Annotated in this window: 54 protein-coding genes (1 of these 54 running past the window's edge); 37 read left to right on the top strand and 17 right to left on the bottom strand. The window is 37.6% G+C overall.

Going from position 1 to position 57,671, the window contains the following annotated elements; all coding sequences use genetic code 11:
* A protein-coding gene (locus N7Z68_RS19030; protein WP_275120066.1) for a DUF2922 domain-containing protein crosses the window boundary here: on the top strand, positions 1-107 show its end. It extends 109 nt beyond the left edge of the window; the window shows 107 of its 216 coding nt (coding positions 110-216); the start codon falls outside the window, past its left edge; it ends in the stop codon at positions 105-107.
* Between the two features lie 200 nt (positions 108-307).
* Here N7Z68_RS19030 and N7Z68_RS19025 read toward each other — a convergent pair whose 3' ends face one another.
* Positions 308-832, bottom strand: coding sequence for a DUF6241 domain-containing protein (locus N7Z68_RS19025; RefSeq protein ID WP_275120065.1), 525 nt, complete (start codon positions 830-832; stop codon positions 308-310).
* A 277-nt stretch (positions 833-1,109) separates the two neighbouring features.
* On the opposite strand from N7Z68_RS19025, the gene N7Z68_RS19020 reads away from it, so the two are divergent.
* Positions 1,110-1,316 (top strand): hypothetical protein, encoded by a 207-nt coding sequence (locus N7Z68_RS19020; protein WP_275120064.1) that lies wholly within the window; start codon positions 1,110-1,112, stop codon positions 1,314-1,316.
* Positions 1,317-1,852: 536 nt separating this feature from the next.
* On the opposite strand, the gene N7Z68_RS19015 is transcribed toward N7Z68_RS19020, so the two are convergent.
* Complete coding sequence (locus tag N7Z68_RS19015; protein ID WP_275120063.1) at positions 1,853-2,437, bottom strand: TetR/AcrR family transcriptional regulator; 585 nt, start codon at positions 2,435-2,437, stop codon at positions 1,853-1,855.
* 178 nt (positions 2,438-2,615) lie between these two features.
* Between N7Z68_RS19015 and N7Z68_RS19010 the strand changes: the two genes are divergently transcribed.
* Positions 2,616-3,530: an ABC transporter ATP-binding protein gene (locus tag N7Z68_RS19010; protein ID WP_275120062.1), complete on the top strand. Its 915-nt coding sequence runs from the start codon at positions 2,616-2,618 to the stop codon at positions 3,528-3,530.
* A gap of 2 nt (positions 3,531-3,532) precedes the next feature.
* On the top strand, positions 3,533-5,137 hold the full coding sequence (locus tag N7Z68_RS19005) for an ABC transporter permease (protein ID WP_275120061.1): 1,605 nt from the start codon (positions 3,533-3,535) through the stop codon (positions 5,135-5,137).
* Between the two features lie 84 nt (positions 5,138-5,221).
* On the opposite strand, the gene N7Z68_RS19000 is transcribed toward N7Z68_RS19005, so the two are convergent.
* Both N7Z68_RS19000 and N7Z68_RS18995 read right to left on the bottom strand, forming a co-directional pair.
* Positions 5,222-5,401 (bottom strand): hypothetical protein, encoded by a 180-nt coding sequence (locus N7Z68_RS19000; protein WP_275120060.1) that lies wholly within the window; start codon positions 5,399-5,401, stop codon positions 5,222-5,224.
* Positions 5,402-6,121: 720 nt separating this feature from the next.
* Complete coding sequence (locus N7Z68_RS18995; protein WP_275120059.1) at positions 6,122-7,102, bottom strand: LysM peptidoglycan-binding and 3D domain-containing protein; 981 nt, start codon at positions 7,100-7,102, stop codon at positions 6,122-6,124.
* Positions 7,103-7,436: 334 nt separating this feature from the next.
* Between N7Z68_RS18995 and N7Z68_RS18990 the strand changes: the two genes are divergently transcribed.
* A complete protein-coding gene (locus N7Z68_RS18990; RefSeq protein ID WP_275120058.1) occupies positions 7,437-8,552 on the top strand; it encodes an alpha/beta fold hydrolase in 1,116 nt (371 codons plus the stop codon).
* A gap of 106 nt (positions 8,553-8,658) precedes the next feature.
* Here the strand turns inward: N7Z68_RS18990 and N7Z68_RS18985 are convergent, their stop codons facing one another.
* The gene (locus tag N7Z68_RS18985) at positions 8,659-9,099 is read right to left on the bottom strand and encodes a Dps family protein (RefSeq protein WP_275120057.1); all 441 of its coding nucleotides are present in this window, start codon (positions 9,097-9,099) and stop codon (positions 8,659-8,661) included.
* A 100-nt stretch (positions 9,100-9,199) separates the two neighbouring features.
* Positions 9,200-9,868, bottom strand: coding sequence for a B3/B4 domain-containing protein (locus N7Z68_RS18980; RefSeq protein ID WP_275120106.1), 669 nt, complete (start codon positions 9,866-9,868; stop codon positions 9,200-9,202).
* 86 nt (positions 9,869-9,954) lie between these two features.
* On the opposite strand from N7Z68_RS18980, the gene queG reads away from it, so the two are divergent.
* From queG to N7Z68_RS18950, 6 genes are all read left to right on the top strand, one after another.
* Positions 9,955-11,094 carry a tRNA epoxyqueuosine(34) reductase QueG gene (gene queG, locus N7Z68_RS18975; RefSeq protein ID WP_275120056.1) on the top strand — a complete coding sequence of 380 codons (1,140 nt, stop codon included), beginning with the start codon at positions 9,955-9,957 and terminating at the stop codon, positions 11,092-11,094.
* Between the two features lie 69 nt (positions 11,095-11,163).
* Positions 11,164-11,694, top strand: coding sequence for a methylated-DNA--[protein]-cysteine S-methyltransferase (locus tag N7Z68_RS18970; RefSeq protein WP_275120055.1), 531 nt, complete (start codon positions 11,164-11,166; stop codon positions 11,692-11,694).
* Positions 11,695-11,978: 284 nt separating this feature from the next.
* Entirely contained in the window at positions 11,979-12,899 is a 921-nt protein-coding gene (locus N7Z68_RS18965) for an amidase domain-containing protein (protein WP_275120054.1), read from the top strand.
* 181 nt (positions 12,900-13,080) lie between these two features.
* On the top strand, positions 13,081-13,554 hold the full coding sequence (gene trmL, locus N7Z68_RS18960; RefSeq protein WP_275120053.1) for a tRNA (uridine(34)/cytosine(34)/5-carboxymethylaminomethyluridine(34)-2'-O)-methyltransferase TrmL: 474 nt from the start codon (positions 13,081-13,083) through the stop codon (positions 13,552-13,554).
* Positions 13,555-13,957: 403 nt separating this feature from the next.
* Positions 13,958-14,263: an antibiotic biosynthesis monooxygenase family protein gene (locus tag N7Z68_RS18955; RefSeq protein WP_275120052.1), complete on the top strand. Its 306-nt coding sequence runs from the start codon at positions 13,958-13,960 to the stop codon at positions 14,261-14,263.
* Between the two features lie 133 nt (positions 14,264-14,396).
* Complete coding sequence (locus N7Z68_RS18950) at positions 14,397-14,954, top strand: DUF5366 family protein (RefSeq protein WP_275120051.1); 558 nt, start codon at positions 14,397-14,399, stop codon at positions 14,952-14,954.
* Positions 14,955-15,020: 66 nt separating this feature from the next.
* On the opposite strand, the gene N7Z68_RS18945 is transcribed toward N7Z68_RS18950, so the two are convergent.
* On the bottom strand, positions 15,021-16,907 hold the full coding sequence (locus tag N7Z68_RS18945; protein ID WP_275120050.1) for a transglycosylase domain-containing protein: 1,887 nt from the start codon (positions 16,905-16,907) through the stop codon (positions 15,021-15,023).
* Positions 16,908-17,089: 182 nt separating this feature from the next.
* Between N7Z68_RS18945 and N7Z68_RS18940 the strand changes: the two genes are divergently transcribed.
* Positions 17,090-18,985, top strand: a complete 1,896-nt coding sequence (locus N7Z68_RS18940; RefSeq protein ID WP_275120049.1) for a PrkA family serine protein kinase — start codon at positions 17,090-17,092, stop codon at positions 18,983-18,985.
* A 23-nt stretch (positions 18,986-19,008) separates the two neighbouring features.
* Here the strand turns inward: N7Z68_RS18940 and N7Z68_RS18935 are convergent, their stop codons facing one another.
* Positions 19,009-19,716 (bottom strand): Ig-like domain-containing domain, encoded by a 708-nt coding sequence (locus tag N7Z68_RS18935; protein ID WP_275120048.1) that lies wholly within the window; start codon positions 19,714-19,716, stop codon positions 19,009-19,011.
* Between the two features lie 483 nt (positions 19,717-20,199).
* Here N7Z68_RS18935 and yhbH point away from each other — a divergent pair, with 483 nt between their 5' ends.
* The 6 genes from yhbH to N7Z68_RS18905 all read left to right on the top strand — a co-directional run bounded on the left by yhbH (position 20,200) and on the right by N7Z68_RS18905 (position 27,423).
* The gene (gene yhbH / locus N7Z68_RS18930; protein WP_275120047.1) at positions 20,200-21,369 is read left to right on the top strand and encodes a sporulation protein YhbH; all 1,170 of its coding nucleotides are present in this window, start codon (positions 20,200-20,202) and stop codon (positions 21,367-21,369) included.
* 506 nt (positions 21,370-21,875) lie between these two features.
* Complete coding sequence (locus N7Z68_RS18925; RefSeq protein ID WP_275120046.1) at positions 21,876-23,123, top strand: M20 metallopeptidase family protein; 1,248 nt, start codon at positions 21,876-21,878, stop codon at positions 23,121-23,123.
* Between the two features lie 34 nt (positions 23,124-23,157).
* Complete coding sequence (locus tag N7Z68_RS18920; RefSeq protein ID WP_275120045.1) at positions 23,158-24,480, top strand: helix-turn-helix domain-containing protein; 1,323 nt, start codon at positions 23,158-23,160, stop codon at positions 24,478-24,480.
* Between the two features lie 243 nt (positions 24,481-24,723).
* Entirely contained in the window at positions 24,724-24,903 is a 180-nt protein-coding gene (locus N7Z68_RS18915) for an AMP-binding enzyme (protein ID WP_275120044.1), read from the top strand.
* A gap of 187 nt (positions 24,904-25,090) precedes the next feature.
* Complete coding sequence (locus N7Z68_RS18910; protein ID WP_275120043.1) at positions 25,091-25,858, top strand: helix-turn-helix transcriptional regulator; 768 nt, start codon at positions 25,091-25,093, stop codon at positions 25,856-25,858.
* A gap of 188 nt (positions 25,859-26,046) precedes the next feature.
* Positions 26,047-27,423: a solute carrier family 23 protein gene (locus N7Z68_RS18905; protein ID WP_275120042.1), complete on the top strand. Its 1,377-nt coding sequence runs from the start codon at positions 26,047-26,049 to the stop codon at positions 27,421-27,423.
* A 131-nt stretch (positions 27,424-27,554) separates the two neighbouring features.
* Here N7Z68_RS18905 and N7Z68_RS18900 read toward each other — a convergent pair whose 3' ends face one another.
* Together N7Z68_RS18900 and N7Z68_RS18895 are read right to left on the bottom strand one after the other, a co-directional pair.
* Positions 27,555-28,382: a histidinol-phosphatase gene (locus tag N7Z68_RS18900; protein WP_275120041.1), complete on the bottom strand. Its 828-nt coding sequence runs from the start codon at positions 28,380-28,382 to the stop codon at positions 27,555-27,557.
* A 91-nt stretch (positions 28,383-28,473) separates the two neighbouring features.
* Positions 28,474-30,009, bottom strand: a complete 1,536-nt coding sequence (locus tag N7Z68_RS18895; protein ID WP_275120040.1) for a glycine betaine uptake BCCT transporter — start codon at positions 30,007-30,009, stop codon at positions 28,474-28,476.
* Positions 30,010-30,374: 365 nt separating this feature from the next.
* Between N7Z68_RS18895 and N7Z68_RS18890 the strand changes: the two genes are divergently transcribed.
* From N7Z68_RS18890 to N7Z68_RS18875, 4 genes are all read left to right on the top strand, one after another.
* On the top strand, positions 30,375-31,313 hold the full coding sequence (locus N7Z68_RS18890; protein WP_275120039.1) for a manganese-dependent inorganic pyrophosphatase: 939 nt from the start codon (positions 30,375-30,377) through the stop codon (positions 31,311-31,313).
* A gap of 614 nt (positions 31,314-31,927) precedes the next feature.
* Positions 31,928-32,572 carry a hypothetical protein gene (locus N7Z68_RS18885; RefSeq protein WP_275120038.1) on the top strand — a complete coding sequence of 215 codons (645 nt, stop codon included), beginning with the start codon at positions 31,928-31,930 and terminating at the stop codon, positions 32,570-32,572.
* A gap of 159 nt (positions 32,573-32,731) precedes the next feature.
* Complete coding sequence (locus N7Z68_RS18880; protein WP_275120037.1) at positions 32,732-33,898, top strand: iron-containing alcohol dehydrogenase; 1,167 nt, start codon at positions 32,732-32,734, stop codon at positions 33,896-33,898.
* Positions 33,899-34,000: 102 nt separating this feature from the next.
* A complete protein-coding gene (locus N7Z68_RS18875) occupies positions 34,001-34,414 on the top strand; it encodes an acyl-CoA thioesterase (protein ID WP_275120036.1) in 414 nt (137 codons plus the stop codon).
* A gap of 66 nt (positions 34,415-34,480) precedes the next feature.
* Here the strand turns inward: N7Z68_RS18875 and N7Z68_RS18870 are convergent, their stop codons facing one another.
* Together N7Z68_RS18870 and N7Z68_RS18865 are read right to left on the bottom strand one after the other, a co-directional pair.
* Entirely contained in the window at positions 34,481-34,837 is a 357-nt protein-coding gene (locus tag N7Z68_RS18870; protein ID WP_275120035.1) for a hypothetical protein, read from the bottom strand.
* Positions 34,838-34,867: 30 nt separating this feature from the next.
* On the bottom strand, positions 34,868-35,893 hold the full coding sequence (locus N7Z68_RS18865; RefSeq protein WP_275120034.1) for an AimR family lysis-lysogeny pheromone receptor: 1,026 nt from the start codon (positions 35,891-35,893) through the stop codon (positions 34,868-34,870).
* Between the two features lie 359 nt (positions 35,894-36,252).
* Here N7Z68_RS18865 and N7Z68_RS18860 point away from each other — a divergent pair, with 359 nt between their 5' ends.
* Complete coding sequence (locus N7Z68_RS18860) at positions 36,253-36,855, top strand: hypothetical protein (protein ID WP_275120033.1); 603 nt, start codon at positions 36,253-36,255, stop codon at positions 36,853-36,855.
* Positions 36,856-36,964: 109 nt separating this feature from the next.
* Here the strand turns inward: N7Z68_RS18860 and N7Z68_RS18855 are convergent, their stop codons facing one another.
* The 3 genes from N7Z68_RS18855 to N7Z68_RS18845 form a co-directional block, all read right to left on the bottom strand.
* Positions 36,965-37,405 carry a cupredoxin domain-containing protein gene (locus N7Z68_RS18855; RefSeq protein WP_275120032.1) on the bottom strand — a complete coding sequence of 147 codons (441 nt, stop codon included), beginning with the start codon at positions 37,403-37,405 and terminating at the stop codon, positions 36,965-36,967.
* Positions 37,406-37,585: 180 nt separating this feature from the next.
* On the bottom strand, positions 37,586-38,776 hold the full coding sequence (locus N7Z68_RS18850) for a DUF2515 domain-containing protein (RefSeq protein ID WP_275120030.1): 1,191 nt from the start codon (positions 38,774-38,776) through the stop codon (positions 37,586-37,588).
* 70 nt (positions 38,777-38,846) lie between these two features.
* Positions 38,847-39,809 (bottom strand): DMT family transporter, encoded by a 963-nt coding sequence (locus N7Z68_RS18845; RefSeq protein ID WP_275120029.1) that lies wholly within the window; start codon positions 39,807-39,809, stop codon positions 38,847-38,849.
* A gap of 141 nt (positions 39,810-39,950) precedes the next feature.
* Here N7Z68_RS18845 and N7Z68_RS18840 point away from each other — a divergent pair, with 141 nt between their 5' ends.
* From N7Z68_RS18840 to N7Z68_RS18805, 8 genes are all read left to right on the top strand, one after another.
* On the top strand, positions 39,951-41,015 hold the full coding sequence (locus N7Z68_RS18840; protein ID WP_275120028.1) for a M42 family metallopeptidase: 1,065 nt from the start codon (positions 39,951-39,953) through the stop codon (positions 41,013-41,015).
* 184 nt (positions 41,016-41,199) lie between these two features.
* Positions 41,200-42,039, top strand: a complete 840-nt coding sequence (locus N7Z68_RS18835) for a DUF2935 domain-containing protein (protein WP_275120027.1) — start codon at positions 41,200-41,202, stop codon at positions 42,037-42,039.
* Between the two features lie 125 nt (positions 42,040-42,164).
* Positions 42,165-43,691, top strand: coding sequence for a spore germination protein (locus N7Z68_RS18830; RefSeq protein ID WP_275120026.1), 1,527 nt, complete (start codon positions 42,165-42,167; stop codon positions 43,689-43,691).
* Position 43,692: 1 nt separating this feature from the next.
* Positions 43,693-44,790 carry a GerAB/ArcD/ProY family transporter gene (locus N7Z68_RS18825; protein ID WP_275120025.1) on the top strand — a complete coding sequence of 366 codons (1,098 nt, stop codon included), beginning with the start codon at positions 43,693-43,695 and terminating at the stop codon, positions 44,788-44,790.
* Positions 44,783-46,018 carry a Ger(x)C family spore germination protein gene (locus tag N7Z68_RS18820; protein ID WP_275120024.1) on the top strand — a complete coding sequence of 412 codons (1,236 nt, stop codon included), beginning with the start codon at positions 44,783-44,785 and terminating at the stop codon, positions 46,016-46,018. Before N7Z68_RS18825 ends, N7Z68_RS18820 begins: the two co-directional genes overlap by 8 nt.
* Before the next feature lie 4 nt (positions 46,019-46,022).
* The gene (locus N7Z68_RS18815; protein ID WP_275120023.1) at positions 46,023-46,187 is read left to right on the top strand and encodes a hypothetical protein; all 165 of its coding nucleotides are present in this window, start codon (positions 46,023-46,025) and stop codon (positions 46,185-46,187) included.
* A 41-nt stretch (positions 46,188-46,228) separates the two neighbouring features.
* The gene (locus tag N7Z68_RS18810) at positions 46,229-46,606 is read left to right on the top strand and encodes a DUF5634 family protein (RefSeq protein WP_275120022.1); all 378 of its coding nucleotides are present in this window, start codon (positions 46,229-46,231) and stop codon (positions 46,604-46,606) included.
* Positions 46,607-46,752: 146 nt separating this feature from the next.
* Positions 46,753-47,955 carry a serine hydrolase domain-containing protein gene (locus N7Z68_RS18805; protein WP_275120020.1) on the top strand — a complete coding sequence of 401 codons (1,203 nt, stop codon included), beginning with the start codon at positions 46,753-46,755 and terminating at the stop codon, positions 47,953-47,955.
* 54 nt (positions 47,956-48,009) lie between these two features.
* On the opposite strand, the gene N7Z68_RS18800 is transcribed toward N7Z68_RS18805, so the two are convergent.
* Entirely contained in the window at positions 48,010-48,525 is a 516-nt protein-coding gene (locus N7Z68_RS18800; protein WP_275120019.1) for a DUF3231 family protein, read from the bottom strand.
* 324 nt (positions 48,526-48,849) lie between these two features.
* Here N7Z68_RS18800 and N7Z68_RS18795 point away from each other — a divergent pair, with 324 nt between their 5' ends.
* The 5 genes from N7Z68_RS18795 (at position 48,850) to N7Z68_RS18775 (ending at position 53,788) form a co-directional block, all read left to right on the top strand.
* On the top strand, positions 48,850-49,635 hold the full coding sequence (locus N7Z68_RS18795) for a Cof-type HAD-IIB family hydrolase (protein WP_275120018.1): 786 nt from the start codon (positions 48,850-48,852) through the stop codon (positions 49,633-49,635).
* Positions 49,636-49,809: 174 nt separating this feature from the next.
* Complete coding sequence (locus tag N7Z68_RS18790) at positions 49,810-51,315, top strand: spore germination protein (protein WP_275120017.1); 1,506 nt, start codon at positions 49,810-49,812, stop codon at positions 51,313-51,315.
* A gap of 4 nt (positions 51,316-51,319) precedes the next feature.
* Positions 51,320-52,417, top strand: a complete 1,098-nt coding sequence (locus tag N7Z68_RS18785) for a GerAB/ArcD/ProY family transporter (protein WP_275120016.1) — start codon at positions 51,320-51,322, stop codon at positions 52,415-52,417.
* On the top strand, positions 52,414-53,535 hold the full coding sequence (locus N7Z68_RS18780; RefSeq protein ID WP_275120015.1) for a Ger(x)C family spore germination protein: 1,122 nt from the start codon (positions 52,414-52,416) through the stop codon (positions 53,533-53,535). Before N7Z68_RS18785 ends, N7Z68_RS18780 begins: the two co-directional genes overlap by 4 nt.
* A 109-nt stretch (positions 53,536-53,644) precedes the next feature.
* Positions 53,645-53,788 (top strand): lmo0937 family membrane protein, encoded by a 144-nt coding sequence (locus tag N7Z68_RS18775; protein WP_275120014.1) that lies wholly within the window; start codon positions 53,645-53,647, stop codon positions 53,786-53,788.
* 67 nt (positions 53,789-53,855) lie between these two features.
* Here the strand turns inward: N7Z68_RS18775 and N7Z68_RS18770 are convergent, their stop codons facing one another.
* A complete protein-coding gene (locus N7Z68_RS18770; protein ID WP_275120013.1) occupies positions 53,856-55,634 on the bottom strand; it encodes a methyl-accepting chemotaxis protein in 1,779 nt (592 codons plus the stop codon).
* A 396-nt stretch (positions 55,635-56,030) separates the two neighbouring features.
* Between N7Z68_RS18770 and N7Z68_RS18765 the strand changes: the two genes are divergently transcribed.
* A complete protein-coding gene (locus tag N7Z68_RS18765) occupies positions 56,031-57,119 on the top strand; it encodes a D-alanine--D-alanine ligase family protein (protein WP_275120012.1) in 1,089 nt (362 codons plus the stop codon).
* Positions 57,120-57,671 lie beyond the last annotated feature (552 nt).

The following is a 57,671-nucleotide window of genomic DNA, read 5'->3' as shown; positions in this document are numbered from 1 at the left end:
TGGATGAGATTATCGCACAAAATGCGTTTACATCATCTGGTGGTAATCTTGTAGCGAAAAAAAGTGCGCGTGTCGTGGATCGCACGGTTGAAACGATTGAGTTTTAATCAATGGTGGTTTGGAAAGGGGAGGAGGCTTGGCCTCATCCTTTTTTAAAATTACGAAGATGTATGATGGATTCAAAAGAAGATATTAAGGAAATTTATGAATATATAGGAGCATTCCTCTTAAAAGAATAGTTCTTTACTAGAATTTGATAAAGTAAGAAGAAACCCATAAGCTAATTAAGCTTATGGGTTTAATGATGCTATTCAAAGTGCTTCCTAATATATTCTGCTTCTTCTTCTGGAGTAAAGACTCTGGTTGCTTCTCCAACCGTACCGCCTTGTAACCGCCAAATTCGGTTATGATCTTCATCGGCTTGGCTGAAATCTCCTTTTTGCCATCTTTCGAGAATATCTAAATATGTTCTGCCATAGCTATAGTTATTTGCCTCAACTACTTCTATTAACCTTTCAATTCTCTCCTGAGTGATTTGCATATGGCCCCATTTTTGGCTGGCGGCTACTTTCTGGTGAGACATCCAGTGAATGTAATTTTGTACAGCACGTTCTGGTAAGTCTAAAGGAAACTCTTCCTCCACTTCTTCTGCAGTCGGAATATTTCCTATGATCGGTTCTTCCTCATTATCAGGAGTTGGTTCGCTTGTTTGACTCGTTTCGGCTGGTTCCAGCTTATTCAGAGTTTCATGATTAGACAAGGCATTAAAAGCGTAAATGACGACAGCGATAATTAGTGCAATTGCAATGAAAAGAATTCGACTCGTTTTCATCAGTTCATCTCCCCGTATGTATTGGACAATCTATTTTTACTTGAAAACCTTATCAAACTTTAGAATAGAAGAATAGGAGTCTAATGTAAAGAACCCCATTAAGCTCTATACTAAATGAAAAAATAGTCAGGCTTATACTTATAGACGCAGGAAAAATAAAAAGGAGGCTCAAAATATCAAAAATCTTTAAACTTGAAGAATTTGAAGCTAACCTTAGTTATGTAACGGAAGCGATTTACGAAGATCTAAAAAACTTTATTTTAGCACAAGAGTTGCATTGTATGAAAGAAATGAAGAAGCTATGTTGTATTCGCATCGAATTATTCACGATCTTGATGTGGCATACAACGGATATAACGAGAAGATATTCGGCGTAACCACATATGTTGCAGGTACTGATTGGGGTGAGGAAAAACAACACCAACGGATTAATGAAATAGTTAAAATCGCAAAAAATAATCCATTGTATGCAGTCGACGAGTAATGGCCGGTGGCCTGACTTCTGCTAGAGTAAAGCATTACGTCAATGGGGGCCGTCGCTTTATGTTGATTTTTTGGGACTGGTGCCAAACATCATCTTCTCTAGGGAAAGTTAGCGGACTCCAGGGGCCTTATTTATGTCAATTTCAACGTTTTCTTCACTTTAGGGGACTGAAAAGCCCTTATTACCCCATAAAGCAGTCCTTTACACAAGAAATACGACGAATAAGGGCCTCTCAGTCCGCGGACAATGATAAAATGATAGATTTTGATGAAATAAGGGCCTCTCAGTCCACAAAAAAATCTAAAAAACAAATAGGCGTTAATTTCGTTGAAAAAGTTTTAAATAGCTGAAAAAACTTGCTTTTGCCTCGCAATCCTTTTGTGAGCATACTGAGGTCAGGAGGCGGGCCCATATTAGAAGAAAGCAAGCATTCTGGTAATGTCCGGCCCCCAATAGCATAACATTGCCGTAACGAACGTCAGGTCACTGGTTCCCGCTAGAGAAAGCATTACCACAGTGGGGGACAGGACCCGCTTTTAATCCTTCTTCCCACAGATCCCGTAAAAAAAGATGTTTGTAATGTCTTCGGTAATTGGGAGGATCTTTTGATAGACTTCTTCTTTTTGCACATAGTCTTTTAACATATTGATATAAAATAAAACCGCCTCCGCAGATAATTCCTGGTTCACAAATCCTTGTTGTTTTCCATCTTCAATTAATTTGGTGAAGTATGGAATAGTTTTTTCGATATACACCTTCTCAATGTAATTGCCCTCTGCTGTATATTCTTTCATCATAAACTCATAAAACTCTTCATGAATTTGAGTGGCAGCCTCTTTTTTCGCAAAGACCATCTTCTGGATTTTTTCAGGAAAAGGTAAGTCACTAAAGATAACTTCTTCAAAATCATTGGCAGCTTTGTCCACATAATAAATAAAGACATCGTGGATTAGATTGTGCTTACTTTCAAAGTAGTTATAGATTGTAACTTGAGATACGTTTGCTTTTTTGGCAATTTCAGAAATCGATACTTTTTGGATTCCATATTCCGTAAATAGGGATAGCGCCGTTTCTAAAATATTCTTCTTCTTTTGTTCTCTTCGTCGTTGAAAGCCGTCCATTTTTGTCACCTCGTTTCAAGTTTAATAAAATTTTTGTAACAAAACAAACAATAAATTTCATAATTTCATATTGTAATGCATTTAATTTATATATATTATGAACTATATAAGTTAAAAAATTTCAAAACTAAGCAACGAATAAGATCATTTTTATCCATGAGATTGGGGGAGCATCGCCATGACGATATTAAAAACAACAAATTTAACCAAGAAGTTTGGAAGCTTTAAGGCTCTAGACGGTGTAAATATGGAAGTGAATAAAGGTGAAATCTATGGATTTATTGGTCCAAATGGAGCCGGCAAGTCTACAACGATTCGTGTATTGCTCGGCATTTTAAAAGCGACTGAAGGAGAAGCCCAAATTTTTGGTCTGGATGCATGGAAAGACGCCGTAGAAATCCATAAGAGAATTGCCTATGTACCGGGGGATGTGAACTTATGGCCGAACCTTACCGGGGGCGAAGTTATTGATTTATTTATGAAGCTTAGAGGAGCAACTAACAAGGCTAGACGAGAGGAACTCATTGAAATTTTCAAATTAGATCCAACGAAAAAGTGCAGAACGTATTCGAAAGGAAATCGGCAGAAAGTGGCTTTAGTTGCGGCATTTGCTTCGGATGCTGACCTGTATATCTTTGATGAGCCGACATCTGGACTCGACCCGTTAATGGAGAGACTTTTTCAAGAGCAAGTAAATGAGGCCAAACAACAAGGTAAAAGTGTTCTGCTTTCAAGCCATATCTTATCTGAAGTCGAAAAATTATGTGATAAGGTCGGTATCATCCGTGAAGGAGCGATTATTGAGACTGGAACGTTAAACGAACTTCGTCATTTAACGAGAACGAATTTACTCGTGGAAACGAAACAGCCGGTTTTATCTATTAATGAATTAAAAGGTGTTCATGATGTGGAAATTGTAGGAAATGCTCTTTCATTCCAAGTCGATGGAGAAGAACTAGATGCTGTAATGAAACATGTGAGTCAGTTTGGTCTGCTTAAATTAGAAAGCTCACCACCGACGCTTGAAGATTTATTTATGCGTCACTATGAAGGTAGCGGGCACACCTCAACTAATGGGGTTGGAGGTGAATAGCGATGTGGAAAAATCTATATAATCAAACAGGAGTGTTGGCTCGCCTGATCATCAAGCGGGACCGTGTGAGGCTGCCTGTTTGGTTGCTTTCGATTAGTTTGATGAATGTAATCATCGCTTCATCTTATACGGGTTTATATCAAACCGAGCAAGAGCGGCAAGCGATTGCTGAAACAATGAAAAATCCAGCAATGATCGCCATGGTCGGACCTGGTTACGGATTTGACAATTACACATCAGGAGCAATGTTTGCCCACCAAATGCTGTTATTTACAGCTATTGTTGTAGCGATCATGAGCATCTTACTTGTTACTCGCCATACTCGTGCGGATGAAGAAGAGGGAAGGATAGAGTTAATTCGTTCCCTTCCAGTCGGTAAATTATCGAATATTACGTCTTCGGTACTTGTCATGGTTGGTGCGAATGTCCTTTTAGCATTGATTACAGGTTTAGGACTGTATGCGTTGCAAATAGAAAGTATGGATTTACAAGGATCCCTTTTATACGGGGCAGCTATCGGGGCAACGGGTATCTTTTTTACTAGTGTTACGGGTTTGTTTGCACAGCTGTCAGAAAACTCTAGGGGGACAATTGGACTTTCGTTTGCGGTATTAGGTGGAGCTTATTTAGTCCGGGCCGTTGGAGATGTAAGTAATGAAACCCTTTCTTGGTTTTCACCGCTTGGATGGGTTGTCGGGACACAAGCATACGTTACTAATTACTGGTGGCCCGTTATTTTGACGATTGGTGCAGCGATTGCCCTGTTGGTTATAACGTTTTATTTAAATACAATTCGTGATTTAGGAGCAGGTTTCTTACAATCGAGACCAGGTAAAAAACATGCATCGCGCTTCCTTCAAAGCCCATTTGGTTTAGCTGTTCGATTGCAACGGACAGGAATAGTTGCCTGGGCGATTGGGATGTTCATCTTAGGAGCTTCTTATGGTTCTGTGTTAGGGGATTTAGAGTACTTTTTTGATAGTAATGAAATGATGGCAGAATTTTTAGCTCCCGTTGAAGGTTTTTCTTTAGTTGAACAATTTTTACCGATGCTTATGTTAGTGATCTCGATCATCTGTACGGTTCCTGCACTTCTTTTCGTTCTCAAACTTAAAAGTGAAGAAAAAAAGAATATGACAGAACATTTATTAGCAAGGGCTGTATCGCGAACAAAACTGATGGGAAGCTATCTCATGGTCTCCATTATTTTTGGGGCAGTCGTGTTCGTTCTGGCAATAGTCGGACTTTGGTCTGCCGCTGTCTCAGTAATGGAGGAAGCGATTTTATTTACTTCAATAGTAAAAGCCGGTATGGTTTATTTTCCAGCTATGTTTTTGTTAATCGGATTAGCGGTATTTCTAATAGGATCTTTTCCAAAGCTGACTAGTCTCACTTGGTTGTACCTAGGCTATTCTTTCTTTGTTGTCTATTTAGGTGGACTACTGCAACTTCCAACGTGGATGGAGAAGATTTCCCCGTTTGCGCACGTTCCACAATTTCCAGTCGAAGAGGTGACAGTATTACCAATCATTAGTTTAATAGGTATTGCTGGTGTTCTTGTGGTCATAGGGTTTATGGGTTATAACAAGCGGGATATAGAAGGGTAACATCATAAAGATAAGTCTCTCGTTAACAGTGTTTTTGTTTGCGGGAGGCTTTTTCTTTTACTAAAATTCAAATAAAAAAGCGCATTATTTGCGCTTCTGCCACCAGGTGGACTCTCCTAATAGTCCTTTATAGACGTGTTTCTCTTTATGTTGCAACTCACTTTTAGGCAGACAGTCAGGACATACTTTCTCGTTATCTTCTTTTGACGGAGTTACTAAATCTCTGCCACATTGACTGCAGAAAAAGGGTGAATTCATCATCATAGGTTTCACCTCACCAGCCTTTCTTTTAAATCATAAATACGCGCATAGAGAGGAAGAAAGAACACCTAGTTATATTGTGTTTCGGTGATGTTTAGCTTCAGGCACCATCGGCTCGAAGTTGCTTCGATCGACCAAGCGTGTCTAAAGAGCAAGCCACTTCTTGCTGGCCCTCCAGCGCTTGTCGCCAATAAGCTGGCCTTCCGCTTTTCGGTGAAGTCTAGCTCAGGGCGCCAACCTCTTTAGCAGACTTCGCCTCCTTCCGATAAGTCAACGATAGTTGTGCAGTAAAGGGGCTTCAAGACGTACTTATGAAAAGATTAGTGGACTCCACAGGCCCTTATATCTTCTTTAAAAAGACGCTAATTTGACTCCTTAGGGACCTCAGAAGCCCTTATTTACTATATTTCATGATGTTATTGCTTAATATTAAGGCAATAAGGGCCTCTCAGTTCCACAAATGCTTGAAAGAGGTCATTTCTGCTAAAATAGCGTCCTCTCAGTGCCGTAAAGTAAAACCGATAGTACCTTAACTATAATAATCCTGTGCTAGAGTGTGTTGTCTTGAGCGGTGAACACCGAAAAAACACATATAAGCAGGCATATCTGCTTTTCTTATCATTGTATGCAGGGGCAGGGAGAATGGCTTTTCGTGGAATATCGGCGAGGGCTCTAGAAAATAGAAAACTACCATACCGATTTTCGATATGGCAGTTCATTCTCTTATTTAAAAACTTTTACGTTTACTTCTTGTACCCCCCAATTGATGGCATCTTGCTTGTTTGGTATGAATATATCAATTTTGTTTCCTTGAATGGCGCCGCCTGTGTCACCAGCTATCGCATGTCCATAACCTTCCACGTAAACTTTTGATCCTAATGGGATAACACTAGGGTCGACTGAGATGACTTTTTTATCAGGATTATCTATTAAGTTAATTCCAGTTGAAGTAATTCCAGAGCAACCTTCACAAGATGCAGTGTATGCAGTAGCTGTCATCGTTAGTTCCATCGCTACATTGTCATCTGAAGCGGGCTTAGAAGCTACTTCTTCTTCTTTCATCGCTTCTTCTGCAGCAGGTTCTTCTTTAACAGGGTCTTCCTTAATAGTTTCTTCTTTAACAGGCTCTTCTTTAATAGTTTCTTCCTTATTCGACTCTTCTTTCATAGGTTCTTCTGAGACAGCTTTCTCCTGTACTGGCTCGTCCGGTACTGAAGAAGGTTCTTTTACTTTTTCCTGCTTAACATCTGAAGTAGTACTTACTTCTGTATTGCGGGTTCCTTCAGTGTCAGTCACATTAGCAACTTCTTTTGCTTGAGTTGTTGCTTGAGGAGTTCCTTTTAGATAGACGGTTAGTGTATCACCGGCTAAGATGAAATCAGGGTCATTAATCTGATTCCAATCCTGTAATGCTTTCCAAGAAATATTGTCAAACTGCAGGGCAATTTCTGATAAAGTATCTCCTTTTTGAATGTAATATTCTTCAGTAAGCGCAACTTTCAAACGGTCTTCTGGATGAATAATATGATTGGTAAGTCCATTCCACTCTTTTAAATCTTCTACTAATATATCATTAGCTTTTGCGATTTCCCATAACGTATCCCCTTTTTGAACGGTAACTTCCTTAGCAGATGTGTGTGATCCTAAACCAAATGTCCCGTATATTGCAGCAACAGTTACTAAAGAAACTATACTTTTTTTCATAGACTACCTCCAAAATTTAATGTTTCTCTCTAATTGGTTTTTATGATAGCACAAGAAATTCTGAGAAAAAGAACAAGCCTATAACAATTGGTTTACACACATAACACTGTTGTGTACAAACTATTACATGATACTGAATACTCCTCAAAAAAAATGAAAGGTTATGAGAAATTATTGAATTCAATACATAATCTACGGTTTGTCCTACTCATTTAAATGTGGAATAACGTCACTTCAGTGAATATATATTAACGTCCTGAACTTTTTTATATTATTAAAAGTACAAGAGCGAGTAACGGTAGAAGACAAATTTAAAAAAACTGGGGAGATCATCTTGAAAACTATTATTATGCTCGGTGTATTACTTGGATTGTTGTTGGTAGCCGTTTTTGGGCTTAGATCTTTTATTCAAAGAAAAATCATCAAAAAGAGTAAGAAGTTGATAAAAAGTGGCGGTATAAGCCAGGTTGAAAAGTTATATATCGGCGGCATTAGGCAGTATATCTTGATTGAAGGTAAAAGCAAGGACTTGCCGATCTGTTTATTTTTACACGGGGGACCTGGGGCGCCTTTTCCTTTTGGTGTTAGCTCTAGAAGCTTATTCCCAGAAATCACGGAGCACTATTTAGCTGTTTACTATGACCAGCGCGGTGCAGGTAAGAGCTATTCCAAAGCCATCGATCCTAAATCAATGAATATTGAACAAATTATGAATGATATTCATGAGCTGGTTGATTATTTACGAGAAAAGTTCCACCAAGACCAGGTGATGTTAGTTGGCATGTCGTGGGGGACTGTACTAGGAACAGAGTTAATCAAACGATATCCCGAAAAATTTTACACTTATGTCGGCATTTCTCAAGTTGTTAATGATGCAGAATCACAAAAATTAGCGAAGTCTTGGTTGGCAGAGAAAGCAAAGCGTACTGGAGATCAGCGAGCACTTCATGTACTAAATGAACTTGGGGAACCACCCTATGTCGGAAAAAAGGATGAGCAACTCGATAAGCTGATTTCTAAGTATAAAGGAGATCTATACGAAGATCGAAGTACAAAAAAACCGAACCTTTTTCTATTAGTTAGAGGTGCGTTTATATCCCCGGATTATACACTGCTTGATCTTTGGAAGGCGCTGATAACTGGGGCAAAGTTCAGCTTACTAGAAAGCAAGGATTTACAAATGGAGATAGCAAAAACCAATTATTTAGAGACGGTGCCGACTGTTAATATTCCGGTTTACTTCATTCAAGGAAAACACGATAAAACAACGAACTACGAACTGGCCAAACAATTTTTTAATTGTATTGCAGCGCCAAAAGGGAAGGAGTTTATTACTTTGGAGCAATCGGCGCATTATCCGAATGAGGCTGATTTTAATGTAATTCTTCATAAGCTGGTGGAATTAGCAATTTCAAAAGATAAGACACACTTCTCTACTGAACAGAGCTGACCATTAAAAATGTACTCTCGTTCTTAGCTATAGCAGGTGAATAAAGTGAACAATAAAAAAATCTGGTCCCTAAAAAATGAGACCAGATTTTGAATGAATTCGCATATTATTTTAAGAACGAGCGTAACATCCAATTGTGCTTTTCTAATGATTGATGAATCGCTAGAAGCATATCTGCTGTTGTTTCGTCACCGAGAGTATCAGCTGCCTCCATACCTTCTTTTAATTCATCGATCAGTGTATCAAAATCTTGGATAATTGCCGACACCATATCATCTGCTGTTTCATTGCCTGTTGCTTCAGAAACTGACGCAGTTTCTAAATATTCTTTCATTGTTGCTACAGGATGTCCTTTAAGTGCTAATAATCGTTCTGCCAGTTCATCAATATGTAAAGCAGCTTCGTTATAGAATTCCTCGAATTTGGCGTGTAATGTGAAAAACTGTGGACCTTTCACATACCAGTGGTAATTATGAAGTTTAACGAATAGTACACTCCAGTTAGCGATTTGTTTGTTTAAAATGGCGGATACTTTTTCTTGAGTCATGATTAGATCATCCTTTCAAATTTCAATCACACCTTACTATTTCCCATCTTAGCGAAGAAATAAACTAAATTCTATAATGTTTTCGTGAATTATTTTCCAATTATGTGACGATTGAGCAGTGATAGTCCCCGCCATGCACTTGAGTGAACATTTTTCCAACAGATTGAAGCAATTGTTCACATTCCTCATCGTCCATTGAAGGTTGGAGGTAGATCAGGTGAAGAGCTTGAGTGGTTGCCTCGGTGACAGCCGATCGTTTGGAATCAACGATTGGACTGCCAAAAGGACCTTTTTCATCTGAGGACAGCAGTTTCCCTTCCATCTGGTTTTCTCGTCCGTTCATTCCTAAGTAATGCTCCTCTTTCGTTCCGAGGCGTATCAATACATCTCCTTCTAATTGCTGTAAATCATAAACACCAAATGGAATGTGATGACGAATTGAGAAAAAATTATTAAGATCAACCGCAGAATTAACGGATGGTAAGAACTCGGACTTTTTAACTCTTCTCATAAGTGCTTCGGATGACGGACGGTATCTCCCAGGGTCAATCGAAAGCAACTTAAACGTATTTCTCCATTCAGAAATACCCGGATAACTTTTTAAGTCATTACTTTCAAGTTGCAGCGCTAACTCTTCTTGGTAAAACCGAATTCTTCCTTTTAACATTTGCGGGGATTTAGAAATGACGATTGATGGATATGCAATAGCCCCGATCTTGAATCGAGGTACAAGTCTTTTAATTTCATCATCTATTGTAAGCCGAACCATATCTTCCAAAAGAACACCTCTTTATTTTTTGTTTTCAAATAGTGTAGCATATAATGGATGTAACTTTGAAAGAAAGGGTTTTTTCCATGGCATATGCCCAGCTAAAAGATGAAATTGTTGCATATAGTAAAAGTATTGACATAGATAAAATTGGCTTTACTAGTGCTGATCCATTTTTAACATTAAAAGAAAGACTAACTCTCCATCGTGAATTAGGTTATGAATCTGGATTTGAAGAACCTGATTTAGAAAAACGAGTTGAACCGAAAAAGATTACACCAGAAGCTAGATCCATCATTTCAATTGCCTTAGCTTATCCTTCAAAAATGAAAAATCCTCCGAAAAGCACGAAAGGAGAACGAAGAGGTATTTTTTGCAGAGCATCGTGGGGGAAAGATTATCATCAGATTTTAAAAGAGAAACTTCAACTCTTAGAAAAATTTATTGTAGAAAAGGTACCAGACGCTCACATTACTTCCATGGTAGATACCGGAGAACTTTCAGATCGAGCAGTGGCTGAAAGAGCGGGTATTGGATGGAGTGGTAAGAATTGTGCCATTATTACACCTGAATTTGGTTCTTACGTGTATCTGGGGGAATTAGTCACCTCGATACCGTTTCAGCCCGATGAACCGCTTGAAGACCAGTGTGGTTCGTGCCGGCGCTGTGTTGATGCCTGTCCAACAGGTGCCCTTGTTCAAGGGGGGCAGCTGGATTCTCAAAAGTGTATAGCTTACCTGACTCAAACAAAAGACTTTTTACCTGAACGGTTTCGTTCGAAATTAGGGAATCGTTTATATGGATGTGATACGTGCCAGCAAGTTTGTCCAGAAAATAAGGGGAAAGATTTCCATATTCACGAAGAAATGGAGCCTGATCCAGATCTAGCAAAGCCGCTTCTTTTGCCGTTGTTATCGATGAGCAATCGACAATTTAAAGAGCAATTTGGTCATGTTTCAGGAGCGTGGAGAGGAAAAAAGCCAATCCAAAGAAATGCAATTATTGCCCTAGCACATTTTAAAGAAACGGAAGCTATTGAGCCATTAAGAGAACTTATGACTAAAGACCCTCGGCCTGTTATACGAGGTACTGCAGCCTGGGCACTGGCTGTAATTGGTGGCAAATCTGTAGAAAAACAGTTGAAACAAGCGAAAGACCGAGAAAAAGACGCAGATGTAGTAGAAGAGATAAATAGAGGGCTGAATATCATTGCTGAGGGCCTCTGACGTCCGTGGAAAAGATATTGTTTATTCAGTAAGATAGGTACAAGACTGGAGTTGGAAGGAAGGGATAACATGTCGGCTCAGTCAACGGTTTATTATGATGAAATGGATAGTCCAATTGGAGCGCTAACAATTTCGGCAACTGAACGAGGCGTATGCCATATCCACTTTGGCACAGCGGATTTTAGTTTACCGACATTAAAAGCGTGGTTGAAAAAGCAAGGAATTAAAGGAGAACTTGTACAAAACAAAGAGAAGATTTCTCCTATTGTTGAGCAACTCAGTGAGTATTTTGTTGGAGAACGTCATGAGTTTGAACTTCCTATTGATCTTTATGGAACAGGTTTTCAAAAGAAAGTTTGGGAAGCGCTACGAAACATAGGTTATGGAGAGACACGATCATATAAAAAAATTGCACAAGAAATTGGAGCTCCTAAAGCGGTAAGAGCGATCGGTGGAGCGAACAATCAAAACCCTATTCCCATTATCATTCCGTGTCACCGTGTGATCGGGAGTAATGGTGCCATGGTAGGTTACGGCGGAGGACTAGACAAAAAAGAAATTCTCCTGCAGATGGAAGGGGCAATTGAAAAAATTTCATAAACATTCTTTTGGAGCAGGATCTTTCCTGCTCTATTTTTTTGGAGGGAAGGGAGAAATTTTGTTTATTCCAGATACTTGCATTTGTGTGCGCGCAATCAGGAGGAGTGGTTAATGGCTACCCTTTATCTTCTCAAAACTGCACGCCAATCAAGGGTATTGATTACCCAATTCCTCCCCAATATTTCCTCAAATGTGTGAGTTCCTCGTTTTCAGGTGTTCTTACTATTCGATTAAGTGAATATGGATCTTTTGTAAGGAAAAATGAAAAAGGAGGGCCTCTCCTAATGACGGATCAGATTGAACAATTGAAACGGTTAATTGAACATAGAAATGGTTTGTATGTAGAAAATGTTCGGAACGACGATGATGTACTCATTTCAGAGGGTGATAAAAAATGTTTAGAACGAAAATTAGCAAGTCTGCAATCGAGAGACAGTGAACTTGTAAACTCTACAGTCAACGCACAAATTTTAGGGCAGCGGACGTATGATGATGAAACGAAAATAGAATACGTTTTACACCTCCAACAATCGATTAAGCAACGAAGAAATTTTTATATAGAAGAATCCATTCAACACCGACAAGCTACATTTCATCGAAGTGAGTTGGTTGATGATGTGGAATTGAAGGCTCAATACCATGAGGAAGAAGTACCACCGAACCGTGAATGGATGAGGAGTGTAGAGGAGTCAGAAGAACGTTGGTCTTATGACCGTAGAGAAGCTGTTCGTTATGCAGAAAGATGGTGGAACGATTACAATCCGGCCTATCGCAGGTTTGAAGATAATTGTACGAATTTCATCTCCCAATGTCTAAGAGCAGGCGGTGCACCGATGATTGGTCATCCCAATCGCTCCAATGGCTGGTGGTACCGGAATAACAATTGGAGTTATAGTTGGTCTGTTGCTCATTCAATGCGCTGGCATTTAAGTGGAGCAAAGTCTGGGGTAAGGGGAAAGGAAATGTCATCCGCTAGTGAGTTGTCGCCAGGAGATGTGATTTGTTATGATTTTAATGGAAACGGGAGATGGCAGCATACTACGATTGTCGTAGCTAAAGACGAGAATGGGGAACCCTTGGTCAATGCACAAACGACCAATAGTCGAATGCGCTATTGGAAATATGAAGATTCGACGGCTTGGACGCCTAATATCAAATATAAGTATTTTAAAATTACTGACTCGGAAAAAAGATCGGGTGCCTGATACTAAGTATTTAGGCACCCTTTTTTAACGGTACTAGTTTGGCTCAAAAAACGGTCTCCATAAATGAAGTTGAATTTTAGTAAAATAAAGGGAAGATTACATTGTAAGGGTGGATGCTTTTCATCACAACAACAAGTGGTATAATAATCCATAGCAAATTAAATAAAGAGGTGTACATAGCGTGGGACTACATATTGTATTATATCAACCTGAAATTCCTGCAAACACAGGGAATATTGCAAGAACGTGTGCAGGGACGAATACTTCCTTACACTTAATCCGGCCATTAGGTTTCTCAACAGATGATAAAATGTTAAAAAGAGCAGGCTGTGATTACTGGCCGAACGTTACAATTAATTACTATGACTCAATAGATGAGTTATTTACTAAGTATGAAGAAGGTCTGTTTTATTTTATCGAAACAGTAGGGACAAAAAACTACAGTGAATTTGATTATAGTGATGAAAACAAGGATATCTTTTTTGTCTTTGGCAGGGAAACCACAGGGTTGCCTAAAGAGTTATTAGAAGATCGAAAAGAGAATTGTTTAAGGATACCGCAGACTGAAAAAATACGTTCCTTAAATCTTTCAAACACAGCGGCGATCGTGATTTACGAAGCGATCCGCCAGCAAGGATTTCGTGGGTTAGTATAACTAAAGGGAAATGATCTTACAGATTGGACCGCTGCAATTTAAGTTGTAGCATCTAGTCGGTGCATAATTTTAGTATATAAAATAGACCTATCCTCCAAGAGAATAGGTCTATTTCAATAAGTATTAATTTTTGTGAGGCTTTTCTTCATACCCAGCAGTGAAGATAGCTACAAGAAATGCTACACAAACACCAAGAATAAGTAATAATCCCATAATAGGTTTTCCTCCTTAAAAGCAATCAATCCTATCTTCTTATTATAATGTAACATAATCGCAATGTGAATGTATGTGTGGAAGTTTTCTTTTACATAAATATGATTTTTCTATGAATAGTCCATTTATTTCTATAAGTACCATACTTTTGTGTATAATAGGGAGAGAAAAACAAATGGAGGGATTTGTCATGTACGTAGTAATGAATGAGCTTCATATACCAAAAGAAGCAAAGCAACATATATCCGATCGTTTTGGAAAAAGTTCAGAAAACATGAAAAATGTTCCTGGATGTTTAGAGTTTTTATTTCTAGATAACGAAGCTGAGGACGGCAAACAGGTCGTATTCACAAAATGGGAAACAAAAGAAGATTATGAGGCTTGGTTACATAGTGATGCATTTAAACGTGCGCATCAAGAAAAGCGTGAGTCAAAAGAAAAAGGACCAGCTACAGGAAACGAGCTTAATGCTTACCGTGTGATCCACCATACGTAATATTTTCCTAAGCTAGTATTATTATTTAATGTTCATTTTTTCATGTGTCAGGCTCCGTTATAGCGGGCCTGGCATTTTGGTTTAAAGTGGTCAAGTCAGTCTAATTTTTTAATAGTAGGAGCGGTATTTGCACATGAAGAACAGGTATATCACTAGTCACTTTCCATTGTTTTCAATCTTGTTATTTAGTACATCTCTCGCTCTTTTTACGGAAGGATATATTGTTAATCAGTTACAGTTATTAGGATTATACGATGGGATGAAGGAATTCTTTTCCGAAAGCGGTATAAAAATTACGTTATTATTTCTATTGCTGCTGTTTTTCTTTATGGTATTTTCAGCTTTAAAAATAATTGCTGATACAATCATTCAACTTTCGCTGTTATTTTTTTCGAAGGATGAAACTGGAGATGAACTTAACAAAATTCGTTCAGGTACGTGGATCTACTTAATCGCGAGTTTGATTGCCCTTATCTTTTTCCATTCCATTGTTGTGATTATGATTGTCTTTATTAGTGCGACCTTCATTTATTTTATTTACTTCTTATTTAAATTAAGTGATGTGTTAACGCCGCTTCATATGTTCGGACTGATCATGTTCCATTTATTATTTTGGTTTACTTTTATTATAGCGGTGTCCTACGCAATCCTTACACTCTACAACAGTTTTATTTCCAGCTTACCGTTATAATACGGTTGAAAAGGTAAAAGGGTAGCAGGTACCTTTAGTACGCTAAAGGTACCTGCTACCCTTTTTTTACCGCATGATGTCGCGCCATATGAGGAGGTGGGGGCCTCGATTGTAGATGGATTGAAGAGAAGACGGTTTGTCTCTTCCTACCCACACGCCTGCTGTATACTCGTCTCGGATGCCGACAAACCAAATATCGTGAAACGCATTTGTTGTTCCCGTTTTCCCGCCAATGTATGTGCTTGGTTGGTTTGCTTTTTTTCCAGTACCTTCAGTTACTACTTTATGAAGAAGAGATTTCATTTGCTGGTTGACACTTGAATTCCATATATGCTGCGGTGCCTCATTCCATTCATAAAGTACATTTCCTTTCAGATCAGTTACTCTTCGAATACCATATGAACGTTGGTAGACTCCATCACTAGCAAATGTCGTATAAGCCTGTGTTAGTTCTAGGGGTGACATTCCGTGAGTAAAGCCACCGAGAGCCGCAGGGAGACCATAATCGTTTGGGACCACCCGACTAAATCCAAACTTATCAAGATAGCGGAAGGAAGTATCAACTCCCGTTCGATCAAAAATTCGAACAGCTGGCGTGTTGTACGAATTTTTTAAGGCTGTTTCAAGGGTGACGCTGCCATACTGAGCGCCGCCAAAGTTTTTAGGGCAATAATTTTTCTTGCAGAAATGATCGGCATTAATTGAACTTTGGTTAGAAACTCCGTGTTCCGCGATGTAAGGTGCATAGACGAGCAGAGGTTTGATGGCTGAACCGGGCTGTCTAAAGGCTTGAAACCCACGGTGAAAATCAAACTTCTTATAATTTCGACCGCCAGTGATTGCAACAACTTCATTTGTTGGATGGTGAATGACAACCGCTGAACTTTGGATATCGTTATTGGGTAATTGTTTTTCAATTGCTTGCATCGATTTTCTTTGAATATCTGGGTCTAGGGCCGTTTCGATTCGGATCCCCTGTTCTAAAACTTTCTGTACACGTTGATCTAATTTTTGTTGAACAGCTTGTTTGCTCTCGGCAGGTGCATTTTGTAACTGTTGTTGATATCCTTCCTTTTGAGCAATGAGCTGGGTAAGTTCGTGGTGTATATAAGTAACATAGTCAGGGTATAGATCAATTTTGGTTGATACAGCTAATTGAATGTTCTCAGCTCGTGCTTTTTCATATTCATCTTTATCAATCACTTGTGCTTCTAGCATTTTTTCTAGGATCCACTGTTGCCGTAATTTTGTATTCTCACTGTTTTTTAAAGGGTTATAGTGAGAAGGATTATTTGGGACCGCACATAAAAAAGTAATTTGAGCTAACGTCAACTCATTACTTGGTTTACTAAAGTAATAGTGGCTGGCAGCTTCAATGCCGTACACACCATTGTGAAAAAAGATCGTGTTGATATAGAGTTCAAGTATTTTTTCCTTACTGTACATTTGCTCTAATTTATAAGCATATAATAGTTCACTTAATTTCCTGTCATACGTTTGATCGTGCGTAAGAAATAAATTTCGAACGAGTTGTTGGGTAACTGTACTAGCCCCTTCTTCAATACTATTAGTCTTATAGTTTGTTAGAAAAGCTCTCGCGATTGAAGAGGGGTCATACCCTTTATGATCAAAAAATCTTCGGTCTTCTGTAGCAATAAAAGCATCAATGACCATTTGGGGAATTTCACTAAAGGACAAGTAAATCCGATTTTCGCTTTGATACACTTCTGAAATTAGTTTTCCGTGCCGATCGTACATATAGCTGTTAGTAGATAGGTGAATTTCCTTTATATCAACGTGTTCATCGAGGACTGATTGAATCGATTGCACCTTGGACATTTCGTTCATGGTGTTAATCAGCATAAACGAGAAAACAACTAATAGAATTGCGGTGATGAATAAACCGGTTCCCATTCGCATTGAACACTCATCTCTTTCCTGTTTTTCTTTCATCATTTTATCTGATTTGTGACTATAAAACTAGTTCTTATCACACATTGCGACATATATCTAGTTTTGTTAATTACTTCTACTTGTCACATAGATTTGAGATTAGAGGGCATGATTATTTGGGTGCTTGCATAGGATTAATTAACAACGGCAAATGTTTAGACTTGAGAGGAGGAACCAAATATATGGATATTTTAGGTAGAATCAGGCATCACCGGGAAGAAGAAGAGAAGCTACATTGGCGCGGTACATTTGCTGAGTACTTACGAATGATTAAGGAAAATCCACAGGTTGCTCAAACGGCACATTCACGTGTTTACAATATGATTAAGGATGCTGGTGTAGAAGAAGAAAACGGGAAGAAAACATACAATTTCTTTAGTGACCAAATTTACGGGGTAGAAGAATCGATCGAAAAGCTTGTGGAAGAATATTTCCATTCAGCTGCCAAACGTTTAGATGTTCGTAAAAGAATATTATTATTGATGGGTCCAGTCAGTGGTGGTAAATCAACATTAGTAACGATGCTTAAACGTGGATTAGAACAATATACACGAACAGATGCAGGTGCAGTTTATGCGATAGCAGGCTGCCCGATGCATGAAGATCCGCTTCACTTAATTCCACAACACTTAAGAGGAGATTTCTATGAGGAATATGGAATTAAGATTGAGGGTAATTTATCGCCGCTTAATATGATGAGAGTAGAAAAAGAGTACGGTGGTCGAATAGAAGATGTTATAATCGAAAGAATTTTCTTATCTGAAGACAAACGTGTCGGTGTTGGTACATTTAGTCCTTCCGATCCAAAGTCACAGGATATTGCCGATTTAACAGGTAGTATTGATTTCTCAACTATCGCTGAATACGGTTCAGAATCAGATCCACGTGCTTATCGGTTTGATGGGGAATTAAATAAAGCGAACCGAGGGATTATGGAGTTCCAAGAGATGTTAAAGTGTGATGAAAAGTTCTTATGGCACTTACTTTCTCTAACGCAAGAGGGGAACTTTAAGGCGGGGCGTTTTGCGCTAATTTCTGCAGATGAATTGATTGTCGCTCATACCAATGAATCAGAGTATAAATCATTTATTGCCAATAAGAAAAACGAAGCCCTGCATTCCCGTATGATTGTTATGAAAATTCCATATAATCTGAAAGTTAGTGAAGAAGAGAGAATTTATAAAAAGATGATTAAGGATAGTGACATTTCAGATGTCCATATCGCTCCTCATGCTTTACGGATTGCTGCGATCTTTACAATTCTTACTAGGTTGAAAGAGCCTAAAAAACAGAGCGTAGATATCGTGAAGAAAATGAAGTTATATGACGGGGAAATCGTTGAAGGCTTTAATAGTCAAGATCTTGAGGAGTTAAAGAAAGAGTATCCGGATGAGGGTATGACAGGAATCGACCCAAGGTATGTCATTAATCGTATTTCCTCGGCAATTATTCGCAAGGAAATGACATCTATCAATGCTTTAGACGTGTTAAGGTCGATTAAAGAAGGTTTAGACCAGCATGCCTCTATATCTAAAGAAGATCGTGAAAGATATATTGATTTTATTTCTATCGCTAGAAAAGAATACGATGACATTGCCAAGAAAGAAGTCCAGAAAGCATTTGTGTACTCCTATGATGAGTCAGCAAAAACGCTTATGGATAACTATCTAGATAATGTAGAAGCGTATTGTAATAAAAATAAGTTATATGATCCGTTGACCGGTGAAGAAATGTCACCAGATGAGAAACTCATGCGTTCCATTGAAGAACAAATTGGAATTTCTGAAAATGCAAAGAAAGCATTCCGTGAAGAAATTCTCATCCGCATTTCTGCTTATGCAAGAAAAGGGAAGAAGTTTGATTATAACTCGCATGAACGTCTAAGAGAAGCAATTCAGAAGAAGCTTTTCGCTGACTTGAAAGATATTGTTAAGATTACAACTTCAACAAAAACGCCAGATGAATCACAACTGAAGAAAGTAAATGAGGTAATTGCAAGGTTAATAGATGAGCACGGATATAATTCGGTATCCGCGAATGACTTACTTCGTTATGTTGGTAGTTTACTAAACAGATAGTTGTAGAAAAAAGACACCCTCAGTCAGTAGTAGACTGGGGGTGTGTACATTTTAATCATCATTTCTTTTAGTTTGGTGTAGAAAGAGACCGGGGTGTAAATAAATGGATCTTGTTCATGAAAGCCCAAAGTTAAATTAGACGTATCATGCGTTGCATTGATACTAATCAAATCAAATCCATCAGTTAGTTCAGAGGCTTGTTGAGATTGACTGGGACCGATAAATTTGTACTCTAAGGCATTATCATTTATTTCTTCTATTTTTCTGTTAGAATGCGTTAAATTGCTGCTATTTATAGTGAAGTGAAGTTGATAGTCATCCATTAAGGGTTCATTAGAGATTGATTGTAACAGGGATGTAATAAATATCGTGTACGTTTCACCTTCAAGGTAACGATTTGGAGGTGATAATACCGTTACGGTTTGTTCATGATCATTAATAATTAGGCTATCAACAGTTTTCCCTTGAGAGTCAAGAACATAAAGACTCTTTGAAGAGAGAGTTACTGGATGAATATGATTACTAAATGTAAATGTCCATATTTTATTATTCGGGACATTAATGTAGGTTCCAATTGTTTTTAAAGGGATATCTACATTAGTTATTCGAGTTGTTTGTTCTTTGATTTCATATGTAACGTCGTCAGTTGACAGAGATACAGCAGATGCTTCTGGAGTAATGATAGAAAGCAATAAAGGAAGAATTAGAAGTGTTGTTGACCGTTTTTTCATGTGAACCTCCAATTCTTTAAAGTAATTATCATTATTAGATAGTCATAAAAATTGTATTTAATGCAAGGCTTACAGACTTATCTTTTTACTATACTATAGACGTTAAATCCTTCAGAAAGGTTTCAAAAAAGTAAAAATCGTCCCTTATGATTAAGACCAAGTGTTTATTTATCTAAAAAATGGCTTGAAAGAGACATGAAAAGGATTGAACACACGTATAGTTAACGTTACAGAGAGCAGGGAGACAATAAAAAATAAGCTTGTCCACAAAAAAAAGAGCTCGATTTGTCAGAATTTATTGTCAACTCTCTTGTCTAGCTGCATAGGATAGAGTAAGCATCTGTTTTAGTTATTGTTTTATTAGAATAACTAAAAAGGGCAGTCTCAAAAGCATTATATGTAGAGACGATGGAGTTTGTGAATAGAAAATTGACTTTTGAAAAAGTAATGTAGAGAGAGTAAAAAATCAAGGAGGGGAATGAAGTGAAAAAAAACAATATCAATTATGCCGTTTCAAAGGAGAATTGGTCCCTCCACCGTAAAGGATACCAAGATCAACGAAGACACCAAGAAAAAGTCCAAGATGCAATTCGAAAAAACCTACCAGACCTAGTAAGTGAAGAAAACATTATCATGTCCAACGGTAGAGAGGTTATTAAAATTCCTATTCGGTCACTTGATGAATATAAAATACGTTACAATTACGACAAAAACAAACATGTTGGTCAAGGGAAAGGTGACAGTAAAGTAGGGGATGTCGTAGCAAGAGATCCGAATGCTGCTCGTCAACAAGGGCCAGGAAAAGGGCAAGGTGCAGGGGATCAGGCTGGGGAAGATTATTACGAGGCAGAAGTTTCAATCATGGAAGTGCAGGAAATGTTATTTAACGAGCTGGAACTGCCAAACTTGCAAAGAAAAGAACAAGATGAAATTATCGTAGAGGAAATTGAATTTAATGATATCCGTAGAAAAGGGCTTATGGGCAATATTGATAAACGAAGAACAATTCTTTCGGCTATTAAAAGAAATGCGTTAGAAGGAAGACCAGGGATTGTTCCTATTTACAACGATGACTTACGCTTTAAAACGTGGAGTGAGAAAGTAAAGCCGGAGTCAAAAGCGGTTGTTTTAGCAATGATGGATACGAGTGGAAGTATGGGCCGTTGGGAAAAGTATATGGCTCGGAGCTTTTTCTTCTGGATGACTCGCTTCCTGAGGACGAAGTATGAAACGGTAGATATCGAATTTATTGCTCACCATACAGAGGCAAAAGTCGTTTCTGAAGAGGACTTTTTCTCAAAAGGGGAAAGCGGAGGAACGATTTGTTCATCTGCTTACCGCAAAGCACTGGAACTCGTTGATAACAAATACGATCCAAAGCGCTACAATATTTATCCATTCCACTTTTCGGATGGAGATAACTTAACATCAGATAACGCGCGTTGCTTAAAGCTAGTCAATGAATTGATGAGTGTTTCAAGCATGTTTGGTTATGGTGAAGTCAATCAGTATAGCCGACACTCTACATTAATGTCAGCGTACAAAAATATTAAAGATGAGCGTTTCCGTTATTTCATTTTAAAGGAAAAAGCGGATGTGTTTCACGCGATGAAGAGTTTCTTTAGAAAAGAAGAAACGGGCGTCATGGCGTAGAATAATAGTTAGGGTAACATTTTATCGACTGCTTGTATTCTTATAGAATGCAAGTAGTTTTTTTGTTCAATATAAAATTTAAAAATTGTATCAAAGAAATACATTTGACGCAGTGGACAACTGTTTGGAATACCGCTTCCAAGTAAACTTTCCAATTGCCCCTTTATCTTTAATGAGGGAGTATAACATTCGAAGATGTCTAACTCCTGCGCTCAGCGAGATTTCGCTCACCTCCTTCAACATCTTCTTACCAACATTCACCGTGTTTCTTTTTTCTCACACGTTGTACTCCAGTGCGTACGTCACAAAATGGGCGCTTGCACTGTTCTTATGAAAAAAGCCAATGTCGATCCCTTTTGTTTTAAGAGAAGATCAGTTATAATAAAGGAAGTATAAAGGAAAGTTTCCTTTAATAATAGTAAAGAGGTTTATACATTAGTAATTTCCGTTAAGCGTAAGAAATCCAGCCTTATATACATAAGTCAAAGCAACGAGGAGAAGATGTCATGAGACTGATTTTAAAGGGTGAAGGTGAGAAGCTGGCACAGGAAATAATTCAATTAAGACGTTTGTTTCATCAGTTTCCGGAAGTGAGCGGTGAGGAAAATGAGACGTCAAAAAAAATTCAGCAGAAGCTAGATGAATATCAAATTCCGTATACAACAGGCTATGCAGCGACGGGTGTATTAGGTGTGATCGAAGGGAGCCTTCCTGGTAAGACGGTTGCAATTCGAGCGGATATGGACGCATTGCCAATTACGGAGGAAACAGATCTGCCGTTTGTATCTAAAATTGATGGAAAAATGCATGCATGCGGACATGATGCGCATGTGGCAATGCTGTTAGGGGCAGCTCGTTTATTAAATAATGTAAAAGGTCAGCTTCACGGGAAAGTATTACTTGTATTTCAACCTTCTGAGGAAATTACTCCAATTGGCGGCGCGGGCCCGATGATGGATGATCAAGTTTTTGCAGACCATACACCTGATGTCATTTTTGCGCAGCACGTGTGGCCGGATCTCCCAGTCGGTCAAATCGGAGTTCGTCCAGGTCCGATGATGGGGGCTTCCGACCGTTTTAAAGTTGAAATTGAGGGTGCAGGAGGACATGCTAGTATGCCCCATCAAACCGTAGATGCGATCATTGTTGCAAATACGGTGATATCGAACTTACAAACGATCGTAAGCCGCAATGTAAATCCTGTAGACTCGACCGTGTTAACCATTGGCCGGATAGAGGGCGGTTATCGGTATAATGTAGTGGCTGATAAAGTGACCTTTGAAGGAACGATTCGAACATTTAAAAATGAAACGAAAGAAATGGTAAAAGACCGGTTCTTTTCTATTGTTCGTGGAGTTACTGAATCAATGGGGGCTAAAGCGACGATTGAGTATTATGATGGTTACCCCGCGACTGTTAACGACGAAAAGTGGGCGCAACGTGTTAAAGACACTGTTCAAGAGCTATTAGGTGCTAATTCAACTCCGGTTGTCGAACCTTGTTTAGGTGGAGAAGATTTCAGTCGCTTTTTATTAAAATATCCTGGAGCCTACTTTTGGTTAGGAACGGCTATGCCAGGTGTAGAAAAACAAAAACCGCTTCATGATCCGAAATTTATGTTGAATGAAGAGGCGATCCCACTCGGAATGGAAGTTATGGCACAAATTGCTTTAGATACGCTTTATGAATTAAAGGCTAAAGACAATACATTTCATACTAAACCTTTATTAAAAAAAGTGGCTAACTATAAATGATATTTTATAATCGTCTGATAGAGCAGGTGGAAAGATGAAAGTACGTATTGCAATTGTAGGACCTGAAGATTCTGTACAGCAGATTTTATATTTTGCAGAAGAATTTTCGAGAAATGAAAATATGGAGCTTGTCCCGTTTTCTTATGACAAAACAGAGGAAGCGGAACAAATTATTCAAGACAATGTTGGCCGTGTTGACCAATGGTTGTTTTCTGGACAAGCTCCTTATTACTTTGCCTTGAATAAAGGGTTAATTCGAGCAGAAGATGCTACTTATTTAACGCTGCACGGTTCGAGTTTATTAGGGACCTTTCTAGAGATTTTAATTCATGAAGGAAATAATGTGAACGAGTTAAGTTTAGATACGATACAGCAAGAAGAAATTATGCAAATTCAAAATGCTCATTCGTTAAAAAGATTAAACATTTATTCCTACTCGTATTCCGGATATGAACCAGCGGAAGATATTATAAAGTTTCATCACAAGCTATATGAAGAAGGGAAAAGCAAAGTAGCTGTAACTTGTATTAAAGAAGTACATATTCAATTACAAAAGTTAGGGATTCCTTGTTATCGAGTCATCCCGTCGGAGTCATCAGTAAAAAAAGTTCTAACTTTGCTAAAAGAAAGAGGACAATCGAGTTGGTACCGTCACTCTCAGATTGCGATCTTAGGTATTGAAGTCATCCATTCGGGTACGAGCTTAGAAGAGCATTATTACTCCTATGAGATGAAACATAAAGAACTGGACCTCAAGCATGTACTTTTACAGCACGCACAAAATGTTCAAGGATCTTTTGTACAAATCGGTGACGGGCTCTTTTTTGTATATACGACAAGAGGTGAAGTGGACTTTCGTTTTAACGACAGCACCCGTTTTACTTTGTTAGATGACGTATTTTTACAAAGCAGGCTTCACATTCGAGTTGGAATTGGTTACGGGTTAACAGCATATGATGCAGAACAAAATGTTCGTCTCGCGTTAAGACAGGCGCGGGAATATACGGAACCAATCATCGTAAGTGTGAATGAAAAAAAAGAAGTGCATGAGTATGTGAAACAGAATGAAACCGAGATTTCTTACACTGAACGGAAGTGGGGAAGAGATTGGGAACAGAAGTTTAAAGAAGTACAGCTCAGCCCAAAAGTAATCTCAAAATTAGAAGCCGTTTCACACCGGTATAAGAAAAATGTGGTTACGGCGAATGAAGTGGCGTTATGGTTGAACCGAACCGAACGAAATGCACGCCGGATCCTTACCGAGCTAGAAAAGCTTGGCTTAGCCAAAGTCGATAGAGAAGAACAAGTCGGGAACCGAGGGCGCCCGAGAAAAGTGTATGAATTGCTTTTTCAATAATTTGCGTTGTCTTCAACCTACAAATTGTATAAACTAATTACTATGATGCCTGACTCCCGTTTCACAAAATATTTAAATTTTGGCAACGGGTTTTTTAATTGTACTATATATGGGGAATTAAATTGAACTCGAAAAAATTTTTCGAATTTTCAGTTGAAAGGAGTCCCAGCCGGTTGCTATAGTTGATAATAACCGTAAGTTAACTTATCATCTTTACATACTTTAGTTCATTCTGGTGCATCAATGTCTAAAGAATTAATTTATAAATGTGAAAAAGTATTAGTAGAACATCCAAAAGTTAGTGAAGCTATTATTGGAGTAGAGGATGAACGATGGGTCAAAATGGCAGTAGCATATATTGTGCCGAGCGACTGCTCAATCAGCTTTAAAGAGTTAGATCGGTTTTGTAAATATCACGACTAGTTACCAACGATCAAGGAAGTACGTTATTTTAGATCATATTTCAAAGAGCCCAACAGGAAAGATATTAAGGGAGAAATAAAAGAAAAATATAATATTGTCCCTAAACTTTTTAAAGTTTTAACCTATTTAAATTATCTTGGTTTTTAAGCAAGTAAAAGTAACCTAAAAAGTAGAAAGGAGATGTATAATGGCAGATATTATAGTAGTTGATGATACTGGAAGTAAGCAAATGATTAAGTCAAATTTAGAAGAAACTCCGTATCACTATTTTTCCATTCAATCAGCAGAAACTGCTGCTGAAGCGATGCAGATATTAAGACAGCACAAACCGTCTTTACTGTTCTTAGATGTATCTCTACCTGATGAGGATGGAATAGGTTTTGGTAAGAAGGTGTTAGAAATGTATCCACATTTGCCGATCGTAGTACTTACTCATCTAGAAATGTTTGATACAGTTCAAAGATGTATTAATGCTGGATTTGCTGGCTATTTATTAAAACCAGTCGTTAAAAGTGAATTAATGTCTACTTTCAGTCGAATCCTTTCACAAGATGCAGTAAGGAGTAATGAACACATTTTCCAAAAAAGAAGCTCGGCCAACGATACCTTTGAAACGGATCTTGCTAACCCAATAGAGACTGCAAAAAAGTTTATTCAACTCTATTATTATGAATCAATTACTCTAAAAGAAGTCTCTAATCTAGTTTATCTAAGTCCATCTCACTTTAGTCGTCTGTTTAAAGAAGAGACAGGTTATAACTATGTCGAATATTTAATGAGGTATCGAGTGGACCGTTCTAAAAACCAATTAAAAACGACGTTGTTACCAATTGAAGTTATTGCTTGTAATCATGGATTTTCAAGTGCAACTTATTTTTCAACTACGTTTAAAAAACTAGAAGGTATTACTCCTAGTGAATATCGTAATTTATTTACAAAATTAAATGCCCAATGAAAATAAGCAAAAAATTTAAAGAGAAGATCTCAAAAAATTAAAACAACTATAACTTGAATTTTCTTAAAATTAAAATTATAAAAAAATAATATACTAAAAAGTCTCTATCTTACTAGATTACGTTATCTGATATTTTGAAAGCGTTTTACTAAGTGAGATAAAACTAAAATGGAGAGTGGAGGAAAAGTATGCCGATTTATGAAAGGAAAGAAGGACAGGAACAGCCATATTGGCCAGTAGGACCGTTTAAAGTAAGATTACCTTTTGTCCATTACAGATGGGAGAAAGCAGAGTTCCTTCAAGCACTAATTATGTTTGTTGTAAGCTTGGGGATGATCCCGTTATTAACAGAATATTTAGGTCTTCCTTATCAAGTAGCCTTGGCCTACATTGTAATCGGAGGCATTGGGTTTATGCTTCCTACACTTTTAGGGGTAGCGATGGTACCAGGTTGGATTACACCTGCTATTCCAGTTGTATTACTCTTTTTAGGGAATTTTGAGCCTGGCCCACAAGCTATTCAAGCCCTATTTGCTTTACAATTCATTGTATTTGCGATCTTTTTTATCATGGGAATTACAAAGTTAGGAGGCAGGTTAGTAGAGCTTGTTCCTAATTCATTAAAAGCCGGTATTTTGATTGGAGCAGGACTTGCTGCACTAATGGGTGAGATTCAACACGGCGGCCGATTAATGAATACTCCAATTTCTTTAATTATCGGAAGTTTAATTGCTTTTTATATTTTATTCTCTTTATCTTTTAAACAGTTAGTAGAAAAAAATAAACTGGCTAAATCGATTGCCGACTATGGTCTTGTTCCAGCAATGATTATTGCGATGGTTATCGGTTGGATGTTCAGTGAATATCCGCTAGCCAATGTAGAATGGGGAATTACGAAGCCTGACTTTATTGGAATGTGGAGTTATCTGCCATTTGCAGTTGGTTTTCCTGGATATGAAATATTTTTAATGGCAGTGCCAACAGCGATTATTGCCTATATTATTGCTTTTGGTGACATTATTGTCGGTAAGACACTTTTGCAACGTGCGGATGCGAAGCGTAAGGACGAACTCATTGATACAAACGTAAATCGTGTTCACCTTGTTACATCCATCCGTAACTTAATGCATGCATTCTTTGCTCCATACCCTGGATTAGCTGGACCGTTATGGACACCTGTTCAAGCAACAGTAGTAGAACGCTATATGCACGGGCGAAAAGCAATGGATTCCATTCATAGTGGGATAGGAACGTTCTGGATTGCTGGGTTTATTGCTTTATTTATTTTACCTCTCGTCAGCTTATTTCAGCCAGTATTGCCAATTGCTCTATCATTAACATTAATAATTACTGCTTATGTGTGTATTAGTGTTGGTGTTGAACAAGTTCACACAACAACCGAACGCGGGGTAGCAGGTATCATGGCTGTAGTTCTAGCAATACACGGTGCAACATACGGATTAATTGCAGGTATTATTTTATACTTCTTAATTGAAAAAACGAGCTTGTTTAAAGCCAAACAGAAAGAAGAAGAAGTGAGCGATGAAGAAGAGAAAGCAAGTTAATCTTTGAAAAAACACAAAAAAGCTGCCAATACACTTAGTGTATTGACGGCTTTTTTTGTGCAAAAATGCAGGGTCCAGTTACTAAGTGATTAATTAATGTTTTAAGAAAGGTCTTTGGTCATCAAATACTATTATAATTTTACACTTTGTCGCTCTTTACCAACAAAATATACCCATTCTTTAAAACCAATATCCTTCAAACGCTGTTTTACAAGATTAAATTCATCCCCGACCCGGTCAGGGGTGTGCGCATCTGAACCAAAAGTAACTTGTACGTTGTAGTATCGTGCCCGTTCTAGAATTTCATCCGATGGATACCATCCCCCGGCATCTTTGGTTTTTCCAGACGTGTTAATTTCAATGGCCAGATCGGATGCTGCTAAGATCGGCAGTGTTTTTTCGATCGCCTCCGTTTCAATCTGTGAAAACTCAGGGTAAAATCCTTTCATTGCGTCAATATGACCGAGTACTTGAAACATTCTGCTACGTGCCGAAAGCTCAATCAGCCGGTAATATTCTTCTTTTGTTTGCCTCTTTTGCTCTTCTGTAAGCCCTTCAAAGCGGCCTTTTTTAAAAATACTAATGTTTTCGACAAAATGAACAGAACCAATGATGTAATCAAAAGGATACTTTTGCAGTTCCTTCTTATAGTTGTCCATTTGCCCAGGGAAGAAATCACATTCAATCCCAAGTAGCACTTGAATTTTGTTGCTGTATTTTTCTTTTAGGGAAAGCACTTCATTAACATAGTTCGGGAAATCACTTTTAGCCATTGTAATTCTAGGGCTCGGATGATCTTCGCTTTTATGAAAATAGGGAGCGTGGTCAGCAATGCCGATCACTTCTAAATCTTTTTCAATCGCCGCTTGAATATAAGCCTCAATATCACCTTCCGCGTGTCCGCAGCGTTCATGGTGAGTATGTAAATCAAATGTTGTTTTTGCATGGTTAGTATTCATTAAGTACACCTCCATAAATTAGAAAATCATATATTTAACAGTATATATTAGAAGAGACTTAAACCCAAAATATGGTTTAAGCCTCTTTTTATTAACTCGCTGTCTTCTTTGAAAATAACTTTTCTTTTTTCGTTGGTTTATTCGATGAACTTTCACTTAATTCTTGGTTAAGTGCTTTGACTAAGCCGTAACACATCACTAAGACGATAAAGGTTAACGGAAGAGCACTTACAATAATTGCAGTTTGTAATCCTGCCAATCCGCCTGAGGCCATAAGCACAAGGGTGGCTGCAACTAAAATAATTCCCCAAGTTACTTTCACACGGCTAGAAGGGTTTAATTTTCCTCCTGTTGTCAGCATCCCTAAAACGAAAGTTGCTGAGTCTGCTGATGTAACGAAGAAAGTTGTAATTAACGCCACTGTTAAGATCGAAAGTAATATTCCAAACGGAAGTTGTTGATACACATAAAATAAAGCTGTTTCAAGACCTTGACCAGAAACATTTAACCCTTGAATTAATTCTAAATAAATTCCTGTTCCACCAAAGATAGTAAACCATAGAGCACATACGAGTGAAGGAACTAGAAGAACAGCCACTGTAAACTCACGAATGGTACGCCCCTTCGATACACGAGCAATGAACATCCCGACAAACGGTGTCCAAGAAATCCACCAAGCCCAATAGAAAATCGTCCAACCTTGAGTCCAAGCCGCTTCATTGGAATCAAAAGGAGAAATTCGTAATCCCATTAGAGCTACATTTTGTACATACGTACCTAAGCTTGTAGTAAACATGTTCAGTAAAAATAAAGTAGGACCTAGAATTAACATGGCAACCAATAATAATGTGGCAATTGTCATATTGGTGTTACTTAAATATTTAATTCCACGTGAAATGCCTGTGTTTGCTGAGATGATGAAAAGAATAGTGATGATCGCCATGATCACCATCTGAACCATAAAGTTGTTTGGAATACCAATGAGATATTCTAATCCAGCATTGATTTGTTGTGAGCCTAATCCAAGTGAGGCTGCTACACCAAATAATGTGGCAAATACGGCTACTACATCAACCGTACGCCCGATTGGACCTTTCACCTTTTCACCAAGCACAGGGTAAAGTGTCGCACTCATTAATCCAGGAGCACCTTTGTTAAATTTTTGATAAGCTAGAGCTAAGGCAACAATGGCATAAATAGCCCAAGCGTGTAAACCCCAGTGAAGCCAAGTATAACGCATACCTAACATGGCAGATTGTTCTGTACTTCCGTCTCCGAGTGGAGGAGTTGCAAAGTGAGCAATCGGTTCTGAAACACCATAGAATAAAAGCCCAATTCCCATCCCAGCAGAAAACAGCATCGCAAACCAAGTCGGTCGACTGTATTCCGGTTTTGCATCTTGTTTTCCAAGTTTAATTTTTCCGTACTTACTAAAGATCATAAAAATAGCAAAGCCGAGGAAAAACGTTGCAACTAGTTGATAAAACCAGCCGAACGACTCGAGTACAAAGCTTTGTGCTACTCCCATAGCAGCACTTAATTGGTTAGGAATAAGCACCCCTATTAAAACAAAAACGGCTGCTATCCCTACAGAAACTTTAAAAATTGTCCTATCACTACTGTCCAAATTCATACACTTCCTTTATTTTTGAAGTTGTCTTTTTCAAGCACATTACCACACATTACTAGTAAACCATATTCTAGTAAATTAATAAAAAAGGATACATTGGAGTATTTCTAGAAAATGACTAATTAATAAGAGAGGTATTTGATTATCTTTTATTCATATAGAAATACTACAAAATAAGACGTAATTCTCCATGATGCTCCAATTATTCGACAATAAGAGAGGCGCAGTACCTTGGAATTCGTTAGGAATTGAAAAATTATGAGTGAAAGATGGCAGGGATATGATAAACTATATTTTGGGTAATCATAAAGAGATGAGAGTGATTTCCGTCAATTTCTACTAACGGCTAGGAGGAGTAAAAAATGGAAAAAGTATTTGTCTTTGGACATAAGAACCCAGACACTGATTCAATTTGTTCTGCTATTGTTTACGCTAACTTAAAAAATAAACTTGGAATGAACGCTGAGCCTATTCGTTTAGGTCAACTTAATGGGGAAACACAATATGTGTTAGACCATTTTCAAGTAGCGGTCCCTCGTTTAGTGGAAAAAGTTTCAGAAGAAGTAAAGAGTGTTATCTTAGTGGACCATAATGAGCGTCAACAAAGTGCAAACGATATTAATGAAGTTCGCGTGTTAGAAGTCATTGATCATCACCGAATTGCTAATTTTGAAACAAGTGATCCTTTATACTATCGTGCAGAGCCGGTTGGTTGTACAACGACTATTTTAAATAAATTACATAAAGAGCATGGTGTAGAAGTAACGAAAGAGATGGCTGGATTAATGCTATCAGCGATTATTTCAGATACTTTATTATTAAAGTCACCGACATGCACAGATCAAGATGTGGCTGCAGCTCGTGAACTAGCGCAAATTGCTGGAGTCGACTTAGAAAGCTACGGCTTAGAAATGTTAAAAGCAGGTGCAGACTTAAGTCAGAAGACAATTTCTGAACTTATTTCTCTTGATGCAAAAGAATTCGACATGGGTAATAAAAAAGTTGAAATTGCTCAAGTCAATGTCGTAGATACAAATGATGTATTAGGACGTCAAGACGAATTAGAAGCTGCCCTAACAAAGGTTGTAGAAGACAAAGGATTAGACTTATTCCTTTTTGTTGTAACAGACATTCTGAATAACGACTCAGTTGGTGTGGCGATCGGTAAAGCTTCAATTGCTGTTGAAAAAGCATTCGATGTTACCTTATCAAACAACACAGCAACATTAAAAGGTGTTGTATCCCGTAAGAAACAAATCGTTCCAATCTTAACGACAACTTTAAGTGAAGTTCAAGTTTAATAAAAAAATCTCTCGTTTTGCGGCTGACTCAATCTATTGAGTCGGCCTTTTTAGAATAAGCTGTTGAAATATTGTACGGCTTTTTCATGTTCTGTTTGATATGGCTGTGGTTGGTGGTACGTCTCCTTAGTTAACCTTACAATCGCACCATACCTGCGTATCGATTAATGCTTTCCCTCCAAGACGGCAATCAAAAGCATTGAATGGCGAGCGATAGAGGAAGAAATCAGGAGAAAGCGTCAAGTGAAAGAGTGGATAGGTGAGCGGTGGAGGAAGAAATTAGGAGAAAGTGTGAACGAAAAGCGCGGAATCGTAAGCGGTGGAGGGAAAAATTAGGAGAAAGCGTGAACGAAAAGCGTGGAATCGGGAGCTGTGGAGGGAAAAATTAGGAGAAAGTGTGAATGAAAAGCGAGGGATCGTTAGCGGAAGAGGGAAAAATTAGGAGGAAGTGTGAACGGAAAGCGCGGAATCGTGAGCGGTGGAGGGAAAAATTAGGAGAACTGAGTAGCTAAACGGAGTGAATGAAGTACGCTGAAGGGAAAACCTAGGGGAAAGCACCGTCTAATAATCCAGGGTGAAGTCACTTGGAAAATAATCTAAAAAGAGGTCTATCCATGATATTAAAATTTATTATTGCATTTATATTAGGTGTTATTTTAACAGTATTACTAACTGCGCTTGGAGTACATCCAGTACTAAGCTATTTTGTCATTATTTTTTTAATCTTATTTATGGTTCTGTACCTTCCGCTTCTTTTGCCTGCCTATGTATCTAGAAATGAGAAAACGATTGAGAAGTACTTATTGAAAAACAAAAATCACCCGCAGTTGTATTTGTTTTATGCCTTGGGTAACCGGATGGATGAGGATGTAGATGAAACCATTTCAGAATTGCTAAAAAAACATAATAATAAACATCAAAAAGCTTTATATCATACGATCCTTCATTTTTATAATAACGATTTTAAAGCAGCCAGTGAAACCCTTAACGATATCCGACCCGAAAAAATAAAAGAGTACTATAAGATTGGTGTTGAAATTGAGTTGGGATCATTAAAAGATGCACAAGCTGCTATTGACCGGTTGAAAGAAGGTTGGGTAAAATCCTCTTTACTAGCGGAATTAAGCAATAAAAAAGGAGATAGGTCTTCAGCTATTCGTTATGCCAATAGGACACTCAGCGAGGTTAGAGGCTTACAATGGTACTTGCTGTATTGTGAATACAAGCGTGAATATAACATAAATGCTCAAAATGAATAGACGAAAAAATGAGGCTAATGTAAAGTCTCATTTTTTTATATTCTCAAACATATTTATATACCTAGTATCCTCGAACGATTGTTTTTTTCAGTGTAGAAGGATTTAGAGAAAAGAAACGAGAAAGAAACTAATAATACTATTTAAATTAGGAGGAATGAAATGCAGTCGAAGCTAATATTCCCTGAACTCAGTCATGTTGGATTAGGTGTAATTGATAAACTTAATGATGAGGTAAAAAAACTAGGGGGAAGTAAAATTCTTGTTGTCACTGAGAAGAATTTAGTTGATATTGGAATTTGTTCCCAAGCTCTTCAATCCCTCGATTCAGCCAGTGCCATTGAAATTTACACAGATGTTGTTCCAGAGCCGCCACTTCATATCGCTGAAAAATTATTGGGTTATATAAGAAGAGAAAAATTTGATCTAATTATTGGTGTAGGGGGTGGAAGTGCCCTTGATTTAGCTAAATTAGGTGCAGTGCTAGCTCAGAACGAAGGAGAAGTAAAGGATTATTTAAATTTAACTGGAACTAAGCAAGTCCAACATAAAGGCTTACCTAAAATCATGATACCAACGACAGCAGGAACAGGTTCCGAAGTGACTGATATAGCAGTCTTATCATTAGAGGGAACAAAAGATGTTGTAACGCACCCGTATTTAATCTCAGATGTAGCAATAGTGGATCCAGTTTTAACGATGTCGGTACCGCCGAAAATTACAGCAGCCACCGGAATTGATGCGTTGACTCATGCCATTGAAGCCTATATTTCAGTTAACTCTAGTGCTGTGACTGACGGGATCGCTGAAAAGGCGATTGAACTCATTGGTGCATCACTAGAACGTGCATTCAATAATGGTAGTGATGAAGAAGCTAGAGAGCAGATGAGTACGGCAAGTTATATGGCAGGACTAGCGTTTTATAACGCAGGCGTGGGCGGAGTTCATGCGCTGGCTTATCCTCTAGGAAATCGCTTTAAGCTGCCACACGGCGAGTCAAATGCGGTGTTGCTTCCTTACGTTATGAACTATATTCAAGAAGGATGTAAAGAGAAGTTAGCCAACGTTTATTTAAAATTAACTCAAGATGTATCAGTAAATAAAAATGAGGAATTGTCTACTAGTTGTGTACAAACGCTCTTTCACCTAAATAAAAAACTGAAAATTCCAACCGATCTTAAGGAATATGGCATTGAACAAAGACATCTTGAAATGTTAACGGACGATGCAATGAAGCAAAAAAGATTACTCGCTAGAAGTCCTGTAAAGTTAGAATGGAAAGATATCTTTAATATTTATTCAGCTGCATACGAAGGAAAAATGTCTTAACTGCGGTATGTGAACGAAACATTGACACAATGAGCATCAACTCAGCGTGTACACCAACCATATGCTTTGAAAAACCAAAAGATAAAGGATGAGGTGAAAAGGATGTTTGAAAAAGTGATTGAACCACGAGTTTCAGAAACGGACGGAGCAGGCCATATTAATAATACAACGATTCCAATTTGGTTTGAATCGGGGAGGGATGAAATCTTCCGTCTCTTTACTCCCGACCTATCATTTTCGAATTGGCGTTGCGTCATTATAAAGATGAACGTCGAGTATGTAAGTCAAATTTTTTATGGACGACCTGTGACGGTTCAAACCTGGATCTCTAGGGTTGGAAATTCTAGTTTTGAAGTATATGAGGAAATCCAACAAGATGGTAAGGTCTGTGCAAAAGGAAACGCAACTTATGTGAACTTTAACTTTGAAACGCAAAAGTCCGAGCCCATACCTGAAGAGATAAAGGGAGTAATGTCTGAGCATTTATATGAGGATAAATTAATTGAGACAGAATAGTAGAAGAATATTTTTAAAAGCTAAGTGTTCAGAATAAAAAACAAGAGGGGAGTTCCCTCTTGTTTTTTATATAAGTAGCTCACTTTGAATGCGAGGGCTTGTACTTGGAGTAGCAAGTAGAACAGGCTCGCTTTGAATGCGAGGGCTCGTACTTGGAGTAGCAAGTAGAACAGGCTCGCTTTGAATGCGAGGGCTTGTACTTGGAGTAGCAAGTAGAACAGGCTCGCTTTGAATGCGAGGGCTCGTACTTGGAGTAGCAAGTAGAACAGGCTCGCTTTGAATTCGAGGGCTCGTACTTGGAGTAGCAACATTAACAGGCTCACTTTGAATTCGCGGACTGGTACTTGGAGTGGTGATTTCATTTGTGGGAACAGTCAGTGCTATAGTGGAAACTAAGACTAATAAACCAATAATCTTTTTCATAATAAATTACTCCTTCATTACATTATTTGTTCACACACGTAAGGCATCAAGAACTACATTATTTACACCTATTTTTTTGAGTTCTATTAAAGGTAAATTACGGTAGTAGTAGTCACCAGCTTTTTTAAAGTGTGTAACTGATTCGAGAAAGTAGTCTTCACAATTCTTGATAAGTCCTTTGTAGTAATATTGAAAACCTAATTGAAAATTATTTGTAATATTAGTTTGGAGCTGTTCTAATAATTTTTCAGCTTGAGTGTACTCTTTATTTTTTATTAAATAATAAGCATATCCCTGAATTTCTTCCGGAGCATTATAAGGTGAAGTTCTACTAAAGTTTTCTTGTTTATTCCAATAACAGTGGGCGAAATTAAGACTTCTTTGGGAGTTGGTTAGTTCAACATGTTGCCCTAGCTTTTGAAAAAGTGCTTTTGATTCATTGAAATACATAATTGCAATATCATAGTTTATTAATGTATAAGAATTTGCTATGTTCCTAAGAGCTACACCTCTTGCTTTTTCAGTAACCGCATTATCTAGAATAATATTTCCATAATTCCTGCATTTCTCCAAATCATTTAGGTGTAAATATACAGCTTGCATTACTAGTCCTAACCTAGATATTAAAGACTTTTTAATATATCCATTAACTAGTTCTTCTATCTCAGCTTGGACTAATTCACTTAAAGTAGAAACCATTTCAAAATACTTTAAGTCATGATAGTTATATAGTTGAAAAATTTTACGAAGAGCATTTAACTCTTTCGCCTCAGATTTCATGTAAGTCAATTTATTCGTAGCCTCTATCAAACTCAAATTCCCTTTTACTACCTCTCGATCAATTCGGTACACTTCCGCCCAGGACTGACTTTCTTCATTATCACTAGTCAATAGTTTCTCGATTAATTCATCTAGCACATTAGTCATACTATTGTTTATTGCATATTCAAGTGCGGTTCGTGCTAAGTGAGAGTTGGGGTCTAGGTTAAGGATTGCCTGTTCAACATCATCTGCTGTAGAAAGATATTCTGCGATGTCTTGATTACTTTCAACCATTTCTATCAGCCCTTTTGATCTGTTTTTTTGGAATTATTCCACAAATTCAATATACCACCATGATTTTACAGAAGTCAATAAAGTAGAGAGACTTATTGGTATTTAATTTAGAAAATTCCATTAAGGTGAGTAAATAAGAATAAAATGATGAAAATGTTTCGACAATTAAATGAAGAATTTTAGCAAATTGTAACTAATTATAGAATACTATGTTAGAAGGATTGTCAGAAGAAAAATGGAAGTAGGGGACTATGGCACTTATTGTTTAAATGGAGCGTTATAGTACGATTTTCTTTTCTTGAGAGCTTTACTAGATTCCCTTATAGTGGAAAGACAAGCAGATGTAAGGGAGTGGTTGGATGTCTAGAAAAACCTTTGGATACGGCGGCATCGCGGTTGTTTTATTAATTATTATTGGTGCCTTAACAGGACTTACTTTTCATCAAAATAACGATAAGACGGCAGGAGTCTCTGAAAAACAAATAGAGGCTGCTTCTGTTGATGAAGCTGGAGAAGAAGTTAAAAATGAAGAGGGAGCTACGTCTGGGGAAGAAGTTACGAATGAAGAAAGTCAACAGATTGCTCATGAGGCGGAGATGGTTCAGTTGAGGCAGGTGGTTGCTGATTCGCATAGTACTTTAAATGTCGCTGTAGGGTGGCAAGGGCACCGAAACTTTTCATGGGCGGAGCGAACGAAAGATTTGAATAACCTTGTAAATACGAAAAGACCTTTACTCGAGGGCATTTCTGACAATGATATCGAACAAGACATTCTTAACGTTGTAGCCTGTATTGAAAAAGCAATAACAGAACAAGACGTTGAAGGGATCTTATTAGCCCATCGTATCATGCATGATTTAGACTATTATCTCAATGGGAACGAAGCGGATGGCATTTTATATCATGTAACGCATTATGGAACTGATCAAAATGTCCAGGAGTTATATTTGTATATTCATTAAATTTAAGTTCGATAGTTTACTAAGTATAGGCTGACTCTTGGATTTGCATTTCTTTAATTTGAAATTCTACCTGAGTCAGCCTATGTATAGCTGGTTTTTTGTTCTTGTATTAATCAACTATGATATAGGCAATCATAGGTCCGTTGTGATCTTTGTTTGCGTGGGCTGTACAGATCAGTCGATAAATCCCTTCTTCCGTAAAATGAAGGTCTAAGACTGTTTCCTCTCCTTTTTTTACCGTGCCTTTTACGTCAGTTCCCTCAATGATGAAAGGGTGTTCCTTTCCGTTAACTCCGTAAATTGTTAAACTTACCTTTTTGTCTTTTGGGACATAGATTGTGCCAGGGTCCCAGCGATAAGATTCAATGACCTTTCCATCGTCAGTTTTAGATTTTATTTCACTAGTCACCATATGAATTTCAAACTTTTCCGCTACAGTTTGTGATCCTGCTTCAGTTACCGCTCTCGAGTTGAAGATATACCAACTAAACCCGATAAAGAGCACGGCAATGGCAAGAAAAAACCACTTTTTTTTAATGATGATTAACATACAGATTGCCCCCTTTAAAATGTGTGCTTACTAGACTATATGAATGGGTAAGAGGGAACTTGTCTATTTTTTCACTTTATTAAGAAGTGTTAACGAGAAAATAATATACTGTTGACTTTGAGTAGTCTCAAAATCGAAATACCAGTTCTAACCCAAAGTCAACAGCACTCCTTGAAAGGATTACAATACGGAAGAAGCGACTAACATTTTTTGCAGCTTTAGACAATAGTCATGAGTGATATCGAAACGAGTGGGTGTGCTAATTGGTGCAAAGTAATCTAGTGTTTGTGTACTCTTATACCAATCGCTTTGATCTGAAAAGGAATGTGTTATATCCCCCCAAGCTTTTGTTAAAGGTGGGCTGTAGATACTTGCTTCTTTACTGTTACAAACTAATTGGGTGGCAGGGGGATTAGTTATATCTGCTTTTGAAAAAACATGGGGCCAGAAGTCATGTCTTGAGCCCGTGTGGTCTGTTGAATCAGCAAATGACGTAACATCGTTCGATAGTACATCAATCCCAAATAAAATAGAATAAAGGCTCTTTCCTATTTCTATTCTCTCGGCAACATTTGAGAAGTCTCGAACAGAAAATCCCGCCAATCTAACCTTATTGTCTTGATAGTGATATGGAAATAGAACTTGGGTAAATTGTAAAAATTCTTGAGCTTGAAAAAGGAGCGTGTTGAGTACATTTTCTTGAAAAAATGGGTTGTGAATGACGCGTTTCTCAATGTAATGCTGCTCATTAATGATAAGAGCAATCGTAAGAAATTGAGAGTTTTTTTCTGAGCTAAAAAGGTTCCAAACCGATTGCATGAATGCTGAAACGTTGAAGTAAGGCAGTAAATGAAATAGATTTTTATTTCGCTGCTTACCATGTTCATATAAGAGTAGTTGAGGAAAAGCATCATGAAAAATGTTAGCATTGGCCTTTTCTAGAAACATAAAAAAGTCCAGTTGCTGCTGATCTGAAAGAATGGAACGTAATAAGCTGCCCTTTAGGTCTGTCATATTCCATCCTCCATTACGGGAGACAAGGTGTGCAAGAAAAGCCCAATGAATTTCTGGGTTTCTTTTATAAAATTGAAGGTAAGCATTTGTTCGAGTGATGTTATTCTTGTTTAATTGTTTCGTTTTTTTCTTTATGTCATTAAGGAGGATCTTTTCATCAGTAGATAGAGAGGTTGACAGTGTATGAGTATTAGTTTGTAATTGATTTTTTAACTTCTCTAGAAGCGTGTTAGGTATTTGGATTTTTTTCCACTTAACGTTTGCTTTTGACTCATATTTATATTTTTTAAGTTTATTAGAGGTTAGAGATAACAAGTGCAAAGGTATTTCAGCAAGTTTTTTAAAAGGTTTTAACATCGCAAAGTCCTCCTCCATAAAGTATATGTATGAAGAAGGGGATGCGTTTTTCGTTTTTCTTTAAAAATACTTAAACTGCTTTTTTCAGTTGCTGCTTTGTTTTATTTGAAACGAGGCTGTGGACAATCATACCGAACATAATAATAAGTACTCCAGTTAATGCGACAGGGCTAGGAAAGGGAGAAGCGAGCCATAAAACGTCACCTAACATGACGAAAATGACTTGAGTAGACTGAGTAGCTTCAACTGCGCCAAGCTTTTCTGGTGAATGTCTAGCGAGGTCGGTCGCAAAAAAGAATAATGAAGTGGCGATGACACCAGAACATACAGCTACAATAAAAGTTTGTTGTACTTGGATGATACTTGGTGGTCCGACAGAAATGAAGCCATAGCCCGCTAATAGTAGCCAGAACGGTGTGCTTGCTATCGTCATTCCGAGTATTCGCTGAAAAGTATCTAAGCGACCGCTGCATACTTCCATCATTTTTCGATTTCCTAAGGGATAAGCAAAAGTTGCGATAATAACTGGGATAAACCCTAACAATAACAGTTCTAAACTTGAATGTTGAAATTGTGTACTTTGAATAAATAATATGCCGATAAAAATAATCGATGAAATAATCAGGGCTCGTTTTGGAATTGTATGCCTTACTCTTTGCAGTCCGTTAGAAGTTGTGATCATCGTTGAAAACAAAGGAGTAAGAAGCAACCCGGCTATAATTGTAAACTGCCATGTTCCAGCAATCAGCCAACTCGGACCGTATGCTGCTGCAAATGTAATAGGGACATAGAAAAGGACGAATCCTACAAAACTCCACAACACCCATATCCTAATATTCTCTTTCATTGTGATGAATAATTGCTTTAAATTATTTCTAAAGTAAACAATAAGTAAAAAGAAAGGCAACATGAAGAGAAAACGGAGGGACGCACTCCAAATCCAGCTTCCACCTGTTAATTCCATCGAGCGGTTCAAAATGAATGTAAAGGCGAAAAAGAAAGAAGAAAGTACCCCTAACACTATACTTTTCATAATTTCACCAACCTAATAGATAATAATATAACAAACGTATTGTATGCTATATTATACATAATGTTCAGAAAAAAGAAATGATGAATATGATATAATTTGATAATTCGAGTTCCTAAATAAATGCAAAAGTGAGGTTTTTTTATGTATAACTTATTAAAAACAATGACTTCATTACATGGGCCATGCGGCTATGAGCAACCCGTTACAAGATGGGTAAAAGAGACAGTCGAGGAATTAGTGGACGAGCTGCATGTTGACGGTCTTGGGAATGTCATTGCACGTAAAAGAGGGACAGCACCTGGTCCTAAAACGATTATTACAGCGCATATGGATGAGATTGGTTTTATCGTGAAAAAAATTGAAGAAAATGGTTTAATTCGTTTTGAAAAGTTAGGAGGTCATGATGATCGGATCCTGCTCGCTCAGAAAGTTCAACTGCGTACCAAAACAGGATTGCTTACTGGCGTTATCGGTACGATCTCTGCTCATTTTGCTAAATTTGATGATGCCCAAAAGGTGCGTAACCATAGACAGCTGTACATAGATATCGGCGCTTCATCGAAGGAAGCTGCTGAACAATTAGGAGTAGAGATTGGAAACCCCATTACATGGGCACCGTCTATGGAGTTTTTAGGAAATGAGCAGACGGGAAGGATTGTTGGTAAAGGCTTTGATGATCGAGCGGGGTGTGCCGTGATCATCCAAACGCTCAAAGAACTGCAAAAAACTGATTTTGCTGGTGAAGTTATTGCTATCTTTACAGTTCAAGAAGAAGTGGGTCTTCGAGGTGCTCAAGTTGCGGCAAGAAATGTAGAGGCTGATGTGGCAATTGCTCTTGATACGACAGCAGTTAGCGATACGCCGGAAGAAACGATGGATCAAACCCTTCATTTAGGGAAAGGAACTGGGGTGAAGGTGATTGATTTTAGCTTAATTGCTCACCCAGTTGTTAAGGAAAAGCTGCTTCACCTTGCGAAAGATAAAAACATTCGGTTTCAACACGAAGTATTTCCAGGGATTGGAACTGATGGAGGTGCAGTAAGTTTAGCGAATAAAGGAATTCCAACTGGAGTCCTATCGATCCCGTCACGCTATGCTCATTCTCCTGTAGAAGTAATTGATTTAGGTGATTTGGAAGCAACGAAAGAGTTGCTAAAAGAATTTATTCTATCATTAAAAGAGGAGACAAGTTTCTCTTTTATTTAATCATATCATCCCTGTTTAAGTGTCTTTCCCGCGAACATCGATACGGTGTATTAATCGTATTGATATTGTTCTTTCCCTGGGGAGGGCACTTTTTTTGTATAGGGTCTGTTTAAATTCTCCTCATGTTTCTACATGTAAAACATATATTTTGGATAAAAGCATGTTTATGAGAGGGGAATAAAATTTGTCAAACCGAGTATTAATAAGTCCGTGGGAAGAGCATTTGTTTTGGTTAGAAATCTTACAAGATCATGCTTTTTTTGTGAGGGACCATTTGTCCCCGAGTGAAACGCGCTGGGTACAATTAGCAGACGAATATATTCAAGCATTTGCAGGTGTTCTTAACCAACTGAATCAATTAGATCGACGCTTAACAGTTTCATCACCAGAAATGATTGAGTTCTCAAAGCTTGCTTACGACATATCAAGCCGTTATTATCAATTTGAGAGTTACATGCAACAGTTACGACTTCAAAATTTAGTAAATCTGAATTTAACACCAACATACTTAAATGGTACATTGAGTGAAAATCGAGAATATTTGCGAATCCTTAGTTATTATGTTCAAGGGCAGGATTATCCACCCCTTCCACTAGTTGACCTTCTCGATTTGTGGTTAGAAGATCAAGTGGGTCATTTGGTACTTTTGAGAAATATATTGGATCCCATTGAAGTTGGGCTTACGAGTCAAGCAGACCTCTACATTACCGTGTTTAGAGGATTTATATTGCAAAATTTTCATATTAAAGGCTTTTTAAAAGTGATGCCGCATGGATTACCCCGCTTGGATCGATTAGCACGAGAAGTTGGAGAAGCAACATTAGAAACGAATGAGTTTATAAGACAAGTGGTTGAAATGTATGAAGGCACAGAAGTGTTAACTCGAACAACGTTACGTTTTTTTGAACACCATTTTCCAGAAACATGTTATTTTATAAAACACCTAAGCCAATATGCTCCGGAGTTAACGGAAGAAGCGATGCAATGTTCATTATTAAAGCCGTCTTTTCCTGTAGGCGAATAAGTAAAATATAGTACCTCCATACATATATATGTATGGAGGTTTTTTATCGTTCTGAGCTTCTTGCATACATGATTATCCTCCATTTGGAAATAGTAGTACTACAGCGGAATATGGAGGTATTTTCCTTGAAGAGAAGAATTAAGAGACGCAACCAAGAAGTAAAAGACAGAAGTCTTCAAGATGAAAATTACTATGAGAAAACTGTTACTTTCATTAAAGAAGCTTTTTCCTATCCAGAAAACACTGATCTGACATGTAGGAACATAAGGTTAAGAGACATATATGTAGATGCAACGTTGTTTTTTGTTAACGGCATGGTGGACTTAGATGAAGTGCAACTTCATATCATTAAACCTTTACAAGAGATGAAAATCGTCTATGAACCAGAACAAGAGCTTGAACCATTTTTAATAGAAAATGTATTATCCATAAAAGAGGCAAAGGTAGTAAAGAACCAGAAAGAGTTACTTACGGCATTAATCGGTGGACAAACATTGCTGTTAATAAAAGGGATGAACAGCGCAATTTCTATTGCAACTACTTCGTTTGAACATCGAGGCATCGAGCATCCACAAACCGAAAATGTCATTAAAGGGCCAATGGAATCCTTTACAGAATCGGCTGCTGTTAACCGATCACTCATTCGAAAGCAATTAAAAAATGTGGATTTGGTTACGGAAGAAATGACAGTAGGAAATCATGCAGTGCAAACGGTTTCTGTTATGTATATTGGTTCTTTAGTCAATGAAGAGTTATTAGAAAATGTCCGTGACCGAATTGCTCAAATAGATGTTGATGCAGTTCAAGGTTTAGCTATACTTGAACAACATATTGAGGAAAGACCATACTCTTTAATACCTTCAACTTTGTATTCGGAACGTCCAGATCGAGCTTGTGCTTTTTTAAATGAAGGCCATATCGTCTTATTAATGGATAATTCTCCAGCCTGTTTAGTCCTACCGATTACGTTTTGGGGACTTTTTCACACAGCCGAGGATTATTATCACAGATGGGCTTTTGGCAATTTTATAAGACTAATTCGCTTGTTTTCATTATTCATTGCGTTATTAGTACCTTCGCTATATATTGCGATATCGAATTTTCATATTGAGATGTTTCCAACGGACTTATTATTGGCAATTGCAGCGACAAGAGAACGAGTTCCATTTCCAGCAATTGTCGAAGTCATTATGATGGAAATTTCATTTGAATTAATACGAGAAGCTGGTATTCGAATACCTACTCCAATAGGACCGACCATTGGGATTGTAGGTGCACTCATTTTAGGACAAGCTGCAGTAGAAGCCGGTATCATTAGCCCTATTCTTGTAATAGTCGTTGCGATAACGGGTTTAGCTTCGTTTGCAATTCCAGACATCAGTATGAACTTCACGATTCGAATTACACGTTTTATCATACTATTTTTTGCGGCGACCATGGGTTTTTTTGGGATAGGTATCTTTCTCGTTTTTGCGATTGCTTATGCGAATAATGCAAAGTCGTTTGGCGTCCCATTTTTCTCACCACTGGCACCGCACACTCGTTCTTCAAAGGATATGATCGTCAGACCGCCAGTATGGAAACAATGGTTACGTCCATTTTATGTATTCCCAAAAGAGAAAGTTAGAGGTACCGAACCGAGGGGGAAATGATATGCTTCAACCTGCAGATGGAAAGGTAGGTACAAGAGAACTTTTTGCTATATTTTTAATTTCAATAGGAATAAAGTTATCAGATGGTACACCTATGCTACTATTAGAAGCTGGAAAAAATGCAACTTGGGTTTTACCTATAGTAGCTGGAGGTATCATACTGGTACCGACTTTACTCATTTTGTCACTCTTAAAAAAATATAAAAATAAAAACCTGGTTGATATTATTTTTATCGTAACTGGCAAGTATATAGGATTTATCATTTGCCTGATTATCCTTTTCGCCATGATTTTTGCAAATGCATTAAATCAGCGAACAACAGTTAACATTATTAGTACAATGTTTTTTCCAACAACTCCTGTTGTTATCATTTTTCTGTTGTTAATTGGGAGTAGCTTCGCCGTTGCAAGAGTTGGAATAGAAGCTGTGGGAAGGACGGCATGGGTTGTTCTCCCCTATATTAAGGTTGTTTTATTTCTGTTATTTTTGCTGATTATCAATGAAATTCATTTTGAATTTTTATTTCCTATAGCTGGTCCTGGGTTGGACGTTTTAATAAAAGAGTCCTTTTCCTATCATACGATTTTTTTCGAATTTATTATGGTTGCGTTATTTTTCCCTTGGGTTAGAGATCATAAGAGTTATAAGACAGCAACATTATTAGCGGTTGGATTTATTGTGTTGGAAATGACCATCACTATGGCGTATTTTGTCATGCTGTTTGACTACCCACAAGTCGCACATGTTGCATATCCCTTTCAACAGCTAACAAAGATGCTTGAAGTAGGAACGATTGTCACGAGTTATGAGGGGTTTTTCTTAGGATTTTGGATTATGGCTGCAGTGGTAAGGTTCTCGATCTATTTATTACTTTCAGCATTTATCGTCTGTTCGATGTTTCAGTTAAAAGATTTCAAACCGATCTTGCTACCGCTAGCCTGTATTACTTTGTTGGTTGGATTAATTCCAGAAAATCAAACCGAAACCACTTTTTTTATGAGAGATGTGTTTTTGCTTCAATCGAGTTGGTATTTTGTAACGATGCTACCTATTCTTTTATGGATAACATATAAAGTAAAGGAACGATTCAATGTTTAAGCGCTTTCCTATTCTTATTTTATTAGTATTCACGGTAATGTTAGTGGGGTGTTGGGATCGACATGATTTGGAGGAGCTAGCATATATTATCGCAATTGGCATTGATAAAAGTGAAGATTTTGGGATGAGGATAACCTATCAAATCGCAAATCCAGAAGCCAGTGGAGTGAATAATGGTGCTACAGGTGAAGAAGCGTCCGATATTATTACGATAAATGCTCCAGATTTTATTTCTGCTCGTGACATGCTTGTTTCCTTTGTTTCAAGGGAAGCCAACTTTACGCATATGAAGGTATTAGTCGTTAGTGAAGAAATAGCAAGGGGAGAAGATCTTATTGATTATATTAAGCCTTCTGTGAGAGATCGGGAATTCGATCGGAAAATAACCTTTATTGTTTGTCGGGAGAAAGCTGCCGATTATTTGCGCAATAATGACCCGACTTTAGAAACAAGGCCGCATAAATTTTTTCAACTAATGACAGATCGCTGGGAAGAAACGGGATTAATCCCAGATTCGAGTTTAAATGAATATTTACACAGGCTCGAGGAAGATGCTGGGTTATTTTTGGCAACGTATAGTACCGGGGAAAAAGTGGAACCCAAAAAAAATGGGATGGAAGATGAGTATACAGCAGGGCAAATTGAGAAAAAAGGAGGAAATCCTGTTCAAACGATTGGCTCGGCAGTTATTAAGGAAGGGAAAATGATTGGAACATTGACGGGTGAAGAAACGAGGATTGCTATCGTATTACGACCTTATATTGAAGTAGGTACAATGGTCGTCACTTATGATGATCCACTCGCTGAAGGAAAACATATTACCGCGAGAGTTTATAACGAAGAGCGAACAAAGGTGAGCATAAATACCGATCAACAGTATCCGATTATCAATGTGGAAATACCTATTGTTTTAGAAATTCTGACGATCACTAGTCATATTGATTACATTCAAGATTTAGAAAAACAAGATTTACTTAAACGGCATATTGAGGAGAAATATCTTGAGGTGGCAGGTAAATTTATAAAAAAAACACAGGATCAATTTAAAGGGGACCCATTTCGGTGGTCACTTGTTGCGAGAAAAAACTTTCTTACTTTGCAAGAATACTGGAATTATGACTGGATGAATTCCTACCCGAATGCTGAAGTAAATCTGGATGTTAACGTTGAAATTAGAGAATACGGGAAACAACTCAGGCCGCCTAATATTGATTTGATTAAGGATTGAGATTATGGAGTGGATACTTATACCAATTTCATTCTTTTGTGCTTATTATACGATCATGTATGCTCGTTCTCTTTTTGACGATAAAGAACAGCGAGGGTTTGTCGTATTTCTAATTTTCTTATGCATTCCGCTAGTGGTCTTACCTATATGGTTATATATGCGAGTGTAGCCTTGAAATAAGGGATAATTGTAACCATAGAGATCATCCATATGGATAAACAAGTAGAAATTAATCCATATTATCAATATAAAAGATCGACGATAAAGGAGAACGATATGGATTATTTATCGAGAGAAGCGATACTAAATGAAATGAACGAGTCTTTAAGGCCCATTATGGAAAAGTACAATGTTAATGATATTGGGATTTTCGAGGAACAAGGTGAAGGTAATCATTATTATATAGGGTATACGATTCGTAAGGATGATGAAGTGTTTATGACACATACGCCATATGTAATCAATGATGAAGGTCTTCTTCGACCGGAAAAACAGGAGTGGGTTATAGAAACCGCTGAAGGTGATCTGAGAGGATTTTCTTCACTAGAAGAAGTGTTTGAAGAAATGGATAAAGGGTTGGAACATTAGGAAGTACCTTTTAAAAGAAGTTGGATTCACTATGAGTGAATCCACTTCTTTTTTCTTTTGCATTTGTTTTTAGAATTCATATACCAATATCTTCTAAATTAAATATATAATAAATAGAAATTGAATATTGATGGAGAGGGAATTGGATGAAGAGAGTAAAGATGATCGTGATGCTGATATTGAGTGGTGCAGCTGTTTTAGTATTTACCGTCTTTTCTGTTTCTGCAATTGTCTATTCGCCCGAATATATGATGAGAATTATGCTTTATAGAGAGTCAGATATTAACGACTATCTTGTCTTCAATGAAAAGCCAATAAAACAGAGTGAAGATACTTACTTTTATAACAAGACCGATAATCGTTCATTAGGAACGGAGCTTATTTCATATCCAATCAATGGTGTAACCGTGCAAAAAGAATTAGGTGATTTTCTTGAAGAAAATGAGACGACAGCGTTTATTGTTATTGCAGAAGATGAAGTGGTCTATGAGAAATACTTTAATGGTCATGAAAGAGATTCAATTAATACTTCATTTTCTGCAGCGAAATCTATTGTTTCCCTCTTAATCGGCATAGCCATTGATGAAGGTTTTATAAAAAGTAAGAACGATTCAATTTCAATATATATTGAGGAATTTCAAGGAACAGAATTCTCAGCAATTACAATTGATGATCTATTAACTATGAGGTCACCAATTAAATATAAAGAAGGGATGGCATGGATGGGGGATGATGCCAAAACATATTATATGCCTGATTTAAGAAGTTTGGCCTTGTTGCAGACAGAAGTTGACAGCACTAGGGGAGAAAGTTTTCACTACAATAATTATCATCCACTGTTGCTAGGAATTATTTTAGAACGATCTACTGGTATGTCAGTTACAGAATTCATGGAAGAAAAACTTTGGTCTAAACTTGGAACTGAGTTTGACGCATCATGGAGTTTAGACAGCAAAAAGAGTTCTTTTAAAAAAATGGAAAGCGGAATCAATGCACGTGCTATAGATTTTGCTAAAATAGGCAGCCTTGTTCTTCATAATGGATCATGGAACGGTCAAGAAATTATTAGTAAAGAATGGTTATCTCAGTCCATTTCAAAAGAGGAACCTAGAAGCGAAGACTACATCGGCTCATTCTTGGAAGGGAAAGATACTCAATATGGTTACATGTGGTACAGCGTTAGCAAAGATGAGGAAGTTGTGGATGTATATGCATTAGGTAAGTATGGACAGCTGATTTATATTTCCCCGCGATATAATACGGTAATTGTTCGGCATGGAAGCGGCACTGGAGAAGTCGAGTGGTGGCCGAATGTTTTGAGGCAGGTTATCGAAGAATTAAATGAATAATAATAGACTCTTGTGCCTATTTTGGCACAAGAGTTTTATGAAGTTCACCATTAATTATACAAGCTCAGGTACTTTTGTGTGTAACGGCGGAACAATTAACCAGCCCTTTTCCTTTTGCATTTTGAGAATGCGAAGTCCGTATTGTGCTTTTTCAACATGATACTTGCCTGCCATCATAGCAATGTCTTCACGAGTACTTTGGCCCATGATCTGACTAAGTGAAACGAGACCAGAAGCAATGTTCATGCTGATTGGGTTAGCGATTTCTGGATCGTTAAATCTCGCTCCAGCCGGTATATCTTCAATATTTGCTTTTGCACGTTCAGGCGGTGCTGGCGGAATAGCGATGCCATTATCTTTTAAAATCGCTTCAATTTCTTGAGCTTGCGGCTTCATTGCACCATTTATTTTGTCTTCGATAAATTTTCTGAGGTCGTCATCACCTGTATGATTGTAGAGTGTTTGATATTCAGCAAGGTGTGCATTTACTCCCGCTAAATACGCCCATAAACTAGAAACTTCCCCGTAGTGTAAAGGTTCGTCTTTTTGATTTCCACCTAAGATACCCATAAAAATCTCCTCCTTCAAGTTTGGTACCAAGCTATTATGATCCTATTTTCGTTTAAGCATGAAAGGGAAAAAATAAGTGATGTAGTAAATATATAAGTCACACTTTTGTCGAGCGGTAATGACACTAATGTCCTTCATAAAGGTGATGAAGGACCAAGCTGGGCACAACGGCATTAGAAAGGTCCTTCATAACCAACACGGAATTTACAATCCTTCCTAAATTTTTATAAACATTAACATTAACCTCATAGTCCATTTACATTAAACTGGTATATTGTCCAATGTAGGTACAGTAATCACCATGACATGATAAAGGAGATTAATATGCCAGATTTAAAAGCAATTGTACTTGATCTTGATGGTACTTTACTTAATAAAAGTGGAGTGGTATCTAAAAGGAATAAAGATTATTTATTAGAGCAAAAAGAAAAAGGTGTCAAAATTATTCTCGCTACTGGACGCCCAATTAATATGACTACTGCTATTCACGAACAGCTTAAGCTGAATACTCCGATGATTTGTCTAAATGGTGCAGTCGTGTATGATCGTGAAAATCAACAGGTTGTTAATGACGAACCAATTGGTAACCATTTAGTGGATGAAGTCTATGATAAGGTAACGGATCACGCAGAACTAATTATTAGTCATACATCAAAGTACAATTACCAAGTCCACAGCAAACAAGGGAACTCTCTCTTTGATATGTGGGGGTTGGCTAATGAAGATGTCGATAAAGACGAGCCTATACTAAAGGTTATGGTTGACTTTGAAAGTCAAAGGACAGCCCTTGATTTAGCTGACCAAATCAACCCGCAGTTACAAATCATTAATTGGGGTGCCAGTGTCGAGATCACCAAAAAGCCTGTAACCAAGTGGCATAGCTTAAAAAGGGTATTAGATCAATATGGAATTGACCCTCAAGAAACGGCTGCCTTTGGGGATGGTCCTAATGATATTGAAATGCTTAGAAATGTCGGCATTGGTGTAGCTATGGGGAATGGGTTAAGTGAGGTTAAGAGTGCAACAAAATTTATTACCGCCAGCCATGAAGAAGATGGTGTAACTGAGTTTTTATTTCAGTATCAAAAGAAAAGCCGTTTAACCATTTAACTAAATTGTAGGAAAGGAGCATCCACTGTGGAGCTCCTTTTTTTAGGTCTATTGATATATTAAAATAATGAAAAGTATCACTATTTCCGAAAGGTTTTTCTTGAATTTTACATAATGAGCGTTCCCTGTGGGGATAAATAACAAAGACCTCAAGTACAAAGGAGTTTGTCGCGAGTGTTTTGGAAATGGTATTTAAATAAAGTAAAAAAATCAGCTGGCCCCCAACCACATGATACAATTGCTGCTAATCCTAATACGAAACAAGTTATAAGTAGGGATGCAATTGCTCAGAGCTTACAAGATATAGATGACTTGGTCATGAAAGAGATCACAGTTGGTGATCAAACCGCGACCATAATCTATCTCGATTCACTCGTGGATACAACATTGCTTTATCAAGTTGTTTTTAACCCTATTGATGAAAAACAGACGGGCCAGGTCAAAGAGATATTTAAAGACTTCGAAACGTTTGAACAAGATGAGCTGCCAAACCTGCTGCATCATATATTGAGTGGCTTTACTGTGTTGTTATTTGAACGAGAAAACCTTGCTATAGCAATTGATACTTTTAATGTTCCCGAACGTTCCATTACAGCACCAGAAAATGAAACGACCGTTCTCGGACCTCAAGATTCCTTTGTAGAAAGTTTACAAACGAATCTTTCATTAATTAAACGAAGAATTCGCTCACCGTATTTAAAATCAAAGTCCATGTTATTAGGGACAGAAACCAAGAATACTGTGACTGTCTTATATTTAGATAATATAGCGAATGACGAAAATGTGAAACGTGTTTTATCCCGTTTGCAAAATATCGAGTACCATGGCTTTATTGGAATGCCTGTTCTCAAGCAAGCACTAGAAGATAAACCGTTATCGCCTTTTCCGCAATTCGGAATGACGATTCGTACCGATAATGTTATCAATGAATTATTGAATGGAAAAGTCATAGTAATGATGAATGGGAGTCCTGAAGCAGCTGTACTACCAGCTACTTTTTTTGAGTTGTTTATCACCCCAGAAGATTATTATAACCGGTGGACTACGGCTTCATTATTACGATCTTTGAGGTTAGCAGGATTTTTTATATCGATATTATTAACTTCATCTTATGTATCAGTTTTGACTTTTCATCCAGAAATGCTCCCGCAGCAATTATTGACCTTATTAGCAGAATCGCGATCACAAGTTCCGTTTCCACCAGTCATTGAAGTTCTCGTCATTGAACTAGTCATTGAAGTTCTTCGCGAAGCTGGTGCACGAATGCCGACCAAAATTGGGCAGACGATCGGGATCGTTGGCGGGATCGTAATTGGAACAGCAGCAGTAGAAGCTGGTCTTGCAAGTAATATTTTAATTGTACTAGTTGCTATTACTGCTCTATTATCATTTATTCCAGCGAATTTCATGATGAGTAATGCCATTCGATTTATTCGTTACTTATTTATTTTTGCAGCGGGTGCTCTTGGCATGTTTGGTCAAATGCTTACGTTAGCCTGGTTGTTTAATCATTTATCTAACTTAACTTCTCTTGGTTCACCTTTTATAACTCCAATCATTCCTAGAAAATGGTCGGATTTATTTAACAGCATTCTACGTGCACCTGGAAATTTTTTTATGCAGCGACCTGGAATATCTAGGGCGAAAAAAGATCTTGTTCGTCCATTAGACGAGGAGTAGTCGTATGGATAGAGGTAAGTTTAAAAAACTAAATGCTTATCACGTCGTATTTCTAGCGCAAAATACGATGGTTGGAATTTCATTATTTTCATTGCCGAATGATATTAGTCAAGCGGGATATAATTTGTGGCTCGTACCCATTTTGCTTGGAGTGCTTGCCAATCTAATGCTCATACCCATTATTTATTTGTGTAAGCAATATCCAAACGATTCGTTGTTTAATATCAATGAGAAACTTCTTGGCATTTTGATCGGGAAAGTCATGAACTTCATTTTGTTACTTTATGCATTAGTTGCCTTAACGTCTGTCAGTCAAAGGTATTTAAGGCTCGTTCAAACGGTAACCTTGCCAGAGTATACAATGACTTGGATCGGGGTTGTATTTTTTATTGTTCTAGTTTGCATTGTGAATGGGGGAATTAAATCGATTGCTCGTTTTTGTATGTTTGCGTTTTTTCTCACAGTTTGGTTGATTTACTACCTCAAATGGCCGATGCAATCTGGAAATTGGATACATGCGATACCCACCTTTGAGGTCAGTATGTTTGCATGGCTCCAGGCACTACATAGCGGTGCATCTGCGATGTTTGGCTTCGGACTTATCTTATTTTATTATCCATATATCATTAACCAAGAAAAAGCCTTTTTACATGTTTCCATTGGTATTTGGTTAGCCGTATTTTTTTATGTTGCTGTTTCTTTAGTGAGTGTCGTTTATTTTTCACCTTGGCAGTTAGATAATTTATTATTTCCCGTTCTTAATTTATTTCAAGCGGTTCAATTAGCTTTCATTGAACGTATTGAAACTTTCGGGACCGCTATATGGGTGTTTTTAGCATTATCAACAGCGTCTGCTTACCTTTGGGTTGCGAAAAAAGGGTTGGATGCCTTGGTTTCTAAACATAAAAATCGTACATGGCATTTGTATGTATGTGCCGCTATCGGCTTATTCTTATTTCTTGGCCCGATTCCATTTCATTTACAAACGGTGATTTATGACCAATGGGCTGTTTTCTATGGGTATGGAATTCATTTGCTCCCAATATTTTTACTTATCGTTCACTTCTTTAAGCGTGAAAAGGAGAAAGGGGTGTCTTTATGAAACTCTTTTTTTCAAGTCTATTGCTTGTTTTTTTAACAGGACTATTATTTGGTTGTGATGATCCAAACGTTAAACAGCCCGTCATTGAGGATCTTGGGATGATTGGTGTGATGGGGTTTGATTATGTTGATGATGAAAGGGTAAAAGTCAATATCTCCCTGCCCCAACCTCAACATGATGCTGAGGAACAAGTTCAAACCTTCTCAACGGTTGTGCGAATGCCGCATCAATCGGTTATGGACATCTCTACTTTAACAGAAAAAGTACTGTCCCCTCTTCAATTACGTGTTCTTTTATTTAGCGAGGAGTATGCAAGAAAAGTAGGATTATGGAAGGTACTTGAAAACTTATACCGTGATCCACAAGTAGGGACGAATATTTTTATTGCGGTTGTTAAAGGGACAACTGAAGAAGTGATTAAGCGTGACTATAGTGATAAACCCGAAATTAACGTCTATTTAAATGAATTATTAAAACCAAGAATAATGACTGCATTTAGTCCGTTTACAACGATTCATTACTTTATCAATAAAAGTACTGATGAAGTATCAGATCCTTCGGCACCGTACCTTGAAATCGTAAATGAAAATTCGTTAAAAATTACGAAGGTTGCCCTTTTTAGCGGCGATAAAATGGTGGGATTGCTAGATCCAGAAGAATCTAAATTAGTACAAGCAATGAAGAAAAGGAAAGGCTTACCTGATATATCCGTCTTGATTCCAGGGGCAAACGGTGAAGGCGAAGAAGAGATGGCGATTTTAAAATTTGTGGCGACCAAGTTTAGTGCAGAAGCTAATGGTGACTTGGAAAATCCCGAGTTATTTCTTCATTTTTATATTCGAGGAAGTATCGTTGATTATGACGGGACGAGAGATTTAGCCAGTTTAGAAGAAAGAAAAGAAATTGAAGAGAAGATTAGTGAGAGAATAGAAGACCGGGTGATTCATGCGGTTCGCGAGTTCCAAGAGCTAGGTGTCGATCCTGGTGGTTTTGGTGAATACTTCCGTGTGAAAGCACCAAGAGGATGGAGTAAGGAAAACTGGCAAGAGGTTTTTAAACAGACGGATATTACAGCGCATGTTGAAGTAAGGATTATTTCAACAGGGACGATCAGATAAATACAGAGTCTTTTTATAATCTAAGCAAAAAGTTCTGATATTTTAAGATGGAGATTAATCTTTTTACAATCGGGTATCTGATTAACACCAATACTTATGAGGTGATTATATGTTTTGGACGTTAATCGGTATACTTGTATTGTTATGGTTACTAGGGTTTTCTTTTGAAATAGCTGGCGGGATTATTCATTTACTTATTGTCATCGCATTGCTATTAGTTATTTTTAACTTGTTGACAGGAAGGAGAACCTAAAAAGGCTGACGTTTTGTCAGCCTCTTTAGCCCTATTCATGCACTAACCGTCACTATCTTAAAGCGGGTTACATTTTAAATTGATCCACAATGGTTTGTAACTCTTTTGCTAATTCATTTAGGTGTGTCATAGAAGCTGTAACTTCTTCCATCGAAGCCAGTTGTTCTTCTGATGCAGAAGCTATCGTTTGATAATCCGATGTTAAATTAATTGTTGATTGAAGAACATTTTCTGATTTATTTACTAGCTGTTGAGAAGCACTAGAAACTTCCCTTGATAGTGTAGATACTTGTTGAATTTGTTCTGATAACCCTTGGTTACTTTGGACAATTCCATAGAACGATGTTCCAGCCTTGTGTATTAAATTTCTTCCTTCATTCACTTCATTCATAACTTTATTCATCGATAGTACAGACTCACTGGCTCCGTCTTGCATTTGGTTGATGATGGAGATAACCTGTTTTGCAGCTTGAGATGATTGTTCAGCCAGTTTTCGAACTTCTTCAGCTACGACCGCAAATCCTTTGCCGGCTTCACCAGCCCTCGAAGCTTCGATCGCTGCATTTAAGGCTAATAAGTTTGTCTGGTTAGAAATTCCCGTTATGATATTAATAATGCTACTTACTTCTTGTGCATGTTTATTTAATTGTTCGATATCATTTGAAGATGTCTCCACGACACGATTAACTTCATTCATCTGCTCAATCGATTGTTCGATCAGGTTTTCTCCTGAAGAAGCTTCGTTCAGTGCATTGGTTGAAAGTTCAATTACGGATGAGAAGACTTGGTCCATTTCACTGACATCCTGAGACATTTGCTTCAACGAAGAAATGGTATCTAGTGTCATTTGATTATTGTCATCAGCAGTTACTGCTACTTTTTGGATAGCCTCCGTAATTTGATTGGTTGCAGTTGCGGTTTGCTCAGCACTCGCTGTGACTTGTTCTGAGAAGGACGCTACTTTCTCACTATTCTCTCTCACATTAAATACAATTCCTTTTAGATTTTGAACCATGTGATCAATAGATCTTGATAACGAGCTAACCTCATCTTTACCATCATGAGTTATCGTTTCTACCATTAAATTGCCTTGACTAAGTTCTGTAGCAACGTCGTTTGATTTTTTAATGAGTAAGATTTTTTTTCTAATAAAAATAAATGTAATTGCCGCTCCTACAGTTGTAGAAAGGAGAACGATTAGAACGATAATATATTTCAATGCTTCAAGAGATTCGTAAAATTCTTCTGTGTATGCTCCTATTCCAATCATCCAGTCCCAAGGTTCAAAATAAACTAAATAAGCAATTTTTTCCCGAGGAGTAGTTTCGTTTGGGTTGAGCCAATCGTAGATATAAAAACGATCATTTGCGTTTTCAAGTTTTGATGTTTTGACTAAGTTTTGTATTAAGTAATTTCCTTGTGCGTCTTGAAGGTTTGTTAAGTCAGCACCTTCTAGTCCGTTAGGGTGGATTTGCGCGATATGCTGACTATCATATCCAAAGATATAGCCATCATTTTTGTATACAAATGATGATTGTGTATAGTCTCTTATTTTCTCCTCAACATTTGAAAAAGGGCCGCTAATATGCTGCCGAGCTATGTTTTGAGCCTCTTCCAAAGATAAGTTTCCTTGGTTCACTTGATCATTTAATAATTGGATAGAGTCTAATGCAGTTTCAGTAATATCATGAAGGTGCAGCTTTCCCCCTTCGATAAGTTCTTGTTTGGCGTAAAAGTAACTAGTGAGACCAATTGTGCTACTCACTAGCAGTAGCGAAGCAATAACTAATGCAAGAAATTTAAACGTAAGTCCTTGTAAAAAATTAGAATTCGAGTTGTGCTCCATCTTGATGTGCTCCTTTTCTATGTAGGTACGAATTGTAGTAGTGTGTAGTTCCTTTTAACTACAAACCACCTAATAATATATTACTACATTTAAGATATCAGATCATCTGATAATAAGCTTTATGTGTGAAGAAATATTTAATAATTGGGTTTCTATTCATTAGTTTTTATTGTGAACAAAGTAAAGGATCATTAGGTGAGGTAGTTACCTTAGAAAATGGTTCTTAATAATTTTGGTAAGATGGTTTGTAGCAAATAATAAGCAAAAAACTTGTCAATCTTTTTATTTATGAAAAACGTGCTTTTTCGTAAATTTTCATATTGCTTCAGGACATCTATCTAAGTATAATTTTCTTGTTTATATAACTTTAATTATATTTGGAATGGGGAGTAGGAATTGACGACGTTAAGAATTTTATTCGTCTATAATTGGGTACCTGATGAGGAAAGAACAGAGGCATTTAGAGAATGCGCATCTACTAAGACAGTACAACGATTAACATCAGTTTTTCAATCTTATCAAATGGAAGTAATTCCTCTTAATCTATTTAGTAAGGAACAATTAACAGAAGCAGTTCAGGTGAACCAACCAGATTTAGCTTTTGTAATTGCAGAAGGTTTTCTGGATGAACCAGAAACTTTGTATGATGGATCAGGTGCATTAAGTATTCGAGCGGTACTTGAAGGGTTAGGTGTACCGTACTCACATTCCGATGTCCAAGCGATGGAAGCTTGCCGTAATAAAGATATTACGTATGAAAAGCTGGGACAAAAAGAAATTGCTATTCCTCGTTTCTTTGTTTTTAGTGAAATTCAAGATGATAACGATAATATGGATCGAGTGGAATATGTCGTAGGATATCCAATGTTCCTTAAGCCATGTGGCGGCGGGTGCAGCATTGGGATTGACGAGAAATCCATTGTTAGAAATCGCAGCGAATTATTATCTAAGTTACAGCAATTACGGGAGATGATTGGTGATCAGCCGATCCTTGCTGAAACGTACTTACCGGGCCGAGAATATACGGTTGGTGTGATCGGGAACGGTGTACTGAACGTTCTGCCAGTCATTGCTTTTCCTGAAGCTTTTAATGTTCGCAGTCAAGAAGTAAAGATGGTCGAGCATCAGTCTCGCAGTGAATTTGAGATTATTCCTGTTGCATCTCCAGTGGGTGCTAAAATAAAAGACACGGCTATGCAAGTTTTTCAAGCACTTGGAGCACGCGATTTAATTCGTTTAGACTTGCGAGAAGGTGAAGATGGTCGAGTATATGTGATAGATGTGAATGGAACTCCTTCATTGTCATTAACCGGCTCTTTAGCTTTTATGGCGGAAAATAGCGCGGTAGATTATCCAGAGTTTATCGCATATTTCTTATTCGTCACGCTGACAAGGTATGGTTTACCGATAAATGATCAGTTAAATGAAAATGCTGTGAGAGTGAATACGTATTTACAAGGGATTTTTGAAAATCAAATAGCGTAGTACAGTGCAGTAATGGTGAAGTATTGAGGCTGATCTTCGGATAAGAGCTTGAGCGATTGGAATAAAACATTAAATTAACATACAAAATAGAGGTTAAAATCAATGACGATTTTAACCTCTATTTATTTTATGGTTTAGAAGCATTTGGCTTTTTTTCTGGAGTTTAAGTCGGCTGTTGCAAAAGGCGGAAGCGTACTCCAGGGGCCCTTATTTGTGTCAAAAACACTGTTTTCTACAGTTTAAGGCACTCAGACGCTCTTATTAATTGAAAAAACAGACGGATTCACCAGATTTGATGAAGATAAGGGCCTCTCAGTGCTCTAATAGTTGTAAGAGTATGAATTTTAAGGAAATAGAGGCCGGTGTGGACTTATGTCAAGAAAGTGGACACCTAAATAACGAATTTTAGTTTTTCCATATTATTAAAACAGTAGGCCCTTCTTCACTTTTTAAAAGCATAGATGATGCCGTGGATGCATCAAGCCCAACCCGCTTGACCCAACCACTCTATCATCTGGTTGGTGGTTAGGTGAAGAAGGAGCCTAACTGCCT

This window comes from Alkalihalobacterium chitinilyticum (assembly GCF_029028005.1).
In the GTDB taxonomy this organism is placed as follows: domain Bacteria; phylum Bacillota; class Bacilli; order Bacillales; family Bacillaceae_F; genus Alkalihalobacterium; species Alkalihalobacterium chitinilyticum.
The sequence above is the reverse complement of the archived record's forward strand: the minus strand, read 5'-3'. Positions and strand labels throughout refer to the sequence as shown.

Excerpts from the sequence above, each read along its gene's own strand:
- N7Z68_RS18850 (WP_275120030.1), bottom strand. The coding sequence starts at position 38,776 with ATGTTAAAACCTTTTAAAAAACTTGCTGAAATACCTTTGCACTTGTTA.
- N7Z68_RS18915 (WP_275120044.1), top strand. The coding sequence starts at position 24,724 with ATGTCTAAAGAATTAATTTATAAATGTGAAAAAGTATTAGTAGAACAT.
- N7Z68_RS18940 (WP_275120049.1), top strand. The coding sequence starts at position 17,090 with ATGGATATTTTAGGTAGAATCAGGCATCACCGGGAAGAAGAAGAGAAG.
- N7Z68_RS18970 (WP_275120055.1), top strand. The coding sequence starts at position 11,164 with ATGTCGGCTCAGTCAACGGTTTATTATGATGAAATGGATAGTCCAATT.
- N7Z68_RS18775 (WP_275120014.1), top strand. The coding sequence starts at position 53,645 with ATGTTTTGGACGTTAATCGGTATACTTGTATTGTTATGGTTACTAGGG.
- N7Z68_RS18880 (WP_275120037.1), top strand. The coding sequence starts at position 32,732 with ATGCAGTCGAAGCTAATATTCCCTGAACTCAGTCATGTTGGATTAGGT.
- N7Z68_RS18900 (WP_275120041.1), bottom strand. The coding sequence starts at position 28,382 with ATGAATACTAACCATGCAAAAACAACATTTGATTTACATACTCACCAT.
- N7Z68_RS18845 (WP_275120029.1), bottom strand. The coding sequence starts at position 39,809 with ATGAAAAGTATAGTGTTAGGGGTACTTTCTTCTTTCTTTTTCGCCTTT.
- N7Z68_RS18770 (WP_275120013.1), bottom strand. The coding sequence starts at position 55,634 with ATGGAGCACAACTCGAATTCTAATTTTTTACAAGGACTTACGTTTAAA.
- N7Z68_RS18875 (WP_275120036.1), top strand. The coding sequence starts at position 34,001 with ATGTTTGAAAAAGTGATTGAACCACGAGTTTCAGAAACGGACGGAGCA.
- N7Z68_RS19015 (WP_275120063.1), bottom strand. The coding sequence starts at position 2,437 with ATGGACGGCTTTCAACGACGAAGAGAACAAAAGAAGAAGAATATTTTA.
- N7Z68_RS18780 (WP_275120015.1), top strand. The coding sequence starts at position 52,414 with ATGAAACTCTTTTTTTCAAGTCTATTGCTTGTTTTTTTAACAGGACTA.
- N7Z68_RS18815 (WP_275120023.1), top strand. The coding sequence starts at position 46,023 with ATGGAGTGGATACTTATACCAATTTCATTCTTTTGTGCTTATTATACG.
- N7Z68_RS18860 (WP_275120033.1), top strand. The coding sequence starts at position 36,253 with ATGTCTAGAAAAACCTTTGGATACGGCGGCATCGCGGTTGTTTTATTA.
- N7Z68_RS18965 (WP_275120054.1), top strand. The coding sequence starts at position 11,979 with ATGACGGATCAGATTGAACAATTGAAACGGTTAATTGAACATAGAAAT.
- N7Z68_RS18785 (WP_275120016.1), top strand. The coding sequence starts at position 51,320 with ATGGATAGAGGTAAGTTTAAAAAACTAAATGCTTATCACGTCGTATTT.
- N7Z68_RS19005 (WP_275120061.1), top strand. The coding sequence starts at position 3,533 with ATGTGGAAAAATCTATATAATCAAACAGGAGTGTTGGCTCGCCTGATC.
- N7Z68_RS18910 (WP_275120043.1), top strand. The coding sequence starts at position 25,091 with ATGGCAGATATTATAGTAGTTGATGATACTGGAAGTAAGCAAATGATT.
- N7Z68_RS19000 (WP_275120060.1), bottom strand. The coding sequence starts at position 5,401 with ATGATGATGAATTCACCCTTTTTCTGCAGTCAATGTGGCAGAGATTTA.
- N7Z68_RS18945 (WP_275120050.1), bottom strand. The coding sequence starts at position 16,907 with ATGAAAGAAAAACAGGAAAGAGATGAGTGTTCAATGCGAATGGGAACC.
- N7Z68_RS18810 (WP_275120022.1), top strand. The coding sequence starts at position 46,229 with ATGGATAAACAAGTAGAAATTAATCCATATTATCAATATAAAAGATCG.
- N7Z68_RS18905 (WP_275120042.1), top strand. The coding sequence starts at position 26,047 with ATGCCGATTTATGAAAGGAAAGAAGGACAGGAACAGCCATATTGGCCA.
- N7Z68_RS19010 (WP_275120062.1), top strand. The coding sequence starts at position 2,616 with ATGACGATATTAAAAACAACAAATTTAACCAAGAAGTTTGGAAGCTTT.
- N7Z68_RS18800 (WP_275120019.1), bottom strand. The coding sequence starts at position 48,525 with ATGGGTATCTTAGGTGGAAATCAAAAAGACGAACCTTTACACTACGGG.
- N7Z68_RS18825 (WP_275120025.1), top strand. The coding sequence starts at position 43,693 with ATGCTTCAACCTGCAGATGGAAAGGTAGGTACAAGAGAACTTTTTGCT.
- N7Z68_RS18935 (WP_275120048.1), bottom strand. The coding sequence starts at position 19,716 with ATGAAAAAACGGTCAACAACACTTCTAATTCTTCCTTTATTGCTTTCT.
- N7Z68_RS19025 (WP_275120065.1), bottom strand. The coding sequence starts at position 832 with ATGAAAACGAGTCGAATTCTTTTCATTGCAATTGCACTAATTATCGCT.
- N7Z68_RS18955 (WP_275120052.1), top strand. The coding sequence starts at position 13,958 with ATGTACGTAGTAATGAATGAGCTTCATATACCAAAAGAAGCAAAGCAA.
- N7Z68_RS18820 (WP_275120024.1), top strand. The coding sequence starts at position 44,783 with ATGTTTAAGCGCTTTCCTATTCTTATTTTATTAGTATTCACGGTAATG.
- N7Z68_RS18925 (WP_275120046.1), top strand. The coding sequence starts at position 21,876 with ATGAGACTGATTTTAAAGGGTGAAGGTGAGAAGCTGGCACAGGAAATA.
- N7Z68_RS18795 (WP_275120018.1), top strand. The coding sequence starts at position 48,850 with ATGCCAGATTTAAAAGCAATTGTACTTGATCTTGATGGTACTTTACTT.
- N7Z68_RS18890 (WP_275120039.1), top strand. The coding sequence starts at position 30,375 with ATGGAAAAAGTATTTGTCTTTGGACATAAGAACCCAGACACTGATTCA.
- N7Z68_RS18950 (WP_275120051.1), top strand. The coding sequence starts at position 14,397 with ATGAAGAACAGGTATATCACTAGTCACTTTCCATTGTTTTCAATCTTG.
- N7Z68_RS18980 (WP_275120106.1), bottom strand. The coding sequence starts at position 9,868 with ATGGTTCGGCTTACAATAGATGATGAAATTAAAAGACTTGTACCTCGA.
- queG (WP_275120056.1), top strand. The coding sequence starts at position 9,955 with ATGGCATATGCCCAGCTAAAAGATGAAATTGTTGCATATAGTAAAAGT.
- N7Z68_RS18805 (WP_275120020.1), top strand. The coding sequence starts at position 46,753 with ATGAAGAGAGTAAAGATGATCGTGATGCTGATATTGAGTGGTGCAGCT.
- N7Z68_RS18840 (WP_275120028.1), top strand. The coding sequence starts at position 39,951 with ATGTATAACTTATTAAAAACAATGACTTCATTACATGGGCCATGCGGC.
- N7Z68_RS18985 (WP_275120057.1), bottom strand. The coding sequence starts at position 9,099 with ATGACTCAAGAAAAAGTATCCGCCATTTTAAACAAACAAATCGCTAAC.
- N7Z68_RS18995 (WP_275120059.1), bottom strand. The coding sequence starts at position 7,102 with ATGAAAAAAAGTATAGTTTCTTTAGTAACTGTTGCTGCAATATACGGG.
- N7Z68_RS18920 (WP_275120045.1), top strand. The coding sequence starts at position 23,158 with ATGAAAGTACGTATTGCAATTGTAGGACCTGAAGATTCTGTACAGCAG.
- N7Z68_RS18855 (WP_275120032.1), bottom strand. The coding sequence starts at position 37,405 with ATGTTAATCATCATTAAAAAAAAGTGGTTTTTTCTTGCCATTGCCGTG.
- N7Z68_RS18885 (WP_275120038.1), top strand. The coding sequence starts at position 31,928 with ATGATATTAAAATTTATTATTGCATTTATATTAGGTGTTATTTTAACA.
- N7Z68_RS18870 (WP_275120035.1), bottom strand. The coding sequence starts at position 34,837 with ATGAAAAAGATTATTGGTTTATTAGTCTTAGTTTCCACTATAGCACTG.
- N7Z68_RS18865 (WP_275120034.1), bottom strand. The coding sequence starts at position 35,893 with ATGGTTGAAAGTAATCAAGACATCGCAGAATATCTTTCTACAGCAGAT.